The organism is Sphingorhabdus wooponensis (genome assembly GCF_003933235.1).
Taxonomy (GTDB): domain Bacteria; phylum Pseudomonadota; class Alphaproteobacteria; order Sphingomonadales; family Sphingomonadaceae; genus Sphingorhabdus_B; species Sphingorhabdus_B wooponensis.
This window is the reverse complement of the sequence record NZ_RWJI01000002.1, coordinates 344,118-393,999: the sequence shown is the minus strand read 5'-3', so window position 1 is coordinate 393,999 and position 49,882 is coordinate 344,118. Positions and strand designations below refer to the sequence as shown.

The window sequence follows — 49,882 nt, the reverse complement described above, 5'->3', positions numbered from 1 at the left end:
GCCAAGCACTGATGGAAAAATACCCTCGCTGTCAAAACCATCCAGCGTATACGCATCGGTATGGCAAATCCCCGTCGCCATAATCTCCACCAACACTTCGCCCGCCTTGGGACCTTCCAAGTCTAACTCCACAATCTCCAGAGGCTTCTTGGCTTCAAGTGCTACAGCTGCGCGGGTCTTCATGGCGTTCGGGTCTCCTAATTATCTGCGAAAGGCTTTTCCATTAACGGCGCGGCCGCGCAAGCCTAGATTCCGGCATAATATTCATAGTCACCGACATCTTCCCAATATCCGCCCTTTCCGCCATGGAATTTGGACAGATCATCGGTCGCCTCAATGCGCATGACATATTTGGCGTGCTTATATCCCAGCTGTCGTTCGACCCGTAACCGGACCGGCGCGCCATATTTCACAGGCAAGGTTTCCCCGTTCATGGCCCATGCCAATATGGTTTGCGGATGAAAGGCATCGATCAGGTCAATCGATTCATAATAAGGACGTGCGCCGTAATTGTCCGCACAGTGAAACACGATATATTTTGCGCGCGGCGACAATTGGGCCTTCTGCAGCAAAAGGCGCAACGGCGTGCCTTGCCATTGCGCAATGGCGCTCCACCCCTCCACACAATCATGTCGCGTGATTTGGGTGCGTGCGGGCATCGCGCGTAACGCCTCCAATCCAATATCAATGGGATTGCCGACCATACCATCGACGCGCAACCGCCAGTCCGCAAAATTATTTGCAAGATGGGCCAAATAATCCGTCGACGTTCCCGTCAACGAACCATTGGTTTTGAACACGGGGGAGATGTCTGACAGCGCATATTCCGGAGCCAAGGCTGCGCGGTCGGCCAGCGCGCGGTGCGTCATCTGATTAAGCTTTTCCGCCCCGCGCAACGCAGACCGAAAAGCTGCATTTTCATTCAGAGCATCGCAGCCACCGAGGATAAGCCCGCCGCCACCCAAAGTTGCACCGCGCAGCAGGTCCCGGCGGCGCAGCAATGTACGGTCCTCTGTCATGGCCGTTTCCCGCCATGATGTGGTTTTGGAACGGTGATAGGCCGCCCTGTAATCATCGACCGGATACCCTTAATTGGGCCAGTGAGCAGAACCATGATCAGGTGTGCCACCACAAACAGCACCAGCAAGGCAGCGCCGATAAAATGCAGCGACCGCGCCGATTGTCGCCCGCCGAATAAATCCAGCAACCATGGCCACGCCGCGTTCATCGCAGGCGACATGGTGATACCGGTGAAAATCAACAGCGGGAGCAAAAGGAATATCACGCCGATATAACTTAATTTTTGCAATATATTATAATGACTTATGCGAATATCATTCCCAAAACGCAGACGCACATGATCTTTAATGTCGCTCCACAAGGCCGCCCAATGCCACTCGGCACGGCGGACATGCAAATCCTTACGGATATGACCATTGAACAATGAGACCAGCATGAAGGCCGTCAGCCCCAACGCGAAAATCCAAGCAAAGGCGAAATGCCACCGCCGGGCGGCGGCCAGATCGTAACTAGTGGGTATGGTTGCCCAACCCGGAAAGGCGACGCGACGAACATTGTCATACGCATCCAAAGAAAGCCCAAGCACACCCGTTGTTTCAAAGGAGGCGCTCCCGATCCTTACAAAACCCGTGGTGCGCGTATCGTCAATTTGCAGCCATGCATAATCTTCGCGCGATCCAAAATCGCCCCAATAAAGCTGCGGATGCGCGTTGAAGATCATGAGGCCACTCATGAGCAATATTGTCGCCACCAAGGCATTTGCCCAATGCCAGATTCGCGTGGCAAGACGATGCCGCTTCGCCACATTCTGCGTCATGTTTTGCTTCGCATATATTCATCGCCCCCACGCAAAGCCTATACAACTATCGGAGGGCTAAAACTTCTCGCCCGTGAGGCGCTGACACAGCATGTCCAATTGATCCAAGCTGCCATATTCGAACGTCACTGCGCCAGCGCCTGTCGCATTTTTTTGCGCTATCCGAACCTTCAATCCCAATAGATCGCCAAGATGCGATTCAACCGCGCGGATATCGGCATTTTCCGGGATACTGGCGCCAGCGGCCTTGCGGTTCTTCGCCTTTGGCGCGCGCTCCTGCTGCACAAGCGCTTCAGTCGCGCGCACGGAAAGGCCGTTTTTAATGACCAGCATCGCAAGCTGGACGGCATTCTCACTGCCCAGCAACGCACGCGCATGCCCCATGCTGAGCTTTTCTTCGGTCACAAGATCTCGCAGTGTTTGCGGCAAATCCAGCAAGCGCATCATATTGGCAACATGGCTGCGCGACTTGTGCACGAGGTCAGCCAATTCGGCCGCGCTATGGCCAAAAAGCTCGGTCAGCTTTTTATAGGCCTCCGCCTCTTCAATCGGGTTCAGGTCCTGCCGCTGGATATTTTCAAGCAGCGCGATCTCGACGGTTTCCGTATCGTCAAAATTCCGCACGATTGCGGGCAAATCGTGCAATTGCGCACGCTGGGCTGCGCGCCAACGGCGTTCGCCAGCGACAATTTGGTATCCGCCCTGAAAGGGCCGCACAACGATGGGCTGAATAATCCCGTGCCGCGCAATACTTGCGGCCAGTTCATCCAGCTTCTCATCGGAAAAATGCCGCCGAGGCTGATTGGGGTTGGGACGGATGTCGATGACCGACAAACTTGTCACGCCTTGGCTGCGCGCATCCCGATCTGCGGAAGAATTTCCAGAAACGTCTCCCCGTAGAGCTTCGCCTAACAAGGCATCCAAGCCCCGGCCAAGGCCTATTTTCTTTTTCAGGGGCGATTTTTCGGACGGATTATCATTGCTCACGCTGCTAACTCCCGGGCCGGTAGGCGGCCGATCAATTCTCGTGCAAGTTTCATATAGGCTTCCGATCCCGCGCAGCGATGGTCATAGACCAACGCAGGAAGCCCATGGCTAGGGGCTTCTGACAAACGGACATTGCGTGGAATGACGGTGTCAAACACAAGGTCGCCCAAACAACTGCGGACATCATCCGCCACTTGTTCCGTCAACCGGTTGCGCTTGTCATACATGGTGAGCGCCACACCCATGATCGTCAGCGCGGGATTAAACCCGCCCTTTATCCGTTCAACGGTCTGCAAGAGCTGGCTTAAACCTTCCAGCGCGAAAAATTCGCATTGTAGCGGGACGAGAAGCGAGTCGACCGCAACCAACGCATTGATGGTAATCAATCCAAGCGACGGCGGGCAATCGATGATGCAAATGTCCCAATGCGCATCGGATTTGTCAAAGGCTGCCTTCAGCCGCCCCGTGCGATCTTCATATTCCACCAGCTCGATTTCCGCACCGGACAAATCCACCGTTGCGGGTACCATATCCAGATTGGGGATTAACGTGGGAATAGCAGCATCCTTTAAAGATGCATCGCCGAGCAACAAATCATAGCTGCTATGGACTCGTTGCGCCTGTTGCAGGCCAAGTCCGGTGGACGCATTCCCTTGAGGATCAAGATCGACCAACACACAACGCCAGCCACTTGCCGCAAGCGCCGTGGCAAGATTGATAGCGGTGGTTGTTTTTCCAACGCCGCCTTTCTGATTGGCTACCGCTATTCGGATCATTGCTCTTGCCCCTGTGTTTCAAAGATGGCGCGCGCTTGGCGTTTTCCCGATAATCTTCCTACGAGAATGCCCGCTTCTTGGTCTGTTACACTGTCCATGATGCGGAAATCTCCGTCCCATTCTGCCTGCGCACTGTCCCACTCTGCTTTTGCATTACGCCCCTTTGGCAAGAGCCACAAAGTGTTATTTGTCGCGAAGCGCGCGGCAAGATCAAACAATTTCGGCAAAGGCGCAAAAGCTCGGGCGCTAATCACCGAATAAGGCGCGGTTTCAAGGCGCTCCAATGTGACGCCAGCCACGTTTACGCGGTGCGTCAGGTCCAACATTTCGACTGCTCTTTGCAGATAATCAATTCTGCGCGCACGCGATTCGACTAATGTCACGTGATAATTGGTCAGCAATGCAATGACCAAGCCCGGAAAGCCTGCGCCAGATCCAAGATCAAGCCAATGGGTCTGCGCCGCAGGTGCATCCGTAAACAACAACAATTGCGCACTATCGACGATATGGCGCGACCATATATGGTCCAAAGTTGAAGCGGATATCAAATTTTGGCTTTCGGCTTCACGCTTCAAAAATGCCACAAATGTTTCTAGGGCATCCAATGTTTCACGTGAAACATTCAGCTGCTCCTGCAGCCACGCAATGGCTTCACCCTCTGTCATGCTGCTTCCACCACAGCAATTTTGGCGCGCTTCGCATGCACAAGAATGGCGGCAAGCGCGGCGGGTGTAATGCCCCGAATACGTGACGCGGCGGCCAAATTTTCAGGCCGCGATGCCGCAAGCCGTTCAACCATTTCATGCGACAGTCCGGATATGGCGCTATAGTCCATCAACGGCGAGAGTTGGATTTGCTCGTTGGCAGCCATGTCGTTTATCTCAGCGTCTTGCCGCGCCAAATAGGGTGCGTATCGGCCGTCTTGTTCCAACTCCATGAGCAGATCCAATGGCCAGGACTCTGAATCCAATGCCAACAATTGGGCGATGGACACTTGGGGAAAGCGTAACCAATCAAACAGGGACATTTTGCCAGCATCTTGCTTCACAGCAATGCCCTGTTTGATCAGGGCATCCGCGCTTACTGTTTCTCGCAGACGGCTTTGAAGCGCACTTTGCTGTAAAAGCCGTTCCTGAAACGCTACCGCACGTTCACCGGCCACAGCGCCCGCCGAAATGGCCATAGGCGTAAGCCGTGACCCCGCATTGTCAGAACGTAAGCGCAGGCGATACTCCGCACGCGCCGTCAACATACGATAAGGTTCTGTCACGCCTTGCAGCGTCAGATCATCGATCATCACCGCAATATAGCTATTCGTCCGGTCAATCGGCGGCATGGGCTGCGCCAAAATCTTCGACGCTGCGCCCATGCCTGCCACCAAGCCTTGCGCTGCCGCTTCCTCATAGCCTGTGGTGCCGTTAATCTGTCCTGCGCAATATAGCCCTTCAAATCCGCGCACCGCGAGGCTGGAGTCCAAGCAGCGCGGGTCAATATAGTCATATTCGACCGCATAGCCGGGCACGACAATATCGCATTGCGCAAGGCCAGTCATGGAACGCACCATAGCTGCCTGAATATCAGTTGGCAGCGATGTTGAAATGCCATTGGGATAAATCAAATGGCTGTCGAGTCCTTCAGGCTCCAGAAACACCTGATGTCCTTCGCGATCGCCGAACCGAAAAATTTTGTCTTCAATAGATGGGCAATATCGCGGCCCCCTGCCCTCAATATCACCAGCAAAAAGTGGCGAACGATGGAGCCCCGAACGGATGATATCGTGCGTTTCGGCGTTGGTACGGGACATAGCGCAGAATAATTGCGGCACAGATCGGCGGCTGCGCATCGACGACATGGTCCAATCATCATCATCGGATGGCTGAAACTCCAGCTGCGACCAATCAATCGTGCGCCCGTCCAGACGGGGCGGCGTGCCCGTTTTCAATCGTGCAATGGGCAGGTCCGCGCCGCGCAATTGCTGGGACAAGAGCATAGCCGACGCTTCGCCCACGCGACCTCCGACGAGACGCTCTTCGCCACGGAACAACTTGCCGCCGAGAAACGTCCCCGTGGCCAAAACTACAGCAACCGATGTGAGGATAATATCATCACCCAAAACCAAGCCCGCCACGCGTGTGGGGGCATTTGGTAGAAAGTGAAGAGCGGCTGCTTCGCCTTCAATGATGTGTAAGTTCGCCAAACTGCCAAGCTGAGTCTGGATAGATGCCTTAAACAATTTGCGGTCGGCTTGAATCCGCGGGCCCTGCACTGCCGCTCCCTTTGACGCGTTGAGCATGCGATAATGCACCGCAGCGTCATCAGAAGCGCGGCCAATCAAGCCGTCAAAGGCGTCAACTTCGCGCACCAAATGCCCTTTGCCCAAGCCACCAATCGCGGGGTTACAGGACATTGCACCGATCATATTTTTGTCAAAACTGACAAGCGCAACACGCAAACCTATGCGCGCAGCAACCGCCGCAGCCTCTGTGCCGGCGTGGCCACCACCTACAACAATGATGTCGAAATCGGTCGTCATGCGTCGCGCATATACCAACTATGTCCGCGGGTCAAAAAAGAGTACGCATCTGTTTCACGTGAAACAGGCTATTTGCCCACGCAGAATTTTCCAAAGACAGTGTCGAGCAGATCTTCGGTATGTGCGCGCCCGGTGAGGGCATCGAGCGCAAGTCGCACTTGCCGCAAGTTTTCCGCGATAATCAGCCAGTCTTCGGATTCACCGCACGCTACAAGCGCAGTCGCGGCGTCATCCAAAAACACGCGTTGCCGCGCGTTGATGGCAAACTGATCCGGCGGCGGCAGAAGCGTCTTGGCCCGTGCCGCTACGATGTGGAGAAGCTCAGATACGCCAGCGCCCGTCTGAGCGGACACAAAAATAGCGTCCGCAGACTTTGACAGACTTTCTTTCAGGTCATTTTTCGCTGATATTTCAATAAGATTCGGGTGTATGGGTCCTTCACCTTCAGGACCAAGCCATAACAATATATCTGCCTGCTGCATCGCGGCATGGCTTCTGTCGATGCCAATGCGTTCGATGACATCGGCACTATCATCGCGTAGTCCAGCGGTGTCTGTGAACAGCAAAGCCACCCCTTCGACCGACACAGGCACTTCAATCATATCGCGCGTCGTTCCGGCAATATCGGAGACAATGGCCGCCTCACGCCCGACCAACGCATTCAACAAAGTGGATTTGCCGCTATTGGGCGGGCCGGCCAAGACGATGCGTAACCCATCCTTTAATTTTTCGGCAGGTGGACTGGCGAGCAATTGCACTATTTTTTGCTGCAATTCCGCACAACCATCTGTAATTAATATATTATTTTGTGATTCTACGTCGCCCTCATCCGAAAAATCTAGCTCCGCTTCGGTGAGCGCAGACAATCGGAGCACATCTTGCCGATATGCTTCGATGGCTGCGCTAAAGGCCCCGCCGAACATCTTGGTTGCGGCGCGGCGTTGCCATTCGGTTTCGGCGGCCAACAGATCCGCCAAGCCTTCGGCTTCATTCAAATCCATGCGGCCATTGGTAAAGGCACGTCGGGTGAATTCTCCCGCCTCAGCGCGCCGAGCACCAGGGAAACTGGCAATCGCGTTTTCAACGGCACGCACCACGGCGCGACCACCGTGCAAATGGAGCTCCACCAGATCCTCACCCGTGGCTGTATCTGGGCCGGGAAAAACGAGTACTAATGCCTGATCTAACATTTCCTGCGTGACTGGCGAACGCAGGGTGCACACAGACGCCCGACGCGGTGACGGGGTTCGTCCAGCCAGATCTTGCAATATGTCAAAAGCGGAAGGCCCACTGATCCGCATGATGGCAATCGCAGCCGGAGGCGCGCCGCTCGACAGCGCAAAAATGGTGTCAGCGGATGGCATCACAAAGCTATTTTTTGTCGGTCTTGTTCAGGCCAGACATGGCGGCCTTTGCACCTGTTTCAATGAGTTGCTGGAACAATTGCAGCCCCATTTGCCCCATAGGCGCAATTTGCTTCCCCAACTCCTGCAATTGGTCAATGCCGCCCGCACCATTCATAAGGTTGGTGACCTTCTCGACATAAGCCTCATTTGCCTTGGTAACATCGGGAAGGCCAAGCAACGCGCGGGCCTCTTCAGGGGAACAATCGATTTCAATGTTCAACTTCATGGGCGGTGCCCTCCTAATTGCCGATTGGAATCACTATAAAGGCTAAGTCGAATCACGCAATTGCGGAGAATATCCGCCGAGGAGCAGATTATGGGTGACTATGTGAAGATTAATGCGCTGGGTGAGGATGCCCTGTTTCCCGCCTATGTCGCGGCGCCATCGAGCCAAGCGCGCGCCGCGATTATCGTCATTCCAGAGATATTCGGGGTAAATGCCGGCATTCGTCAAAAATGCGATATTTTGGCGGCTGCGGGCTATTTGGCGGTTGCGCCGGACATATTCTGGCGCTTTGCACCAGGCGTTGAACTGAATCCCGATATAGAAGCCGAGCTTCAAGAAGCCTTTGGCTATTTCGGGCAATATGATGCCGATGATGGCGTGCGCGATATTGAGGCGGTGATCCAAGCAATCCGCTCCGGTCTGTCGAACCACGCCCCGCTCGAAAAAGTGGGTTGCGTCGGCTATTGTTTAGGTGGACGGCTCGCCTATATGGCGGCCGCGCGGACCGACATTAGCGCATCGGTCGGCTATTATGGCGTCATGATCGACCAGATGCTGAACGAAAGCCATGCCATCGCCAATCCGTTGATGCTGCATATCCCGACCGCGGACCATTTGGTCGGTCCAGAGGCGCAGGCCGTGATTCACGCTGGCCTTGGTAATCACCCAAAGGTGACGTTGCATGATTATGACAGCCTTGATCATGGCTTTGCAGCGGAAATGGGCAACCGCCGGAATGCAGAAGGCGCAGAGCTTGCAGATGGACGCACAGCAGCGTTTTTCGCAAAGCATCTGGGCTGAAGTAATAAGGGCTCCCTTCATGGGAGCCCTTATAAATTATAGGCCAGCAAAGCTCATGGCGTAAGGCTGCACTTCGCTCCAGCCTTCGACTATCATCTTGCCCGCAACATAAACGATCACGACCAAGCCAACCCAAGCGATCCAGCGATAACGCTCAATATATTGGGCAATGATATTCGCAGCGATGCCCATTAACGCGACCGCAAAAATCAGGCCGACGATAAGGATTCCGGGATGTTCACGCGCGGCCCCTGCGACTGCCAGAACATTATCTAAGCTCATCGACACGTCGGCGACTGCAACGCCCCAAGCGGCACCCGCAAAGGTCTTCGTCGACTTTACGCCGGAATGTTCATCGCCCACAATTTCAGGGGAACCAGCAGATTCACCGGCATGGCCCTTAATATCGCGATACATGCGCCAGGCGACCCACAGCAGCAATAAGCCGCCTGCGAGCACCAACCCAACAATGCCCAACAACCAAGTCACCATCAGCGCAAAAATGATGCGCAACACCAAGGCCGCTAGAACACCGATGAGGATGACTTTCTTACGCTGGTCCGCAGGCAAGCCAGCCGCCAAAGCGCCGACAACAATGGCGTTGTCGCCAGCGAGCACGAGATCAATCAACAAAACCTGAATGAACGCCGCAAAGGCCGCAGGTTCGGCAATGTTCGAAAAATCCTTGACGATGGCGGCCCAGATATCGCCGGGCCCAGCCAAGCTGGTGACGGTCGACGCGACCAAAAGAAAATCAATCACAATGTTACTCCGGAATATCTGGCTTACTGGTTCATCGAGTCAAAAAAGTCTTCGTTGGTTTTCGAATCCTTCATCTTGTCGAGCAGGAATTCCATCGCGTCGATGGTGCCCATTTGCATGAGGATACGACGAAGCACCCACATTTTCTTGAGCTTGCTTTCCTCGACCAGCAATTCTTCCTTACGCGTGCCGGATTTACCGACATCCAAGGCTGGGAAGATACGCTTATCAGCGACCTTGCGATCCAGCACGATTTCGGAGTTACCCGTGCCCTTAAATTCTTCGAAGATAACTTCGTCCATGCGGCTACCGGTATCGATCAAAGCGGTTGCGATGATAGACAAGGACCCACCTTCTTCAATGTTCCGCGCGGCGCCGAAGAAACGCTTTGGACGTTGCAAGGCGTTGGCGTCGACACCACCGGTCAGCACCTTGCCCGATGATGGCACAACAGTGTTATAGGCGCGGCCAAGGCGCGTGATGGAATCGAGCAAGATGACAACGTCATGCTTATGCTCAACCAGACGCTTTGCCTTTTCAATGACCATTTCGGCGACTTGCACATGGCGGGTCGCGGGTTCATCAAAGGTGGAAGATACAACTTCACCCTTCACTGAACGCTGCATGTCGGTGACTTCCTCAGGCCGTTCGTCGATCAGAAGAACGATCAAGAACACCTCAGGATGGTTTTCGGTAATCGCGCGGGCGATATTTTGCAGCAACACGGTTTTACCTGTGCGTGGCGGCGCAACGATCAAGGCGCGCTGCCCCTTGCCTTGCGGGCTAACGATATCAATGACGCGCGCAGACTTGTCCTTGACCGTCGGATCAAGCGAATCCAGCGTCAGTTTGGAATCAGGATATAGCGGCGTAAGGTTATCAAAATTGACGCGGTGGCGGACGGCATCCGGATCGTCGAAGTTGATCTTCAATACTTTCGTTAGGGCAAAATACCGCTCGCCATCCTTGGGTGCGCGAATTTCACCTTCAACAGTATCACCTGTGCGCAAACCAAATTGGCGCACCATGTTCGGCGACACATAAATATCGTCTGGACCTGCCAAATAATTGGCTTCCGGTGAACGCAAGAAACCGAAGCTGTCAGGTAAAACCTCAATCGTGCCAAGACCCATGATCTGCTCGCCATCCTCGGCAAGCTCTTTCAGGATTGCAAACATCAAGTCCTGCTTACGCAAGGTCGATGCGCCCTCAACACCCAGCTCTTCCGCCATCGATACGAGGTCGGCAGGGTTTTTGCTTTTCAGCTCTTTCAAATGCATAGATAATTCCGTTGGATGGACCGTAAGTCCGCATTGTGGATGGACAGATTGTCCGATGATTGACCGGTATTTAAAAGCCAACCGGTTGAATAATGAAAAATTGGTGGCGCAGTTATTGTGATATGCGCGCCGTACGCCCAGGACGGGCTTGAAACGCTAAATACGCGTCGATGGGCGCGGCGTCAACTCTTCTCAAAAAGTGATGTAGGGAGCTGTTAAAAAGGTTTGGCGACAACCAATATGACGATAATCGCTGATGCAATGCCAGGAACTTCGTTCAACAGCCGTAATTGCTTACCCGTTAGCTGCCGTTCGCCGCGCGCCAGTTTCTTGGCATAGCCGACAGTCCAACCGTGATAAGCTGACAGTCCTAACACAAGCAACAATTTGGCATGGAACCAACCTTGCGCCATGGCGCCAATATTCCACGCCAGAACTAGTCCCAAAACCCAGACCACAATGATGGATGGATTCAAGATGATTTTAATCAGCTTGGATTCACGATCCACCCATTTGGCAGCCTCTTCGGATCCTTCTGCGCTTTCCTGATGATAAACGAAGAAACGCGGGATCATGAACAATCCCGCCATCCAGAAAATGACAAAAATAATGTGAGCGGATTTTAGCCAGATATACAGCACAGATAGAATTTCCGTCATAAAAACGGCCTTTATAGGCTAAGCCTTGCGGACCAAATTAAGAAGCATTTCAACATTTTCAATTGGGGTATCTGGCAATATGCCATGCCCAAGATTGAAGATATGTGGCCGGTCTTCAAACGCGCTGAGGATATTTTTCACGGCGTCTTTCAACACATCACCGCCTGCAATCAATGCCAGCGGATCAAGATTACCTTGCACGGGGAGGCCCTTGCGCAATTCACGATTTGCCCAATGCGGATCAACGGTTTCATCCAATCCTAAGGCGTCCACGCCGGTTCCTTCAGCATAAGCTGCAAGCTTGCCGCCTGCACCTTTAGGAAAGCCGATGATTACAGCGTTAGGTTTGCGCGCCTTTAACCTGCGGACAATTTCGGCATTTGGGGCAATGACCCATTTTTCGAATTGCGCCGGCGACAAAGACCCTGCCCAACTGTCGAACAATTGCACGGCATCCACGCCGGCATCAATCTGGTCACCCAAATAATCGACGGTTGCGGAAATGATGGCATCGATGAGCGCGCCAAAACGTTCAGGCTCCGCATGGGCCATCCTGCGGGCCTCTGCTTGGTCTTTGCTACCCTGACCATGGACCATATAGGTAGCGACCGTCCACGGGCTTCCAGCGAAGCCCAGGAAGGTTGTTTCGGGAGGAAGCCCTGCCGATACCTTGCGCACAGTATCAATGACTGGAGCCAGCCGCTGCGGTGCTGGCACAAAATCCTCAAGCCGCGATTCCGCTAAGCGTGGCGCGAGCCGAGGACCTTCACCCGTTTCGAACCAGAGGTCCTGACCCATGGCATGCGGGATCACCAAAATGTCGGAAAACAGAATTGCACCGTCAAATCCAAAGCGCCGGATAGGTTGTAAAGTGATTTCACACGCCGCATCGCTGTCATAAGCCAGCGCCAAAAAACCGCCCTTTTCCGCACGCAATGCGCGATATTCGGGCAGATACCGACCCGCTTGGCGCATGAGCCACACAGGCGGGATAGCCTCTTGGTTACCCCGAAGAACGTTAAGCAGTTTTTTTGGGCTCTGCGCAGACATAGAAAAGAGAGATCCAATCAAAATATATATTTATATAAAAGGATGATGAAAGATGATGCGCTGTTGATATTTGGGGCCTTAAAAGCTTTTGCGGATATTGCCAACATCTTGACGCGCGCGGACAAACGGGTGGAGCAAGAGTCGCAAATTTAGTCCCCATTATCCACAACCTGTGCATAATGAAATGTGCCTGTGGACAGGCTGTGCCCGAATCGCGCAGTAAATTCGGGGTTAGGGGCAAGAATGCACCAGCCTAAACTTGTCCCTTGATTTATCCCCAGCCTGCCAACAAGACTGTCAGCCATGAGCCAGCGCTTTCATTTACATTTATTGTCGGACTCCACCGGCGAAACCTTGGAAAATATCGCCAAAGCCGCTTTGGCGCAGTTTGACGGCGCAGAGGATGTGGTCAAGCATTTCTGGCCCATGGTCCGTTCGGAAAGCCATTTGGAGCGGATATTGACCGATGTCGCTGCCAATCCTGGACTAGTGCTGTTCACATTGGTGAACCGCGACACGCGGCGCAAATTGGAAACGCGGTGCAGGGCGTTGGGCCTGCCGGCGGTTGCTGCGCTTGATGCTGTCAGTGATGCCATGTCAAATATGTTGGGCCAAGAGGCCAAAGCGCGCCCGGGGCGGCAGCATGTTATGGACGCGGCCTATTTCGCGCGTGTTGAAGCCATTCAGTTCACCATCGCCCATGACGACGGCATTAATGCGCAAAATTGGGAAGAAGCGGACATTGTGTTGGCGGGCGTGTCGCGGACATCCAAAACACCGACAAGCATTTATCTCGCCAACCGAGGTTATAAGACCGCGAATATTCCGATTGTGCCGGAATCCCCACCGCCACCGAATTTGTTTGTACTCAAGCACCCGATGGTCATTGGCCTTGTCACCAGCGTCGAGCGTTTGGTTCAGGTGCGCCGCAACCGTCTGCTGTCCCTGAATCAGTCGCCAGATACAGATTATGTGGATGAAGAAAAAGTACGCGCAGAAGTTGCCCATGCACGGCGTATGTTTGCGGACAATAGCTGGCCAGTATTGGACGTAACACGCCGGTCGATCGAAGAGAGTGCCGCGGCGATTATCAATTTATTCAACGAACGCGAACTGGCGCAGGTAGTGGATTCGTGACCCTTGTCCTCGCATCACAAAGCGCGGGCCGGATCGCGATGTTGAACGCCGCTGGCGTGTCGGTAGATGCAGTGCCCGCCTTGGTTGATGAGCAGAGCATCAAAACATCATTGGCCCAAGCTGGCGCCAAGCCGCGCGATATTGCCGATGCCTTGGCAGAGGCAAAGGCGCGCAAAATATCTCGCAAAATGCCCACTGCGATGGTGTTGGGGTGCGACCAGATTTGCGTCGGTCCCGACGGCTATATTTTTGACAAACCCGAAACGCCGGATGATGCGCGGGCGCATTTGACGCAGCTTTCGGGTAAGGTACATCGGTTGATCAGCGCGGCTGTTATCTGTGAGCAGGGTGAACCTGTCTGGCGCATTATCGACACCGCACAAATGACGATGCGCAGCTTAAGTCCGCAATATATCGACGATTATGTCGAAACTTTTTGGGATGAAATCCGCCATTGTGTCGGCTGTTATCGGATTGAAGCAGAGGGTGAGCAATTGTTTGCAAGCATCAGCGGTAGCCAATTTACGATCATCGGAATGCCATTACTTCCGTTGCTGGATTATCTGCGCGTGAGAGGCCTTTTACCAACATGACCCATTATGCCGAAGTAATCGGACACCCGATATCGCATTCCAAATCGCCGCTGATTCATAATTTTTGGCTTCACCAATTGGGGTTGGCCAATGATTATCGTGCGCATGCTGTGTTGCCAGATGATCTGGAGCGTTATTTTGCGGAGCGCGCGGCCGACGCCGCATGGCGTGGGTGCAACATCACGATACCGCATAAGATTGCAGCGCTCGATTTTGTCGCCGACCCCGGCGATGTGCGCAGCTCGATCGGTGCGATAAATACGGTCTTTCGTAATGACGCTGGCGCGCTTGTCGCGACCAATACCGACGTTGGCGGTTTTTACGGCCCAATCGCTGACGTTCCAATTGTCGGTGAGACAGCTATTGTCATTGGTGCAGGCGGCGCGGCGCGGGCCGTGCTTTTCGCTTTGGCACAGGCCGATATCGGCGAAGTCGTTTTGGTGGCGCGCAATAGTTTGAAGGCGGCCGGATTGCTCGCGCATTTCGGGTTGAAAGGCAAAGTGATTGGCTTTGATGCGCGCTTACCAGATGCGGCGTTGCTCGTGAATGCCAGCCCATTGGGCATGGTCGGGCAGGAAGCGCTTGAGATTGATCTTTCCCCCTTGCCTGAACATGCCATTGTCTATGACCTCGTCTACGCGCCGATAGAGACACCATTGTTAAAAGCCGCGCGCGACCTTGATTTGGAAACGGTCGATGGCCTTGAGATGCTAGTAGGGCAGGCGGCCATCGCGTTTGAATTATTCTTCGGCGTGGCGCCACCCGAAGAGAATGCAGATGCATTGCGGGCATTGTTGTTGAAATGAAAAAGCCGATGATCATTGGCCTGACGGGCTCCATCGGCATGGGAAAATCGGCGGTTGCGGAGATGTTTGCCGACGAGGGCGTTCCGGTTTTTGATGCCGATGCCACCGTGCATGATTTGCAAAAAGCGGGCGGTGCGCTTGTGCCCGCTATTGAATCGGCCTTTCCCGGAACGACTGGGGCAGATGGCGTCGACCGTAAAGCGCTTGGTGCGGCTGTTTTTGGCAATCGTGAACGACTTGCGCTGTTGGAAACGATTATTCATCCTGCCGTGGCCGAGCGCCGGAAAGCGTTTCTGGCATCGCATCAGGGCGCGGACATGATATTGTTCGATATCCCCTTATTGTTTGAAAAGGGCGGGCAGGCCGGGGTCGATACGGTCGTTGTTGTAAGCGCCCCCGCACTGGTTCAACGCGAACGCGTGCTCGCACGGCCCAATATGACCCCAGATAAGTTCGAACATATTCTGGCGTTACAAATGAACGATGCAGATAAGCGTGCGCGTGCAGACCATGTCATTGATACAGGCAAGGACATCAACGACACGCGCGCAGATGTGCGTGCTCTTGTTAAAAAGCTGCGCTTGGGTCTTGCATAAGACCCTAAACAGGCTCACATCTACTATCAGAATGCGTGAAATTATATTCGACACGGAAACGACCGGCTTTGACCCTGCAACCGGGGATCGCATGGTCGAAATTGGTTGCATCGAAATGGTCAGCCGGGTGATGACGGGCAATCATTACCACGCATATTTCAACCCACAGCGCCCGATGCCTGCCGCCGCCGAACAAGTGCACGGCCTTTCGGACCGTTTTCTGTCTGATAAGCCAAGTTTTGGCGAAAAAGCGGATGAGCTACTCGCATTTTTGGGCGACAGTCCGCTCGTTGCGCATAATGCCAGCTTTGATTTTGGCTTTCTCAATCACGAATTGCAGCATTGCGGTCGTCCGCCTGTGTCTATGGACCGTATGGTTGACACAGTGGCGCTGGCGCGGGTTAAAAATCCAGGTGCAAAGCTGTCATTGGACGCTTTGTGCACCCGTTATGGTATCGACCGTAGCCACCGTGTAAAGCATGGCGCGTTGTTGGATGCGGAGCTGCTGGCGCAATTATATATTGAGCTAACGGGAGGCCGACAAATTGGCCTTGGCCTCGCCGACAATGATAGTTCCAATAAATTAACAGACCAAATGGACGTTAACAGCGTTCAGGCAACGAAGATTTTTCGGCCGGCGCGTCCACATTCCGCCTCAGCGGAAGAATTGGCGCGCCATGCCGAATTTGTTGCAAAGATTAAGGACGCGCTTTGGCTCCAGCCGGGGTCAACGCTTTAACAAAAGGAGACAGGCATTGGACATCAGGGTTTCAGGACATCAGGTCAACACCGGTGAAGCACTCCAAACCCATGTGGAAACAAGACTTGGGTCCATTGCCGAAAAATATTTCGCCAAAGCATTGTCATCACATGCAACCTTTGGCCGTGCGCCGCATGACGGTTTTACCAGCGATATTGTAATGCATGTCATGCAGGGCCTCGTGCTGAAAGGTCGCGGCGAAGCGCAAGATGCGCATGTTGCCTTTGACCGGGCCGCAGAACGCATTGAGAAACAATTGCGCCGATACATGCGCCGACTACAGGATCGTCATGTGCAAACCGCTTATGCAATTGCGCAAGAAGAGGCCGCATATACTGTGTTTGATGCAGGTGATAGTGAAGAAGAGGTACCATTGCCTGACGCACCAGTAATTGTTGCCGAAATGCGTGTGGATATTCCTGAATCGACGGTTTCTGATGCAGTTATGTTAATGGATTTACGCAATACGCCTGCCCTGTTGTTCAAAAACACTGGAACTGGACGGCATAATATGGTTTACCGCCGCGAAGACGGCACGATCGGGTGGGTTGAACCAAAATCTACACCTTAGACCTCGGCTGACGTGAATTTATTTTCTACATCATTTCAAGTATTTAGGGATTGCGCAGTCGGTCGCACCGGGCGCTTTTGAATAAAATATGATTAGACTTTCTACTAGGCTCGTTGAGGGAGCCGTTGCTGCTGATTTGCTATGTTCGGGCAAATCCGACCTTTTGGCGCAGTTATCGGTTATCGCGGCTGAAAATTATTTTGTCGACGCCGATGCTGTTCTTGACGGCATGATTGAGCGTGAGCGCCTTGGGCCAACGGGCTTCGGCGGCGGAACGGCCATCCCACATACTAAGGTTGCCGGCATTGATATGCCGGTTGCTGTGTTTGTCCGGCTTTTGAAGCCAGTGCCTTATGATGCTGTTGACGATGAACCAGTTGACTTGGTCTGCGCGCTTGTTTCACCGGCGCAGGACGGCGCCTCGCATTTGCGCGCATTGGCAGAGGTTTCACGTCTGTTTCGAGATGAAAAATTCCGTGCACAATTGCGCGGTGCCGCAGATTCTTCAGCAATGTTCGCGGTGTTGACCTTCTCAGAAGAGCGTGACGCCGCTTGATAGAGCCACGGCTGGCCAGCGGTGTTTTAATCTCCGCAATTAAGCGCATAGTGGAACTTGAAGGTGACTTCGCAACTATTCTGAAAAAGGGCGATGCGGTGTCCGGCGCGCTATTGCTTATCGGACAGGTTCGTGGCGCAAATCCCAAATTATACGAACGCTATGCCTCATTAGACGGTCAGACTGCTTGGCAAATGATAGATTTAAAGGAATCTAGCGTCGATGCGGTGCAAGAATATTGGCAAAAACGATGCGCGCGCGACCCAGATTTGTGGGTTTTCGAACTGGATGTCGCGTCCGGTGCACGGTTGGACGGACTTCTAACCATGTTTGTTTGACTTTGCGGCGCCGCACCATAGATGCGCCTTCATCGAGTAGCGAAGGTTGTCATAACGGGCACAAATGGGGTGGCCAGATAAACACGCGAGTCGGATGCAACAAACGACGAACAATAAGAAAGTAAGAGAGTTTCGTCTGCTGGTGCCGCCGCTTTAATGTATGTTGCATGTTGAAATTTTTTCGGGCTGCCTCTTTGGTAGCCGTATCTTGTACGCTGGTTTCGTCAGTCATTGCTGCTGATTCCAGAACTGCTTTTGGTAATGACCAAAGCACAGAGTTAAGCGCCAAAACTGATCCTATCCAGATCGCCACCGAACAGGCGCAGATGGATTTGGCAAAAAGCGGTAATGTGACCGCGATACGCGCCGACAATGGCGATATTATCTATATCCCAAGCAATGGCATAATGCCAAAATTGCCTCTAACCGCAACGGATGTTGACGCGACAACCGCATCTTCACTCACTGATCTCGTCCGCACGCAAGCTGTTGATAACAGCTTAAGCAAAGAAGAGCGGTGCCTTGCCAGCGCGGTCTATTTTGAAGCCAAGGGTGAATCGCTTGCCGGCCAATTGGCTGTTGCCCGCGTGGTTCTCGCCCGCGCCAATTCGGGCCGCTTTCCCAGCACATTATGCGGGGTTGTCTTGCAAAAAGGTCAGTTTTCTTTCGTTCGCGGCGCAAGCTTGCCACCCGTTCAAACGAGCAGCGTGCATTGGCGCAACGCCGTTGCGATCAGCAACATTGCGCTCGAAAATAGCTGGAAAAGCCCAGTCGAAGGCGCGTTGTTCTTCCATGCCCGCCATGTTTCGCCGGGCTGGCGTTTGACGCGACTTGGCAGCGTAGACAATCATATTTTCTACCGCTGATTATAAGTCACCAAGAAACAGACTGATAAGGGCCCCATAAGGGGCCTTTATTTTGTTCTCTTTACGTTCTAAGCATGAAGCATGGATCAAGCCAGTAATTCTGTATCTATTGCCGGTGCGTCTGCGGTCGCGCGGGGCGTTTCGCGGTTATTCTTGCGTAACCAAATTGTGGTGCAATCTGAGGTCAGCCTGCGTAACAATCGCCGCGCGGACCTCATGGGACTGAGCAATAAAGGCGAGATTATCATCGTCGAAATCAAATGTTCACGCGCCGATCTTTTGGGCGATCAGAAATGGCCGGAATATCTCGAATATTGTGACCGCTTTTTCTGGGCCGTGCCGGCTGGGTTCGACATTAGCCCACTGCAAAACGATGCGTTCATGCCCGAACGCGCCGGATTGATCATTGCCGACGCTTATGATGCCGAAATCGCGCGGCCAGCAGGATTATTGCCGCTGGCCCCGGCGCGACGCAAAACCGAAACGCAGCGGCTCGCGCGGCTGGCTATGCGCCGCTTGATGGGGATATCAGATCCCGAATCCGCGCTATCGGGCTTTGAATTTGAATAGGTCCTTGCCCTAGCTGGCTTTTTTTGGGTTATACCAGATTGGTGAGGAATAGGCCCGTTCTTGCGCCTTTAGCTCCGTCCCCGGCAGCAATTTTGCCCCATAACGCAAGGCATCGAATAGCACCCAGCGCGGGGTTGGAATTTCGATGACCCGAACATAATAAAATGCGCGGACATTGCGGTTGAATTCCGGATCGGTCCAAACCGTCCGCAATTCCGGATCACCAATGCTATTGGTATAACTCGCCTTCGCGATGTTTACCGTATCGCCAACCTTAGGGACTTTGCCATTGGCGCCCTTGCGGCGCTTGTCTGCGTCGCCCCAGACAACGTCAAAGACTTTCTCCTGCAATTTGCCGGAGGAATCCACCCAACCCTTGACCACTTGAACGCGATCAAGATTGGCGCCCATCGGGTCTTTCAACGCAGAAATCATGAACTTTGGCGCGCCGGTGCCGGGTTTAAGGTCTGCGCCCATGGGTACGCCCTTGGCATATCCGGTCTTTACCCAATCGCTTGCAAAATCCTGCTCATTGAAATCCCAGCCACCAAAGAAACGCACGGTCATGCGCGGGCCGGTTGTGGCGTACACCTCGCGCCGCATCATCGCGTCGAATATCGCGGCCCGTGTATTGGCTGTAGCCCATACAGCAGCATAGCCACCCGCCAGATAGTGCCAGCCGATACGCCCCTGCCGTGTGCCCAGATTTTGGGCCTGCGAAGCCCGCAGTTTATTTGGTTCACCGCCGGAATGCTTACCATAAAAGTTGTTTTCATCACCAGTGGCCAGCGAAGTATGGCTGTCAGTTGATCCAATGACACCAAATTTATAGGGGTTCACGCCGGTGCGTGCCTCAATCGCCAAGCCACGCTTCAACGCCTCGCGAATATATTCGCCCGCATAATCCTGCGACTTTTTCTTGGCCTGCATCGTCAAATTGCCAAGGTCCCATCCTGCCGTGCCGAAACCGGAAAATTCGTCGTTCGGTGACAAAAACGGGTGCGATTCACTATCGCCCTTAATTTGTGTGATTTCGGTCACGGGTTCGCGCGCGGCGCGGCGCCGTGCATAGGCTGCGGTCATGGGGCCACCGTCGGGACCCACCAATTCGAACATCAAGCCATTGGACAGGTTGCTGTTGTGCGGGATTGCCAACACCTTGCCGCCAGTGACCTTCTCATAATTGTCCATATAGTCCCACAATTGGCTTACCGGCGTGTCGCCTTGGCCAGGATCGTAGGGCAGAACCTTGTCAGTGCGACTTTTGCCATCGCGGAACATGACGACGCGATGTAAATTGTTGCCGCCGGGCATCAATGTATATTCAAAACCCATGAAGGCTGTGAACTTACCGGGTTCATTATAGCGTTCGACCAGCGTGCTATGACCCGTCCAGATGTTCGTTGCTGTCTTGCGCTGTCTTTCCGGGTCAGTAAGCGCAGCAGGAAGGGTATTGCGGCCCGCACGGTCGATGAGCTCACCGGTCACGCGCTGCATGCCCTCTGGCCCTTTATGCATTTCAGTGTGCCAACGCTTCAGCGTCGGGTCGCGGACGAGAAAGCCGGGCGCATCGTACAAAGCCTTGGTGGCCCCAAGCCCGCCGGAGTGGTCCGCGATCACAAGGAAATCAAGCGGACGCTCCAACTTGGCTTTCATCCCGCCAGTGGAGGTAACTTCTTCCCCGCGCGCAAAACGCAGCGCTTCTTCCGGTCCAAGCTTTACGCCAAAGCCAAAGGCGTCGATGGAATTGGCTGTATGGAGATGGGTGTCGCCCCAAAGCAAAGTGTTCGCAGGGCCAGACGTGACTTCCGCATCAGACGATATTTGCGCCGTGCGCGAATCGTCCATGATGCTTTTGTCGCGATATTGCTGCCACCCGTAGGTTATCCCTGCGCCAATCGCCACGACGGCAACACTGCCCAATATGATCTTGCGTATTCTGGCCATCTTCAACTCCCCTTAAAATGAAAATGCTCCGGAAAATCGCGCGGGTCAAGACGGCTATAAATTCCGCTACGTCATGGGTTGTTTCATGCTCCAAATGAAAGCGGAAGGACGGGCATCGTCAATCTCGGCCAAGCCTATCTTTTGATTTTCGGCACCAAAAATGGACTCTGCTTGATAGGTGCCGAATAAGCGGTCCCAAAGCGTCAGCGCGAAACCGAAATTATGTTTTTGTTCATCGACCAGGGTGCTGTGATGCAGCAGATGCACGTCTGGCGTCACCAAAAACAGCCGCAACATGCGGTCAAACCTGCGGGGCAAACGGATGTTGCTATGATTAAACAGCGCATTTGCGTTGAGCCATAATTCAAACGCCAAAGCGATCAGCAAAGGAACGCCCAACAAAGCGACAATCGCCGATTTGTAGAATGTCGAGACAATCAGTTCAAACGGGTGGAACCGCAGTGCGGTGGTAACATCCAGATCGCGGTCGCTATGATGGACTGCATGCATGCGCCAAAGCAACGGGTTGCGATGCATCAAAAAATGTTGAAACCAAACCGCAAGATCAAGGATGATAAAGGCAATTGCGGCTTCAACCCAAAAGGGCAGGGCGACCAAATGCAGCACACCAAACTGGTTTACCTCTGCCCAATTTGCCGCCACGCCGACCACAACCAAAAATGACAATAATCGGCCCACAACGGCGTTGCTGACAAAGAATAAGGCATGTGTGCGCCATCTTGGGCTTCGGCCCAATACCAACGCGCGGCGGGGCCAGATTGCTTCTGCGCTTGCGAGCAGGACAAGCAGCAAGGCGGGGATGGCTATTGCATAAAGGCCAAGCCCCGCCTGTATCATGTGCGTTATGCGTCCGCCTGATTAAGGAAAGGATAATCGGTATATCCTTCTGCAGCAGGCGCATACCAGGTCTTGAAATTATCCGGTGTCAGTTCCGCCCCAACGCGCAACCGCTCAACAAGGTCGGGGTTGCTGATGTAAGGACGGCCAAAGCTGATTGCGTCGGCAAGGCCTGAGGCCAAATCTGCGTCCGCCAATTCCTTGGTATATTCTTGGTTAAGTACCAGTGGGCCTTTGAATATCTTACGTATCTCAGGCGATACGCGCGGCACTTCGGTTTGTCCGAAATTGCCATATGGTTTAATTTCGCGCAGCTCGAGAAAGGCTATGCCGATATCCTGCAATGCGGCGGCCGCGGCAGTGAACAATGCAACAGGGTTGCTGTCGTCCGCGCCTTGGGTTTCGCCATTGGGAGACAAGCGAACCGATGTCCGTTCCGAACCAATGGCGTCGACCACGGCCTGCGTCACTTCGCGCAATAAACGGATGCGGTTTTCGATTGGGCCACCATAATCATCGGTGCGCAAATTGGTGTTATCGCGCAGGAACTGGTCAATCAAATAGCCATTCGCGGCGTGAATTTGCACGCCATCAAAACCGGCTGCCATCGCGTTTTTGGCAGCTTTGACATAATCCGATATGATGCGCGGAATTTCGGAAATATCGAGCGCACGGGCTTGGGTATATTCCTTCTTGCCCTCTGCGGTATGCGCGTAACCCGGCGCGGTTGTTGCCGAAGCTGAGACACAGGGTGCGCCGCCCAAGAAATCCGGGTGCACAAGGCGGCCCATATGCCACAATTGCAGGATGATCCGTCCGCCCGCGTCATGGACAGCTTGCGTTACGGGTTTCCATGCTGTGATTTGCGCATCGGACCAGATGCCGGGCGCCGATGGCCAGCCAAGACCTTCTTGGCTAATGCCCGTTGCTTCAGCGATAATGAGGCCTGCGCTGCTGCGTTGGCTGTAATATTCCGCCTTCAGGTCAGACAACGGCACATGCTCTCCTTCACTCCGTCCGCGCGTCAACGGCGCCATCAATATGCGATTGGGCGCGTTGATGGCACCAAGTGTAATTGGGTCGAACAAAGTTGCAGTCATGCGATTTCCTGTCATTAAGGCGTTGCTTTGCAGCCAAGATGCGGATGAAAGTTGCAAATTGCAACGGGGGTTTATGCAGCAGAAGATTTTCCATCGCCAAACGCCAAGCGTTCTTGCCTTTGTCGCGTTACTTGCGGGCAATATCGCGATTGCCTTTGGCCCACTGCTTGTGCGCTATGCCGATAGCGGCCCGATTGCGACTGGGTTCTGGCGCTTGGCGTTGGCGACGCCATTTCTGTTCTTCGTTGGCTATCGATTTGGCTTTCGCTTTTCAGCGGTCAGTCGCCCGACCTATTGGGTTGCTATTGTCGCAGGGCTGTTTTTCGGCGTTGATATCATCTTGTGGCATATTGGCATTTTTCAGACAAAAATGGCCAATGCGACGCTATTCGCGAATTGCGCGAGCCTCTTGCTGGTGATTTATGGCGTCATTGTCGCCCGCAAAATGCCTTCAAAATGGGAGAGCATGGCCGTGTTGTTCGCTTTTGTGGGCGCGGCATTATTGATGGGACAAAGCCTTGAGCTGTCGCCGCGTCACTTTTCGGGCGACCTTTTGTCGCTTGGTGCTGGGTTGACCTACACCGTCTATTTGGTGCTCATGATGAAGATGCGGCAAAACACCGAAAGCTGGGGCGCGCTTGGTATGGCGAGTGCCATCGCGGCGATTGTCCTTTTCATCGGCGCCGTGTTTGCAGGGGAACAGATTATCCCCACAGTGTGGTGGCCCGTCCTCCTGCTCGCCTTCACCTCGCAATTTTTCGGGCAAGGTTGTCTTACATATGCATTGCCGCATTTCAGCCCATTGGTCATTGGTCTGGCCTTGCTGTTGCAACCCGCTTTGTCCGCGACGGCTGGCTGGTTGGCCTTTGGCGAGATGCTGACGGCGATGGATTTTACGGGCAGTGCGCTCATCATGATCGCGCTGGTCCTTGTGCGTAAGCAATAGACCTTTTCTTGAACGCACCGAACGCCTACATATCACTCATGTCTAAAAACGCCCTCCCCGCGGATCCCACGCTCGACGAAATCCGCGTCGCTCTTGCGCCTGTCATTGGTCGTCATGCCGGCTTTGACGGATGGTCCGAGGCGGCTGTTCATGCTGCCGCTGATGAGATGGGCGTGGACCGCGACGTTGCTATGCTGGCGTTTAAGGGCAAGGCCATCGACATGATTGATGCGTGGATCGAAGGCGTTGATCTGGAACTCGCCCACCGCCTGCCAGCTGAAAAACTAGAGGCGATGAAGATACGGGACCGGATCACCGCATTGCTTGCGACCCGTCTGGACATCATGGCACCCGACCGCGAATCCTTGCGTCGTGCCCTTGCCATTATGGCGATGCCGCAAAATTTGCCTCGGGCTGCAAAAATGGGTTGGCGTTCGGCGGATCGCATGTGGCGGCTGGCGGGCGATAGTGCTACGGATCTCAACCATTATACCAAGCGCATGACGCTATCGGCTGTTTATGGAAGCACCTTGAGTGTTTTCGTCAATGACGACAGTGAAAATTTTGCCGACAGCCGCGCCTTTCTGGACCGGCGCATCGATAATGTGATGCAGATTGAAAAGGTGAAATATCAGGCGAAGCAGCGCAAGGAATTTACGCCAAGCCTGTCACGTTTCATCGGCCGGCTGCGCTATCCGGCGCGTTAACGCAAATCGCTCTTGATGTTATTGCGAATCTTTTGCAAATAGCAATTGTGCAACTTGACCATCTTCCACTGAATCAAATCGCCGTCATTCGGTCCATTGATTGGGAATCCTTGCCCGATCACGAAGGGCACCGTTTGCGCTCGTTGGGTTTTGAACCCGGCGTGACAATTGAGGCATTGCATAAGGGTATATTGATGTGGCGTGATCCATTGTCTGTCCGTGTTGGTCGCATGACGGTGGCCTTACGCACGAAGGTCGCTGCTGCGATTGATTGTGAGCTATCGACATGACGCAAATGCCGCCATTGGTCGCATTGGTCGGCAATCCCAATGCCGGCAAAAGTGCATTGTTTAATGCGCTGACGGGCGCGCGGCAGAAAATTGCAAATTATCCCGGTGTGACGGTTGAACGTAAATCGGGCCGCGCATCCTTTGCCGATGGGCGTGCGGTCGAAATGATCGACCTGCCCGGCGCCTATAGTCTGGATCCCGACAGCCTTGACGAAGCCGTCACGCGTGATGTTGTCCTGGGTAATCTTTCGGGGCACCGCCGCCCTGACGCATTGGTGATTGTGCTGGATGCGGGCAATCTCGACAATCATTTGCGCTTTGCGCTTGAGCTGATTGCGCTGGGCCTGCCGACGGTGGTCGCATTGAATATGATCGACCTTGCGGAGCGCGATGGTCTTCGGCTCGATGCGCAAGCATTGGCCCACGAGCTTGGCGTGCCGGTGATTGAAACTGTTGCCGTGCGCCGTCGCGGGCTTGAACCCTTGATGACGGCACTAGATGGTGCGCTTAAAAATCCCGTTGCGCCAATTGAACCCGTGGCGACATCCTTTGGCGCACAGAATCAGCGCGCCCGCGATATCGCCGACGCAGCGATCATCAGCGAAACAGCTGGCCGCCAATGGACGCGGAGGCTGGACGCGATCCTGCTGCATCCGGTGGGCGGCGTCGTCATATTGCTGGCGCTTTTGTTTCTGATGTTTCAGGCGGTGTACGGCTGGTCTGAAGCGCCGATTGGTTGGATTGAAAGCGGTTTTGCCTTGCTCAGCGATGGCATCAAAAATGTCATGCCTGACGGATTGCTGCGCTCGTTTCTGACAGATGGTGTCATCGCCGGCGTTGGCTCCGTCATCGTATTCTTACCGCAAATTCTGATCCTGTTTCTCTTCATCTTGTTGCTTGAGGCATCGGGCTATATGACCCGCGCTGCGTTTGTGATGGACCGGATGATGGCCGCCGTCGGCCTGTCGGGGCACAGTTTCATTCCCTTATTATCGTCCTTCGCTTGTGCGATTCCGGGCATCATGGCCACGCGGACAATCATGGATCAAAAGGAGCGTTTGGCAACGATCCTCATTGCGCCCTTGATGACCTGCTCGGCGCGCTTGCCGGTCTATACCGTAATTATCGGGGCATTTATTCCGGCGTCCAATGTTGGCCCCGGAATTGGGCTTCAAGGGCTTGTCCTGTTCGGCTTATATATCGCAGGCATATTGGGCGCGATGCTGGCCGCCGCGGTTATTCAGCGCTTTGTGACGCAAAGCCGGACGAGTAGTTTCCTTATCGAAATGCCCCGTTACCAATGGCCACGCCTTGGTGATATTGCGATCAACTTATGGCAGCGCGCCTGGGTGTTTTTGCGCCGCGCAGGCACGATCATCTTTGCCGCCACAATCATTCTGTGGGCGCTGTTAAGCTTTCCCAAGGCCCCTATCGGCAGCAACGTCTCGCAAGTCGAATATTCGGTTGCAGGTCGCATTGCCGACGGGCTTGAACCCATTGTGCGCCCGATTGGCTTCAATCATGACATTGCGCTGGCGCTCATTCCGGCAATGGCAGCGCGCGAAGTGGCGGTATCGGCACTCGCTACAGTCTATGCCATTGATGCGGCGGATGAAGACGCCGCCGCAACCAGCCTTGGGCCAAAGCTTGCGGCCGACTGGTCGTTGGCGACGGCTTTGGCTTTCCTTGCTTGGTTCGTTTTTGCGCCGCAATGCATATCAACCATTGCGGTGACACGTCGGGAAACCAATGGTTGGAAATGGCCCATCTTCATGGTCAGCTATCTTTTTGTGCTGGCATATGCGGCTGCTGGGATTACATATTGGACAGCGCGTTCCTTCGGCTTATAGCGGTCCGATAGAAAACTTTATTCAAAGGACGGGAACATGGCGGGAAGCGTCAATAAAGTCATCATCGTTGGCAATTTGGGCGCGGATCCTGAAGTCAAATCATTCCAGAACGGCGGACGTATCTGCAACTTACGCATCGCAACGTCGGAAGATTGGAAAGACCGCACCACGGGCGAGAAAAAAGAACGCACCGAATGGCACAGCGTTGTGCTCAATTCGGACGGCCTTGTCGGCGTGGCCGAGCGCTTCCTGAAAAAAGGCAGCAAGGTGTATATTGAAGGTCAGTTGCGTACGCGTAAGTGGCAGGATGCATCTGGCAATGACCGCTACACGACCGAAGTTTCGGTTGGCGGCTTTGATGGCAAGTTGGTGATGCTCGATGGCGCCAAGGGCGTTTCAGGCGGCGGCGACGGCTGGAGCAGTGGTGGCGCACCCGGTGGCGGATCGTCCGGCGGCAACAATTGGGGTGCAAGCCCTGGCAGCAGCGGCGGCAGCGCGGGCGGCTTTGGCGGCGGCGACTTTGACAATGACCTTGACGACGACGTACCGTTTTGATTGCAGATGAGGGGCAATGATCAGGGGTCATGATGAAAAAAGCAATCTTGGTCCTTGTTCTGCTTGGCGCGCTTGTTGCGTATTTCGTTTTCGATCTTGGCCAGATTCTGAGCCTTGAAAATTTTAAGGCCAGCCAGGCCGATATCGTCGCGGCGAAGGACGCCAATCCCGTCCTTTATACCACGGGATTCTTCATCCTTTATGTCGCAGTGACAGGGCTTTCGATTCCCGGTGCAGCGATCATGACATTGATTGCGGGCGCATTGTTCGGTGTGCTGGTCGGCACTTTACTCGTTTCCTTTGCCTCTACGATTGGCGCGACTTTGGCATTTTTGAGCGCCCGTTTTGTGCTGCGCGATTGGGTGCAAGGCAAATTTGGCGAACGTTTGCGCGCTATTGATGAAGGTCTCGAAAAGGATGGTGCTTTCTATCTTTTCACGCTGCGCCTGATTCCGGTGTTTCCATTTTTCGTGATCAATTTGCTGATGGGCCTCACGCGGATAAAAACGCGGACATTTTTCTGGGTCAGCCAATTGGGCATGTTGCCTGCGACCATTGTGTTCGTAAATGCGGGCACGCAGATCAGCTATATTGAAAGCACCTCTGGCCTGTTGTCGCCGACCCTAATCGCGTCTTTTGTGGCGCTGGCGCTCTTCCCTTGGGCGGCCAAGGGCATTGTTGCTTTGGTGCAGCGTAGCCGTGGCTGAAAACTGGAAAAAGCCCAAAAGGTTTGACCGCAATCTTATCGTGATTGGCGCGGGCTCTGCGGGCCTGGTCTCCGCCTATATCGCGGCCATGGTGAAGGCCAAGGTGACGTTGATTGAAGCGCATGAGATGGGCGGAGACTGCCTGAACACTGGATGCGTGCCGTCGAAAGCGTTGATCAAAAGCGCGAAGGTTGCGCATCAAATTGCCGACGCTGCGCGCTTTGGCATCGATATTGGCGTACCTATTATTGACTTCCCCGCCGTGATGCGCCGCGTACGGGACGTTATCACCGCGATTGAACCACATGACAGTGTTGAACGTTTTACGGACCTTGGGGTCGATTGTGTAAAGGGCTATGCGCGCTTCATCGACCCATGGACGGTCGAGATTGACGGTGCACGGCGATTGACTGCAAAGTCGTTCATTATTGCCACAGGCGCAGCGCCCTTTATTCCGGCTTTACCTGGTGTCGAGGATAGCGGCTATTTGACCAGCGAAACTTTGTGGGACGCTATGGCTGCGCGGCCTGCGGCTCCGGCGAGGCTCGTCATCTTGGGTGGCGGGCCAATTGGCTGTGAACTGGCGCAAGCGTTTCAGCGGCTCGGTTCGCAGGTTACGATTGTCGAAATGGCCGAACGCTTGCTGTTGAAGGAAGATGCCGATGCCGCGGCATTGGTGACTGCGCGCCTCAAATCCGAAGGCATATCCGTCCGCAGCAACCACCGCGCGTTACGGTTTGCGGCGGGCAAGAATGTGGTCGTTGCGGGACCGGACGGCGAAACCACAATTGCCTATGATGACATTATCATCGCCGTTGGACGTGCGCCCCGCGTCGTAGGTTTTGGTTTGGAAGAGCTGGGTCTGATTGTCGATGGGCGGCTGGAAAATGACGCATTTCTGCGCACCAACTTGCCACATATTTTATGCGCGGGCGATGTCGCGGGGCGGCAACAGCTTACCCATGGTGGTAGTCATGAGGCTTGGTATGCCAGCGTGAATGCGTTGGCGCGGCCTTTCAAAAAATACCGCACCGACTACCGCGTCCTGCCGCGCGTGACCTATACTGAGCCGGAGTTGGCGACGGTGGGTTTGACGCAAGCCGAAGCCGAAGCGCAAGGCCTAGCCTTTGATATCACGCGATATGATCTGGATGACCTTGACCGCGCCATTGCCGAAAGCGAGGCGCATGGCTTTGTTAAAATCCTGACCGCCAAGGGCCGCGACCGGATATTGGGCGCGACAATCATTGGCCAGAATGCCGGCGAAATTCTCGCCGAGGTCACCTTTGCGATGAAGCACAATATGGGCCTGCGCAAAATCCTGCAGACCATTCACCCTTATCCCACTTGGGCGGAAGCCAACAAATATGCTGCCGGACAATTTGGCCTTGCGCGCAAGCCCGAAGGTTTGTTGAAGTGGGCGGAACGCTGGTTCCGATGGCAACGCGGCTAGTCGAAGCTTTTTGCCGCGCGGATGAAGCGCTGCACGACCGTTAGCAGGCATAATGCAGCAAAGATAATCGCCAGCGTCGGGAAAAAGCTTGGGAGCAGGCAAAATAGCACAAAAAAGCTTATCGTTTCGGCGCCCTCCATCAATCCTGTTGAATAGATTAATGCCTTTGGCCCATGCGCCCCGTCATCGCGCGGGCGTCGCGCGGCAATAGCAGCAAAGGCGAGAAAGCTGACAGCGGTCAGGGTGAAGCTCGCGACCAATAGCAAAGCAGGTATGTGGTTGACGGGGTCGATGAACCCGAACGCGACAGGTATCGCGATATAGAAAATATAATCGCAGATGGTGTCGAGATAGCCGCCCAATTCGGTCGGCCCATTGATGCGCGCCACCGCGCCATCCAGCCCGTCAACAATCCGGTTCAGCAGGATAAAGCCCAAAGCCGCTGTGAAATTTGACTGGGCGACGAAAAAAGCTGCGCTTAATGCAAGCCCTGCACCGCCGATCGTCAACATATTTGCCGACATGCGTGTGTTGGCGATCCAGCCCGCTACGCGGATAAGTGCAGGGTCGACGAACCGGCGTAGGGCCACATCAAACATGGCGTACACCTGTCATTTTTTGGCCAATAAGTCCTTAAGGCCAGCCAAAGCGCCGGTTGGAACCACATCTTCCTCGCTCTTTACGCCAGCGGCTTTCAGCATTTTTTCCGCCTCCGGACTGCGCGGATAAGGGTTGAGCGCAAGGCCAAGCGATTGTGCGACTGCCTCGCCCAGATCAATCGTCTGGCCATCGTGGAACATCGTGTCGCAATCGTCGGCTTCTAATTCCAGCTCAACTTCGCCGCTCATCACAGGTTCGGGGATGAAACGAATATGCACCATTTCATCCATTTTGGCCGGAACGGGATCATGCGATGCAATGCAATATTGCGCGAGGTCAGCGGTGAAACGACCTGTTGCAACGACGCCTTCGGCATCATGTGCCAGCGAAATCTCTGCCTTTAGCGAATCCAATGCCGCCAAATCAAAACGCGCCATCAGGCCAGCGCGCGCTGCCTCGTCCGCCGATAATTGGATATTGCGGCTATGGCTCCCCACTTCAGACAGCTTGATGACATGGCTGAATTCATTGGCAGTTACCATTTGGCATCGCCCTCCAACAACATGTCAGGCAATTGCGCGCCAAGCGCACGTTCGACGTCAAGCAAGCCCTGACGTGTGTGCGCAAGCGCCTCAGGCGAGGGTGCAGCGCTGCGATAGATGTTGCGGACCAAGGCATCGTCAAGGGTGCTATGATCGTCCATGGCAGTCCTGAGCGCACCTAGCCTACCGCCGACGGCGCTCATAATCTGACCAATATGTTTTCCGACAATCATGTCCCCAATGCCAACCTCACGGAGCTGACCGTCCATGTCATCGACAAAAACCTCTGTCAGCCGTGCCATATCAAGGGCGTGGGCTTGACTGTCTTCCAGCCGCAAAAGCACGAGCGACAATATGGTCGCGACCATGTCGAACCTGCCATCAAGGCTGTCTGGCACTTGGCCCTCAACATACCAATGCGGTTCCCGTGCCTTGGCAACAATTTGGTTGTATAAAGGGACAAGCTTCGTTTTGGGGTCAGGTTGCCCGTTGCCGAACAGTCGTTTCAATAATGTCATAACGGCTTTTTATCCTTACTCATCGGGCATTCATCTGGGATTGCATATTGATATTGCGCCTTAAGGATGCAATGGCAAAGGCCCAAGTTTAGTGGATTAGCGGAGAAGTCTATGCGCATGTCGCAAATTGCCGGTCTTGCAACATTGATTGCCGCATTGACTGTGTCCACGGGATGCACGCGACTGCGCTCGCATCAGGGCTATATTGGTGATCAGACTTTGCTGAACTCGGTGCAGCCTGGTGTCGACAATAAGGAATCGGTGCAGGCATCGCTTGGCCGCCCCACCTTTGTTGGCCAGTTTGACCAGAATGATTGGTATTATTACTCTCGTGACGCGAAGCAATTAGCGTTTTCGCAGCCAGAGGCCGACAAACAATTTGTCCTAAAGGTCCGTTTTGACGCGGCAGGTAATGTCGCATCTATCTCCCAAACGGGCACGGAGTTGATTTCCAAGATCAGCCCTGAAGGCGACAAAACGCCGACATTGGGCCGTGACAGCAGCTTGTTCGAAGAAATTTTTGGCAATATTGGCGCGGTCGGTGCCGGTGGCAGCCAAGGCGCGACACCGAACAGCCCGAACTAAGTCTTTAGCAACTTTCCCATTGCGTACAGATTCACCGGCACGCTGACGCCAAGGGTGTGCAGAGCAAAAACATGTCCAGAAGGGCGCTGACTACTCTGCAATCCCTGCAGCAGCTAGCACCGCGAGCGTTACAAGGTCACTGGTGCTGGACGCCATGGTTGCGACTTGTACTTGTCGCTCTATGCCCAGCAACATGGGGCCAATGACTTGATCCCCGCCCAATTCACGTAGCAACTTGGCTGAGAGATTTGCCGACTGAAGCCCGGGCATAATCAGAACATTTGCGGGGCCAGATAGACGACAGAATGGGTAGTTTTTCATCAAATCTGGGTTCAGCGCAACGTCGGGCGGCATGTCGCCTTCATATTCGAAATCGGTTCGACGGGCGTCCAATATGGCAACCGCATCACGGATGTTGTTGAGCCAGGTTCCCGCCGGATTGCCAAAAGTGGAAAAGGACAGAAACGCAACCCGCGGCACATGCCCCATGCGGCGGGCAACACCGGCAGTTTTCTCGGCGATATGCGCAAGTTCTTCTGCGCTTGGGCGCTCGTTAACGGTGGTATCGGCAATAAATACTGTGTGCGTTTTGCCCACCATGACGTGAACACCAAAGGGCACGGCATCCTTTTTCGGGTCAAGTACGCGGCGCAGTTCGCGCAACGTTTGGCCAAAGGTGCGCGTAACACCAGTGATCATCGCGTCGGCCTGATCCATTTGTAGCAGTAACGCGCCAAAGATATTGCGGTCACGGTTAACCATCCGCTGAATATCGCGGCGCAGATAACCGCGGCGTTGCAGGCGGTTATACAGTCGATCGACCATTTTTTCGACGAGCGGGCTAGTGACGCTGTTGTGGATTTCATAATCATCGGGGTTAGCCCCGAGCTCCATCAGCTTCTCCGTCACGCGGGCGTCGCGGCCAATCAGAACCGGTATGCCATAACCATCTTGTTTAAACTGGACGGCGGCGCGGACCACCACATCTTCCTCGGCTTCCGCAAAAATGACGCGCTTGGGTTTGGCGCGGGCCGCTTCATACACCTGTGTGAGCGCCGATGTCGTTGGGTTCTGCCGCGCACGCAGGCTGGCGCGATAGGCGTTCATATCCGCAATCGGCTTTTGCGCGACGCCCGAATCCATCGCGGCTTTGGCTACGGCGGAGGCAACAATTTCCATCAGACGCGGGTCGAACGGCGACGGGATGATATAATCCCGGCCGAATTTATGCATCAGGCCACCATAAGCTGCAGCCACTTCTTCAGGCACAGTTTCACGTGCCAGTTGCGCCAGTGCATGCGAAGCCGCAATTTTCATCGGCTCATTGATAGTGGTTGCCCGCACATCCAAAGCGCCGCGGAACAGGAAAGGGAAGCACAGTACATTGTTGACCTGATTAGGGAAATCTGAACGACCCGTCGCGATAATCGCATCCGGCCGCGCGGCCCGCGCCACAGGCGGCGAAATTTCGGGGTCGGGATTTGCCATAGCAAAAATGATCGGCTGATCGGTCATGGATTTTACCATATCAGCGCTCAAGGCATTGGCCGCCGACAGCCCCAGAAACACATCTGCGCCGACAATGGCTTCTGCGAGAGTGCGGGCGGTGGTTTTTGCGGCATGGGCAGACTTCCATTGGTCCATGCCTTCCGTCCGGCCCTGATAAATGACGCCCGTCCGATCGCACATGATGACATTATTGTGCGGCACGCCCATGCCCTTGATGAGCTCAGTGCAGGCAATCGCTGCCGCACCAGCCCCATTGCAGACAATCTTAATATCTTTCAGGGACTTTCCAGTCAGCTCGCACGCATTGATCAATCCTGCGGCAGCAATAATCGCCGTGCCATGTTGATCATCATGAAAGACGGGGATGTTCATCCGTTCTTTCAATGTTTGTTCAATGATGAAGCAATCGGGCGCAGCGATATCTTCCAAATTGATGCCGCCAAAGGTTGGCTCCAACAATTCAACCGCATCAATGAAGCGCTGCGCATCTTGGGTGTTCACTTCAATGTCGATGGAGTCGACGTCGGCGAAGCGTTTGAATAAAACGGCCTTGCCTTCCATCACAGGCTTTGATGCCAAGGCCCCTAAATTGCCCATGCCCAGAATAGCAGTGCCGTTGGAGATGACCGCGACGAGATTGCCCTTGGCGGTGTAATCATAAGCTGTGGCGGGATCATCATAAATGGCCTGCACCGGCACAGCGACGCCAGGCGAATAGGCTAGGCTCAGGTCACGCTGAGTCGCCATGGGCTTGGTCGCTACGATTTCGATTTTCCCCGGGCGCCCTTGCGCATGGAAATCGAGCGCTTCCTGCGGGGTGATTTGGACGTCACTATCGTTCATTCTTGGCCCTGACCATTTTTATTCAATATTTCAGCCCTAACGCGCCGCTGCGGCAAGGGCAAGCATTGCCCCGCCCGACAGGCTTCGCTAACACCTTGTTTATGGCGGGGGACAACACACCGACACCCATGATGGTGCAATATCTTGGTTTGAAAGCCAAAGCAGGGGATTGCCTGCTGTTCTACCGCATGGGAGATTTTTTCGAATTATTCTTTGATGATGCGCGCGCCGCGGCAGCGACGTTGGACATCGCGTTAACATCCCGCGGGGAACATGAGGGCAAGCCAATCCCCATGTGCGGCGTGCCTGTCCATGCGGCCGAAGGGTATTTGGCGCGGTTGATTAAGGCGGGACATCGCGTCGCGATTGCCGAGCAGACGGAAAGCCCTGATCAAGCCAAGGCGCGCGGTGGAAAGACGCTGGTGACGCGCGATATTGTGCGTTTTGTGACCGCAGGGACGCTGACCGAGGATAGCTTACTTGATAGCTGGGCATCTAATATGCTCGTGGCAGTGGCGCAAATCGGGGATTTTTTTGGGATAGCCGCCGCTGATATTTCAACGGGCTATTTTGAGTTGGTCACGGTAACGGGTGGCGCGCTTGAGGCGGAGTTGGCGCGGCTTTCTGCCAGCGAGTTGGTTGTGCCCGACGGGTTTGTAGAACTGCCGGGCGCCATCATGCGGCCACGGGCAGATTTTGACAGCGTTGTTGGCGGCGATATGTTGCGGCAACATTTCGCCCTCAATACGCTTGATAGCATTGGCCCTGTCACGCGTGCGGAGCAGGCGGCGGCGGGTGGCCTGATTTCCTATCTCGCCCATGCCGGACAGGGCAAAATGCCCTTCTTAAAACTCCCCGTCCGCCGTGAGGTGCATGAACATCTTTTGATTGATCAGGCGACGCGCGACAGTCTGGAAATTAACAGCGCCAGCAAGGGCGGACGCACAGGGTCGTTATTGGCCGAGGTTGACCGCACGATTACGGGCGCAGGTGCGCGGCAACTGGCGACCGATCTTGCAGCACCGTTGATGGACAAAGCGAAAATTGATGCGCGCTTGGCCTTGGTGCAATGGTTCCATGACGCGCCATTAACCCGCGATGCTGTCCGCGCGGCCTTACGCCAACTCCCCGATATTGCGCGCGCCCTTGGACGGGTTGTGGCGGGACGGGGCAGCCCAAGGGACTTGGGCCAGATACGTGACGGGTTGGATGCAGCGCGGGCATTGCGTGAGCGTTTGGGGGCTATGGCGGACCGGCCAGAGCTGCTGGATCAACTTTTGCCCGCATTGGATGGCCATGGCCATATGGTGGATCTGCTCGCCCGCGCTTTGGTGGCATCGCCACCCACCGACACCACACAGGGCGGCTATATCGCCGAAGGCTATGATGCTGCTTTGGATGTGCTGCGGGTGGCGGGTCGCGATGGACGTCAAGCGATCGCGCAGTTGGAGGCGCGTTATCGCGAGGCGACAGGCATATCCGCGCTCAAAATCCGACACAATGCCGTTCTTGGCTATTTTGTTGAGGTGCCTGCCAAGTATGGCGATGCGTTGATGGCTCCAGGCACAGGCTTCACGCATCGGCAAACAATGGCCGGCGCGGTGCGGTTCAATTCGCCGGAATTGCATGAAGAAGCATTACGAATCACGCAAGCTAGCGGTCATGCGTTGGCGGCTGAGGCGGCGCATCTGGAAGAGCTGATAACGCTGATATTGTCCCGCCGCGATGCCATCGCCATAAGCGCTGATGCCTTGGCGCGCATAGATGTGTCCGCTGCGCTCGCCGAACGTGCTGCGGAGAGCAACTGGTGCCGTCCAAATTTTGTGGCGCATCCGTGCCTTGAGATACAAGGGGGGCGGCACCCCGTTGTCGAAAGCGCGCTGGCAAAATCGGGCGATCGTTTCATTGCCAATGACTGCGCGCTGTCGCCCGAAAAGCGGCTGTGGTTGGTCAGCGGCCCGAATATGGGCGGTAAGTCGACCTTTTTGCGGCAGAATGCGTTGATCGTTTTGTTGGCACAGGCGGGGAGCTATGTTCCTGCAACCTCTGCGCGGTTGGGCCTTGTCGACCGCTTGTTCAGCCGCGTTGGTGCATCCGACAATTTAGCGCGCGGACGGTCCACCTTCATGGTTGAAATGGTGGAAACCGCCGCCATTCTGGCCCAAGCGACCGAACGCAGCTTCGTCATATTGGATGAGGTTGGGCGCGGTACATCAACTTATGATGGCCTTGCTATTGCTTGGGCCGTGGTGGAGGGCATTCACGAAACCAACCGCTGCAGATGCCTGTTCGCAACGCATTATCATGAATTGACACGGTTGGCGGACAGCCTTGACGCGCTGTCGCTGCACCATGTGCGCGCAAAGGAATATAAAGGCGATTTGGTGCTTTTGCACGAGCTTGCAGATGGCCCTGCCGACCGAAGCTATGGCATTGCGGTGGCAAAGCTTGCCGGCCTTCCGCCGCAGGTGGTGGCGCGTGCAAGCGCGGTGCTTGCGAAGCTCGAAAAAGGCCGCGCAGAAACCGGCGGCCTTGCGGCGGGGCTTGGCGATTTGCCCTTGTTCAGCGCCGCTATCGACGCCGCCGAGGCCAAGGTTGATGCCTTGCGCGAGAAACTGACCGATCTCGACATTGACGCGCTCAGTCCACGCGCGGCGCTGGACTTATTGTATGAACTCAAGCGCGCCGCTGGCGAAAACTGATGCGCTGCTGACCCTAGATTAGGTCAGCGACAAAAATAGTCCCGCCAGCGCAGCACTCATCAGGTTTGACAGCGACCCCGCGGCCAGTGCCTTCAGTCCAAGCTTTGCAATCATCGGGCGTTGATTGGGTGCAAGGCTTCCGGTGACGGCCATCTGGATTGCGATCGAACTGAAATTGGCAAAGCCGCACAAGGCAAAGGTGACGATGCCAACAGTCGAAGGGGACAGGTCCTTCAGAGCGCCCAAGTCGATGAAGGCGACAAACTCATTCAAAACGATCTTCGTTCCGAAAAGCCCGCCAGCCTGTATGGCTTCATGCCATGGCACGCCGAGCAGGAACATGATGGGTGCAAAAACATAGCCAACAATCTGCTGAAAGCTCAACTCCGGCATACCGAACCAGCCACCAATGCCGCCCAAAATACCATTTGCCAAAGCGACCAATGCAACGAATGCCAGCACCATCGCACCCACGGCAACTGCGAGCTTCACGCCGGTTTGTGCGCCTTGCGCTGCGGCCATGATGATGTTTGCAGGCTTCTCTTCCTCATCCTCATGGGCCATTTCTGGCTCATCATCAGGATGCGGGTTGGCCAATGCGGGTTCGCCCTCTGCCAACATAACAGGCGGGACGTCAGGCATCATGATTTTTGCCATCAATATGCCGCCGGGTGCCGACATAAAGGCTGCGGCAAGCAGATAATCAATGCGAATGCCCATGGATGCATAAGCAGCAAGAATGGTGCCGGCAACGCCCGCCATGCCAACGGTCATGACGCAGAATAATTGTTCAGGCCTCAAGCCCGCAAGATAAGGCCGAATGACCAATGGCGACTCCGACTGGCCAACGAAAATATTGGCGGCGGCGCACAGGCTCTCGACTTTGGAGATGCCCGTAATTTTTTGTAACCCACCACCAATCCAGCGGATCACATATTGCATGATGCCCAAATAATAGAGGATGGAAATTAACGAAGCGAAAAAGATGATAACGGGCAAGGCAGCAATCGCAAAGCTGTTGCCGCCGATTTCTGGAGAGGCCAGCGGACCAAAAATGAACTGGGTGCCTTTAGCCGAATAACCGAGCAAATTGGATACGCCGGTCGACGCGGCGTTCAATGCAACCTTGCCCCATGATGTGTACAGCACCAAGGCCGCAAGACTTGCCTGCAGGGCAAAAGCCGCACCGACCACACGGAACTTAATCGCGCGGCGGTTGGATGACAACAAAACCGCAATCGCCAGAATCACGACCATGCCCGCGATGCTCAATAAAATTTGCATGTATAGCTTCCCCGAAAACCGTCATCCTAGATTTCTTTTCTATACCTTACTCCTAGAGATGTAGGAATGAAGGCGCTGAAAGAGACCCGCGCAACGGCATTTTATGTTTCCCAGCATGACCTAGCGCCATCGTTAGTCTTGCGCCAATAAAATTAGACGCTAGTCAGTTTTGGATGACTAATCAGACCACATTACGCGCAGCAGACGGGAATATCCCGAAATCGCTTTTCATGTTTTCAATCATTTATGGCGGCATGGCGTGCATTGCCGGCGTGCTTGGAAATAAACAGGTTTCTTTAGGGCCGTTGGCGGTCGAGGCGGGCATTTTTCCGTTTCTTTTGCTGGTCATCCTTTCCAGCGCGGTAGCCGCCCTACATGGCAAGGCCATTGCGGATCGATTGGTCAAATATGGCTTCATTCCACTCATTGCGTCGATATTGCTGGCGTTGCTGGTGCTTTCATTGCCGCCGTCACCGAAAATGGACGCCAAATATCTTGATGCGTTCAACACCATGATGGGGCAGACGCCGCGTATATGGATCGCAGGCATTGTCGCTTATGGCGTTTCGCAAATGCTGAACGTCTATCTATTTGATCGTCTGAAAAGCACCGTGGGTAAATATGTCGCATTGCGCGGTGCCATTGCCGCCGTGTTATCACAGATAATTGATACCTTATTGTTCGTCAGCATTGCCTTTTACGGCGTGTTCCCGATCACGGACTTGCTGTTAGGCCAAATGTTGGCGAAGGTCGTGCTGAGTATGATCATGGTGCCTTTGCTCATCACTTTCTTTGTGCGCTACGGCCATAAGCTGGACGGCACAGACCCCAAAGCAGTCAGTGCACATGACGATTGATCCAGCAAATCTCGCCAAGGCCGAAACGCTAACCGAAGCGCTCCCTTATCTGCAGCGTTATGCGGGCAAAACCTTTGTCGTCAAATATGGCGGCCATGCGATGGGTGACGCCAGCCTAGCGCGCGATTTCGCTGATGATGTGGTGTTGTTAAAGGCCGTCGGTATCAACCCCGTTGTCGTCCATGGCGGCGGACCGCAAATTGGCGCCATGCTCAAAAAATTGGGCGTCGAGAGCGAGTTTATTGATGGCCTGCGCGTTACCGATGCGGAAACCGCGAAAATTGCCGAAATGGTGCTATCGGGCGCGATTAACAAGGAACTGGTCGGCTGGATTAATGCCGCGGGTGGCAAGGCGCTTGGCATATCGGGCAAGGATGGTGGGTTCGTTACCGCCACTAAGGTGCAGCGCACACAAAAGGATCCAGACAGCCATATCGAACGGAATATCGATTTGGGCTTTGTCGGCGAACCAACCAATGTTGACCGCAGCATTATCGACACGATTAGCGCGGCGGGCATGATTCCTGTGATCGCGCCGATTGGTGTTGGCGCAGATGGCCACACCTATAATATCAACGCCGACACAATGGCGGGTGCGGTGGCGAGCGCATTGGGTGCATCGCGCCTGTTCCTTTTGACTGATGTAGCAGGCGTGCTGAATAAATCGGGTGAGTTGCTCACGGATCTTGATCCTGCGGCGATTGCCGAGCTGCAAAAGGACGGCACCATCAGCGGTGGTATGATTCCCAAAATACAGACTTGCGTTGATGCGGTGGAATCTGGCGTCGATGCGGCAGTTATCTTAGACGGCCGCACCAGCCATGCCATGCTGATCGAAATGTTCACCGTAAAGGGTGCGGGAACGCTGATTCACAAGTAAACTAAGGCCTAAGCTGTTTTGGGCAGTTGATACAGCGCGCAGCCTCGGCTAATTGCTGCAACACACTTTTCCGGAGAATTTCATGCTTCTCGCGCTTATTTCCATTATTGGATATTTGATGACGATCCTGTCGACCGTTGTCATCGTTCAATTCATCCTCAGTTTGTTGATTTCGTTTAACGTCGTCAGCCTATCGAACAACATCGTCGCCTCCATCTGGCACGCGCTTTCGGTTATTTTAGATCCGTTTCTGAAACCTATCCGCAAAATCATGCCGGACACTGGCATGATTGATTTTTCGCCGATGGTGTTATTGATCGGTCTGCGCATATTGCAGATGCTATTGGTGGGTGTGGCTAATGATATTTCTGCGGCGGGCATGTGAGCAACGCATTTATCATTGATGGCAAGGCATTCGCCGCCCAATTGCGTCAGCGCGTGGCCGCTGCCGTTGAAAGCTTTATCGCATTAACGGCGCGCAAGCCTGGCCTTGCCGTGGTCCTTGTCGGCGAAGATCCCGCTAGCCAAGTCTATGTGGGATCCAAGAAGAAAGCGACGGTCGAAGCGGGCATGAACAGTTTCGAACATCGCCTGCCTGCGTCGGTTTCGCAAGACGAACTCATCGCGCTCGTTGAAACGCTGAACGCAGACGCCGCCGTTGATGGCATATTGGTGCAGCTGCCGCTGCCACCGCATATGGATGATAAAGCCGTGATCGCCGCGATTGATCCTGGCAAGGATGTTGATGGCTTTCACGTCGTCAACGCGGGGCGTCTGGCCGTTGGTGAAGAGGCGTTTGTCCCGTGCACGCCGCTAGGCTGCTTAATGCTGTTGAAGGACCATATGGGCGACCTGTCCGGCAAGAACGCCGTGGTCATCGGGCGGTCCAACATTGTCGGTAAACCGATGGCGCAATTGCTGCTGGCCGAAAACTGCACTGTTACTATCGCGCATAGCCGCACGCAGGATTTGCCCGATGTCGTACGCCGTGCAGACATTGTTGTGGCTGCTGTTGGCCGCGCGGAGATGGTGACCGGCGATTGGTTGAAGCCAGGTGCCGTAGTGATTGATGTTGGTATCAATCGCTTGGAGCCCGAAGCAGGCCAAAGCAAAGGCCGTTTGGTCGGCGACGTTGCCTTTGACGATGCGTTGCGCCATGCTGGCGCCATAACCCCCGTTCCGGGCGGTGTTGGGCCAATGACGATTGCGTGTTTGCTGCGCAATACTTTGGTTGCCGCGCACCGCCGTGCAGGAGTTGCAGCACCAGAAGGAATTTGAGGTGATGAAAGCATTTCCTACCCTTCTTGCTGCAGTGGCGTTGTCGGCTTGTGCGGCATCGCCAAGTCGCCAATTTTATGAGTTTCAGCCCAGAATCGCCAACCCAAGTGCGATTATTGCGGCAGATATTGGCTTTAATCAGTTTGCCCAACAAAAGGGGCAATGGACTGCATTCCGTGAAACTGCTGCCAAGGACGCAGTAATGTTCGCGCCGCAACCGACGCTTGCATTGGAATGGCTGAAGGGCAAGGCAGACCCGACCGCGCCGCTTAAGTGGCAACCACATAAAGCGCTTATGTCCTGCGATGGCAAAACAGGTGTCACGACGGGCGCGTGGGAGAGACCAGATGGCACATTCGGCTATTTCACCACCGTCTGGCAGTTTGTAGAGAAAAATGCGCGCGGTGATGGCACATGGAAATGGGTACTGCACCATCATGACATCCTGACCGTGCCACGAGCGCCGAAAGAGATGATTGAAACAAAGGTCGCCAGTTGCAAAGGGCAAGCACCTGCACCAACTGCTATCCCATCTGACGGCATAATCGAAAAGGCTGGCTATGCAGCTGACCAATCGTTGATCTATTCTTATGCCGTTCAGCCCAATGGCGCGCGTACAGTCGAAATCAAATTATGGAATGGCACGGTAAGTGAGACCGTCATCATGGATGAGGTCGCGCCGCAATGATGATTGAACTTTTTCTTTCGGCCTTCATCACCTTTTTCGTCGTGATTGATCCGCCGGGCTGCGCACCAATTTACGCGAGCTTAACCAAGGGTGCCAATGCGGCCCAGCGACGCAATATGGCGTTGCGCGCCGTCTTGGTCGCATCGGGCATCTTGCTGGTCTTTGCATTGTTCGGCGAACAATTACTGAGCGCGCTGCATATTGAATTGAACAGCTTCCGAATCGCAGGTGGTATCATGTTGTTCCTGATTGCCATCGATATGGTTTTTGAAAAGCGCACTGAACGACGCGAAGAGCGCGCGCAGAAAATCATCGACACGCCCGAAATTGAGGACGTGTCCGTCTTCCCTATGGCCATGCCGATGATCGCAGGGCCAGGGTCCATCGCCTCTGTCATGCTGTTGATGTCGCAAAATACCGGCATTGATCGCGCGGGTGTCATTTTGGCGGCATTGGGGACCGTGCTTGTCCTGACGCTTTTGGCACTACTCGCCGCGGGCCCTATCATGCGCGTTCTGGGCGCCAATGCCGAGGCTGTTATCACGCGGCTATTGGGTGTGTTGCTCGCTGCATTGGCCGCGCAATTTGTCATCGACGGCCTGCGGGCGAGCTTTTTAGCCTAGGTCCTGACCCTAATTATTGCAGCGTTACGCGGTCGTCGCGACCGTCATGGCGTCCGAAAAACTGCATTAACTGCACAATAGTTTCGGCGCGGTCGGACAGCCCGCGTGCTTCTAACAGGGCTTGCTTTGCGGCAAAATCAAAGGGTGCAATTTGGGCAATGGCGTTGACTAAAGAATAATCGTCGAGTTGTGAAACGGCGGCCCAATCAACGCTATACCCTTGCGATTCGGCAAAGCGGCGTGATTCTATTTCCATGGACGCCCGTTCCGCGAGCGAGAGAGTTTCGTCCATTTCATCTTCATTCCACAATTCTGCCTCAACTTGACGAAAGCTTGTGGTGACATCAAGTTCATTGATCACGGAAAAGCGCTGCACGCCTTCAAGGATAATATTGTACCGCCCGTCGTCCAGCGCCTCCACATCGTGAATGCGCGCAAGGCAGCCCACGTTGAATAAGGCTGGCTGGTTACCCTGCCCCTTGGGTTGGATCATGCCAATCTTCCGGTCACGGGCCAGCGAATCGCTGACCAAATCGCGATAGCGCGGCTCAAAAATATGCAGTGGAAGCTGCATGCTCGGGAAAATAATCGCGCCGGTGAGCGGAAAAATCGAAATCCGTTGATTTGTCATCCGAACAGGATCGCTGACAGTTTTCGGCGTGTCGCTGCTACCCATGGGTCTTCCAATCCAATTAAAGAAAATATTTCGAGCAGCCGTGCCTTGGCGGCGCCGTCATTCCATTCGCGGTCCGCCGCGATGATATGCAACAAGGCTTTGGCGGCACCATCGCGGTCGCCCGCTGCCATGAGGGCGTTGGCAAGTTCAAGGCGCAAAGCATGGTCATCGGGCGATGCGGCAACGGCGGATTTCAACCCCGCCAATTCTTCCGGCGGAACGGCCGCGGCGGCAATGCTCAATACCGATCCCGCCTTTTCCAGCGCTGGTTCGGCGCGGAGTTCGTCGCTTAGGCTATCAAAAATAGCCTGCGCTTCATCTTGACGCCCCAATATGGTCAATGCACGGATCAGCCCAGATAAGGCAGGAGGATGTTCAGGTAATACTGACAGCACCTCGGCAAATAGGGCATAAGCTTGCTCCGCGCCGTCTTGTGCCAAAAGGGCCTCTGCCTCGTCCACAAGCGGCGCCAATGCTGCAGCAGGGTCCGCAACGGCATCTCCAGCCGTGATCGGTAGTTTCTCCAACAATTGGTCGAGCATTTGCCGCAATTGTGGCTCTGTGCGTGCCGGCGACAGGTCCGCAACGGGCTGCCCCTGAAAGATTGCGTAAACCGTCGGAATGGACCGTACCTGAAATTGCGATGCAATAAACTTATTCTCGTCAACATTGACCTTGGCCAACACCACACCGCGATCGGCATATTCCGCCGCAACCTTTTCCAATATCGGCGTCAGTTGCTTGCACGGACCGCACCATTCGGCCCAGAAATCGAGTATCACCAAACGCTCCATTGACGGCGCGACAACGTCGGTCCGGAATTGCTCAACGGCTTTCTGTTCGTCGGTGGTCAGCCCCATCGTCGCCACGTTCATTCTCCATTCTTCAGGATTCGTTTCACCCCCTATGTGGGTAAAACGATGTCTTTCACAAGACAGGCTTTACCCCCTTTTCGTAAAAAGGCGGCATTTGGGGCTTGCGGGGGAATATGCCCCATGCTAACGGCGCGCCTCACCCGTCAGGATTTATATACCTGACCGCCAGAGCGGGCGTAGCTCAGGGGTAGAGCACAACCTTGCCAAGGTTGGGGTCGAGGGTTCGAATCCCTTCGCCCGCTCCAATGATTTCAATGACTTAGGTGATAGGGCCTTTGCTGCCCAAAGCGGGGTTGCAGCCTGCGTTTTAATCAGCGTTCTGATTGGAACGCCCGCGCAAAAATCCTGAAAATTCAGTGTTTAAGTCGGCCTTGGATGGAGCATTGTCGGTTTGCGCGATTGCCACTGCGCTCATCTTTGTGTTCAGCTCGCTCCTAAAAACGGATGAGCGACGATCATCCGTAACGCTTTGGGACTGGTCCGCCAATCCCAAACGCCACAAAAGTCCGATTTGCCGGGGAGGAGCCGTTGGCCTCGAACACCGTTCGCCAGCGTTCCATTTGGAACAGTCTATTTTGGCGAAAAGCCTAATCGGCTCTCGTACTTGATCAGATGTCATGGCAGATTCTGGGCCGGGAGCTGGCTGTTTGCTTCTGTGCGGGGATCGATCAATAGCTGCCGTTTAGGTCGGTCTGAACGCTCGGCTGTTCCCGCTATCAATGCCACCGTTTACTGCTCCGGTTCAGCTTACTCAGAGCCGCCTTTCATTCAGGGTGCGCCGATTGCCGCGACTGTGTAAAAGCGTACCAGAAAGGGAGGTGGCGGAATGTATTTACCTTGCAATCGAAAAAATTAAGTCAACTCTGAGTCTGCTCAATGTTCGGCGTATCCTTTAGGTTACCGCGACAAAAGGTGCCTACATCTTAAACTTGCGTATCACACTCGGGGGTGCCCCAAACCAGCGGCGGGTGGCGCGGCGCAGGCTGCGCGCTTCGGAATAGCCGAGACTGGCCGCCAGGTCCTCGAGGCCCACCTCGGCCTTCAGAGCGGTAAGCGTCTGCTGCTGGCGGACGTGGCTAAGGAGGCTTCGAAAGCTGTGACCCTCCTCGGCCAGCCGGCGCCGTAAAGTAGGCACTGAAAGGCCCATCATCCCGGCAAGCGTGCCCTGATCGAACGGTGCCTGCCTTAGCAGATCGAGCACCTGATCGGCAGTGCTAACCCGTGCGAGCGGCTCGGCAGTTATATGTCGGTAGGTTTCAAACAGCATATTCGGCCACAAGTCGAAGCGATCGGCGACGATCCTCATACTTGCGGCCTCCGCTGGGTAGACCAGCTCCATGTCGCTACCGCGCCTTATCACGGGGCAGCCGAGTAGAGCGAACGCCGCGCCATTGCCCGGTGCATTATCACGCGGTGCGATTAGGCGACGGGGTTCGAGTTTCTGGCCTGCCATCCAGCAGCAAGCAGTGTGAAGCACGAGTATCACCATCTCGACATAAAGCCGCCGCTGCGCCGGGAAGCTGCCGATGCCCGGTACTTGCAACCGCAGATCTTGCCCGCGCCGGACCGCTAGCGGCAGATCGGGCCAAACGATCCGCGACGCCGAAGCCATCCGTACCAACCCATCGCCGAGGTCGTGCCCTAGTCGCATCGCAGCGAGTAGCAGTCCGAAGCTGCCATAGGGCACCGAACCAGGCCAGATTTCGTGCCGCTCATCGCCGGTCTGTTCGATATTGTTGCGCAGCAACTGCCAGCAATCTAGATGTCCGATCGGCTTGTCTTGATCGGGCAGACCGGCTGCGGCGAGTATCTCCCGCGCCCTCGAGTCGCCCAGCAGCGTTCCGAGAAAGGTAAAGGGGATCTGCGCGGTCATGGCGACACGTTCGTTTATAACACCGACAGAATCAATGATAAATTTGAGCTAATTTGTCCGCTTGGTGCGTGCACTGCTGTCCTTCCTTCACCCTAACTGCCGAGCTTAGACTTGTCGCAACATAAGAAGGGGAGAATCGACAATGAGAGGTAAACTATTTCTCGGGAGCGCGGGATCACTGCTTTCGCTAGTCGCGGCATCAGGTGCGTTAGCTCAGGATCGCTCAGGCGCTGCCTCTGTCGGCTCTGCCGAACCAGACGAGATCCTTGTCACGGCCGAGCGACGCAGCAGTAGCATCCAGGACACCCCGCTCGCGCTTTCAGTGCTGGACGGTGATAGCCTTCGGCAGGGAGGCAATCAGGGGCTGACCGAACTCGCCCAGAAGGTACCCAGTCTCAGCTTCGCGCAGAGCTTCGGCATCACCCAAATCTTTATTCGTGGGGTAGGCAACAACTTCTTTGCACCCGGCGGAGACCCAGGTGTGGCGACCTATGCCGATGGGGTATACCTGTCAGACCAGGAAGCGACCGGCGTTGCCTTTCTCGATCTTGAGCGGATCGAGGTGCTGCGTGGGCCGCAGGGAGCGCTCTATGGGCGTAACGCCACCGGCGGGGCGGTAAACCTTGTTTCCGCCGCGCCGAGCGAAAGTCTCGAGGGTCGCATCGGCTTGCAGCTTGGCGATTATGGCCGGGTTCAGGGCGACGGTGTATTGTCCGGACCGCTCTTCGGCGGAATCACTGCGCGGGCTAGCGCACAGTATCGCAAACTTTCAGGCTACACCCGAAACGAACTCGCCGGTACGCCTGGCGCACCCGAGCGCGGCGATGCGGAGGAAAGCTTCGCCGGTCGCCTGCAGGTCGCAGTGCCGCTCGGCGAAGGCCGTCTGCAGTTGACCGCTAACGGCTATACGCAGAACGATGCCGGTCCGGCGTTGAGAATCCTGCCAGACCCATTACCGCATCCCGCAGCGCTGCTTTTCGGCGTGCGCCCCTCTGCCGCGCCTCGCTCTTTCAAGAGCCAGGGTTCAATAAACCGCCGCGAGGTGTGGTCGGTAACGGGGCGGCTCGAACAGCCGATCGGTGCGGCAGAACTGGTGCTGATCGCTGACACCCGCGGCTCGGACCGTTTCATCAGTTTTGATCAGGACGGCACCGAGCGTACCGTCAGTACCTCCTCGCTCGACACCGATAGCAGCCAGAGCAGCGTCGAGGCCTATCTCAAAGGTAACAGTGGCAAGCTCGACTGGCTGGCAGGCGCGATATGGCTGCGTTTCCGTCAGTCCCGCACGACGTTTGTCGAGGGATTTCTGCCCGGCGCGTTTCTGGATCCGCGTCTGCCGCTGACATTCCCTTTCCCGTTCACCTTTGCTGGTGGCGGCACGGTAACGACCGAAGCGCTGGCCGCTTATGCCGACGGCAAGCTGGCACTGTCAGACACCGTCGCGTTGCGGATTGGCGGGCGCTATAGCGATGACCAAAAGCAGGCGAGCGAGTTTCTGACTTTCTTTGCTCCCCCCATCACCGGTCAACAAAGCGATGGCTGGGGCGAATGGTCCGGCAAGGCGGGTCTCGACTTCACCCCCTCAGATAATGTGCTGCTCTATGCATCGGCCGCGCGCGGGTTCAAATCGGGCGCGCTTAATGTCGGGGCATTTACCCCGGCGGTCAATCCAGAGATCAACGTCACGTTTGAAGCCGGGGCGCGGCTTTCTGGCGCAGGCTGGACGCTCAATCTCACTGGCTACACCTCGGACTACAGCGACCTTCAGATCGTGCGGATCGGCCCCATCAGTCAGATCATTGCCAATGCCACCTCGGCAAGGATCAACGGACTTGAACTGGAAGCCAAAGTCAGGCCCGCTCCCGGACTAACACTCGGCTTGTCGGGAAGCTGGATGGATGCAAGTTTCGGCACCTTCGTCTCGACCGACCAACGCCGGGGATTTCAGGACTTCAATGTCTCAGGAAATAGACTGCCGCTGACGTCACGCTGGCAGGGCACGGTCTCGGTGCAATACCGCGCGGATCTGGCCGGCGGCAGCCGGCTCGACTTTGGTGGCGCAATGCAGTGGCGTTCCGAGTATTTCTTCACTGAGTTCAACACAGCTGATGCGCGGCAGGGCGGTTTTGCCCGCTTCGATTTAGGCGCGGCCTGGACCAGCGCGGATAATCGCTGGACGGTCAACGTCTTCGCCCGCAATCTCACCGACCACAAGGTGCTGTCTTCACTCGCAGCGGTTGCGCCTCTGCTGGGTTCTGTTCGGGTGGCCTCACTCGAGCCGCCTCGCCACTTTGGCATTGGCCTAGAGCGGAGGTTTTGATCCTATGCGCAGCGAACTTGCCGAAGTTTTTGCGCATCTTCGACGCGAGCCGGACGGGAGCATGGATCCCATATCCGCCATCCGCGCAAAGGTGGAAGGCTACGGTATGGGATGCACCGGAGCAGGGCTTGAAGCCTGCCGGGTCGTCCCAGTCCAGATCGGGGCGATGGCAGCGGAGTGGTTGGTGCCGCCTGATGCGGGGGAACGGCGCGTCGTCTATTACCACGGTGGGGCGTGGGTTGCCGGATCGCTGAACACTCACCGGGCGATCGCTGCCGAACTGGCTGCCCTCAGTGGGCTTGCGGTTCTTGTGCCGGATTACCGACTAGCCCCAGAACACTGCTTCCCCGCAGGGCTGGCCGATTGCGCGGAAGCGCTGGCCTTTGCGACAGCGAACGGGCCTGACGGAGCCAGATCGTGCCAGCGCTTGGCACTTGCTGGCGATTCGGCTGGTGGCAATCTCGCTGCTGCGATTGCGCTCGGCCTCTATCCAGCCGGCGGCACAACACCTCCCGACCGGCTGCTGTTGATCAGCCCGTTTCTGGGAGTTACACCGATTTCAGGCGGCTTCGTCGGTGAACCCGACGATCCAGCTGTCATGGGCGAGGGTATGGACTTTGTCGCGCAGCTCTATGCGCCTGCGCGCCATCCCGGCGATCCTGCGATCAGTCCGATCTTGGCTGATGACAGGGTGCTGGCGCAGTTGCCGCCCACGTTGATCCAGGCAAGCGCGGCTGAGACGCTGCGCGGGCAGGCTCTCTTGTTCGCGCAGCGGGCGTGGGCACTCGGTCGACCGGTTCGCCTGTCGCTGTGGCCAGACATGCCGCATGGCTGGCCCATCTTCATGGGCAAGCTCGCCGAAGCGGATGCGGCTCTCGCCGAAGCGGCGGCATTCCTTCGAGACTGAGGAAGGGTTGATGGCGGCTCTATGCCAAAACGCCTCCGGTTCCGTAAGCCCCAGTGACGGCTTTCGAGTAGCGTGGCCGTAGTTGCTAGTGATTGGTGTGAAATGCTGTTAACTAAGTCACTCAACGGGAACGGCAGAGTGCCGCCATTGGCATTCGCAATGCTGACTTTCCGGATCGTCCAACAAATCAACCATAGCTACGCTGCTAGAGCGACGTCCGCTCATGTTGGAACGAGCAGGCGCTTATAATGACTGCAACTGGGCGCATAGCAGAACGGCCGCAAATAACCTGGCCTTTTGGGATGATTATATTCCCCGAAGTCTTCGACATTATTTGCTCTGAATGTTTGCTGACGACCAGTGAATATGAATTATGCGCCACCGCCCTTCGGTTTTACGCAGCACCATCGTTTCAACCGAACGCGTATTGACCGGACGATCACGGAAGGTTCCTTTTACGAACTCAACGCTCATAACGGATGAGAGGTTTCCGTCGGAAGCGATCGTTTGGCTGACGGGCGTTCTCGTTGTCGCTGCACTGAAGGCCGCGTCGGACTTGAGGTGGTGGGTTTCATATTCGGCACGATTTCGTTCGACCCCACCGGACTCAAAAATGACGACATCTTCAGCCATTAGAATGAGCGCCGCAGTGGCGTCGCCGCGCTTCAGCGCCGCATGGAACGCATTTACAACGTCAGTTGCGGTATTGGCAGCATCCGATTGGAGTGACGGGTTAGCGACCGATGACATCGCATTGGCATCGGCATGAATGGCTGCCAACAATAAAGGCGTTACCGCT

Annotated in this window: 52 protein-coding genes, 1 tRNA gene and 1 pseudogene (1 of these 54 running past the window's edge); 29 read left to right on the top strand and 25 right to left on the bottom strand. The window is 55.1% G+C overall.

Annotated elements, in window-relative coordinates:
* From D7D48_RS10085 to D7D48_RS10045, 9 genes and pseudogenes are all read right to left on the bottom strand, one after another.
* A pseudogene (locus tag D7D48_RS10085) lies at positions 1–183 on the bottom strand (alcohol dehydrogenase catalytic domain-containing protein); the annotation flags it as partial.
* A gap of 62 nt (positions 184–245) precedes the next feature.
* Entirely contained in the window at positions 246–1,019 is a 774-nt protein-coding gene (locus tag D7D48_RS10080) for a molybdopterin-dependent oxidoreductase (RefSeq protein WP_125231272.1), read from the bottom strand.
* On the bottom strand, positions 1,016–1,837 hold the full coding sequence (locus D7D48_RS10075) for a cytochrome b/b6 domain-containing protein (protein WP_125231271.1): 822 nt from the start codon (positions 1,835–1,837) through the stop codon (positions 1,016–1,018). Before D7D48_RS10075 ends, D7D48_RS10080 begins: the two co-directional genes overlap by 4 nt.
* A gap of 57 nt (positions 1,838–1,894) precedes the next feature.
* Positions 1,895–2,824 (bottom strand): ParB/RepB/Spo0J family partition protein, encoded by a 930-nt coding sequence (locus tag D7D48_RS10070; protein WP_125231270.1) that lies wholly within the window; start codon positions 2,822–2,824, stop codon positions 1,895–1,897.
* Entirely contained in the window at positions 2,821–3,600 is a 780-nt protein-coding gene (locus D7D48_RS10065; protein WP_125231269.1) for a ParA family protein, read from the bottom strand. The genes D7D48_RS10070 and D7D48_RS10065 overlap by 4 nt, the downstream gene beginning before the upstream one ends.
* Positions 3,597–4,265 carry a 16S rRNA (guanine(527)-N(7))-methyltransferase RsmG gene (gene rsmG, locus D7D48_RS10060; protein WP_125231268.1) on the bottom strand — a complete coding sequence of 223 codons (669 nt, stop codon included), beginning with the start codon at positions 4,263–4,265 and terminating at the stop codon, positions 3,597–3,599. Before rsmG ends, D7D48_RS10065 begins: the two co-directional genes overlap by 4 nt.
* Positions 4,262–6,133, bottom strand: coding sequence for a tRNA uridine-5-carboxymethylaminomethyl(34) synthesis enzyme MnmG (gene mnmG, locus D7D48_RS10055; protein ID WP_125231267.1), 1,872 nt, complete (start codon positions 6,131–6,133; stop codon positions 4,262–4,264). The genes rsmG and mnmG overlap by 4 nt, the downstream gene beginning before the upstream one ends.
* A gap of 68 nt (positions 6,134–6,201) precedes the next feature.
* Positions 6,202–7,497: a tRNA uridine-5-carboxymethylaminomethyl(34) synthesis GTPase MnmE gene (gene mnmE / locus D7D48_RS10050; RefSeq protein ID WP_125231266.1), complete on the bottom strand. Its 1,296-nt coding sequence runs from the start codon at positions 7,495–7,497 to the stop codon at positions 6,202–6,204.
* Positions 7,498–7,504: 7 nt separating this feature from the next.
* Positions 7,505–7,765 carry a DUF6489 family protein gene (locus D7D48_RS10045; protein ID WP_185739840.1) on the bottom strand — a complete coding sequence of 87 codons (261 nt, stop codon included), beginning with the start codon at positions 7,763–7,765 and terminating at the stop codon, positions 7,505–7,507.
* A gap of 90 nt (positions 7,766–7,855) precedes the next feature.
* On the opposite strand from D7D48_RS10045, the gene D7D48_RS10040 reads away from it, so the two are divergent.
* On the top strand, positions 7,856–8,566 hold the full coding sequence (locus D7D48_RS10040) for a dienelactone hydrolase family protein (protein WP_125231265.1): 711 nt from the start codon (positions 7,856–7,858) through the stop codon (positions 8,564–8,566).
* Positions 8,567–8,602: 36 nt separating this feature from the next.
* Here the strand turns inward: D7D48_RS10040 and D7D48_RS10035 are convergent, their stop codons facing one another.
* From D7D48_RS10035 to hemE, 4 genes are all read right to left on the bottom strand, one after another.
* Positions 8,603–9,331, bottom strand: coding sequence for a YjbE family putative metal transport protein (locus tag D7D48_RS10035; RefSeq protein WP_425452568.1), 729 nt, complete (start codon positions 9,329–9,331; stop codon positions 8,603–8,605).
* Positions 9,332–9,351: 20 nt separating this feature from the next.
* A complete protein-coding gene (gene rho, locus D7D48_RS10030; RefSeq protein ID WP_125231264.1) occupies positions 9,352–10,608 on the bottom strand; it encodes a transcription termination factor Rho in 1,257 nt (418 codons plus the stop codon).
* Between the two features lie 215 nt (positions 10,609–10,823).
* Entirely contained in the window at positions 10,824–11,267 is a 444-nt protein-coding gene (locus D7D48_RS10025) for a CopD family protein (RefSeq protein WP_125231263.1), read from the bottom strand.
* Between the two features lie 18 nt (positions 11,268–11,285).
* The gene (hemE, locus tag D7D48_RS10020; RefSeq protein ID WP_125231262.1) at positions 11,286–12,317 is read right to left on the bottom strand and encodes a uroporphyrinogen decarboxylase; all 1,032 of its coding nucleotides are present in this window, start codon (positions 12,315–12,317) and stop codon (positions 11,286–11,288) included.
* A 303-nt stretch (positions 12,318–12,620) separates the two neighbouring features.
* Here hemE and D7D48_RS10015 point away from each other — a divergent pair, with 303 nt between their 5' ends.
* From D7D48_RS10015 to D7D48_RS09970, 10 genes are all read left to right on the top strand, one after another.
* Positions 12,621–13,454: a pyruvate, water dikinase regulatory protein gene (locus D7D48_RS10015; RefSeq protein ID WP_125231261.1), complete on the top strand. Its 834-nt coding sequence runs from the start codon at positions 12,621–12,623 to the stop codon at positions 13,452–13,454.
* 38 nt (positions 13,455–13,492) lie between these two features.
* Complete coding sequence (locus D7D48_RS10010) at positions 13,493–14,047, top strand: Maf family protein (protein ID WP_245964446.1); 555 nt, start codon at positions 13,493–13,495, stop codon at positions 14,045–14,047.
* On the top strand, positions 14,044–14,853 hold the full coding sequence (gene aroE, locus D7D48_RS10005) for a shikimate dehydrogenase (RefSeq protein ID WP_125231259.1): 810 nt from the start codon (positions 14,044–14,046) through the stop codon (positions 14,851–14,853). Before D7D48_RS10010 ends, aroE begins: the two co-directional genes overlap by 4 nt.
* Complete coding sequence (coaE, locus tag D7D48_RS10000; RefSeq protein ID WP_125231258.1) at positions 14,850–15,449, top strand: dephospho-CoA kinase; 600 nt, start codon at positions 14,850–14,852, stop codon at positions 15,447–15,449. The genes aroE and coaE overlap by 4 nt, the downstream gene beginning before the upstream one ends.
* 31 nt (positions 15,450–15,480) lie before the next feature.
* Complete coding sequence (gene dnaQ / locus D7D48_RS09995) at positions 15,481–16,188, top strand: DNA polymerase III subunit epsilon (protein ID WP_125231257.1); 708 nt, start codon at positions 15,481–15,483, stop codon at positions 16,186–16,188.
* A 16-nt stretch (positions 16,189–16,204) separates the two neighbouring features.
* Positions 16,205–16,780 carry a ribosome hibernation-promoting factor, HPF/YfiA family gene (gene hpf / locus D7D48_RS09990; RefSeq protein WP_125231256.1) on the top strand — a complete coding sequence of 192 codons (576 nt, stop codon included), beginning with the start codon at positions 16,205–16,207 and terminating at the stop codon, positions 16,778–16,780.
* 88 nt (positions 16,781–16,868) lie between these two features.
* Positions 16,869–17,336 carry a PTS sugar transporter subunit IIA gene (locus tag D7D48_RS09985; protein ID WP_125231255.1) on the top strand — a complete coding sequence of 156 codons (468 nt, stop codon included), beginning with the start codon at positions 16,869–16,871 and terminating at the stop codon, positions 17,334–17,336.
* On the top strand, positions 17,333–17,674 hold the full coding sequence (locus D7D48_RS09980; RefSeq protein WP_125231254.1) for a DUF1491 family protein: 342 nt from the start codon (positions 17,333–17,335) through the stop codon (positions 17,672–17,674). The genes D7D48_RS09985 and D7D48_RS09980 overlap by 4 nt, the downstream gene beginning before the upstream one ends.
* Positions 17,675–17,841: 167 nt before the next feature.
* Complete coding sequence (locus D7D48_RS09975) at positions 17,842–18,540, top strand: cell wall hydrolase (protein WP_245964439.1); 699 nt, start codon at positions 17,842–17,844, stop codon at positions 18,538–18,540.
* An 81-nt stretch (positions 18,541–18,621) separates the two neighbouring features.
* A complete protein-coding gene (locus D7D48_RS09970) occupies positions 18,622–19,110 on the top strand; it encodes an MmcB family DNA repair protein (protein ID WP_125231253.1) in 489 nt (162 codons plus the stop codon).
* 9 nt (positions 19,111–19,119) lie between these two features.
* On the opposite strand, the gene D7D48_RS09965 is transcribed toward D7D48_RS09970, so the two are convergent.
* The 3 genes from D7D48_RS09965 to D7D48_RS09955 all read right to left on the bottom strand — a co-directional run bounded on the left by D7D48_RS09965 (position 19,120) and on the right by D7D48_RS09955 (position 23,015).
* Positions 19,120–21,057, bottom strand: coding sequence for a DUF3604 domain-containing protein (locus D7D48_RS09965; RefSeq protein WP_221738637.1), 1,938 nt, complete (start codon positions 21,055–21,057; stop codon positions 19,120–19,122).
* 66 nt (positions 21,058–21,123) lie between these two features.
* On the bottom strand, positions 21,124–21,915 hold the full coding sequence (locus D7D48_RS09960) for a sterol desaturase family protein (protein ID WP_125231252.1): 792 nt from the start codon (positions 21,913–21,915) through the stop codon (positions 21,124–21,126).
* Between the two features lie 5 nt (positions 21,916–21,920).
* On the bottom strand, positions 21,921–23,015 hold the full coding sequence (locus tag D7D48_RS09955; protein ID WP_125231251.1) for an alkene reductase: 1,095 nt from the start codon (positions 23,013–23,015) through the stop codon (positions 21,921–21,923).
* 73 nt (positions 23,016–23,088) lie between these two features.
* Here D7D48_RS09955 and D7D48_RS09950 point away from each other — a divergent pair, with 73 nt between their 5' ends.
* From D7D48_RS09950 to D7D48_RS09925, 7 genes are read left to right on the top strand one after another with little or no spacing between them, the layout of a single operon-like run.
* Entirely contained in the window at positions 23,089–23,961 is an 873-nt protein-coding gene (locus tag D7D48_RS09950) for a DMT family transporter (protein WP_125231250.1), read from the top strand.
* A 38-nt stretch (positions 23,962–23,999) separates the two neighbouring features.
* Entirely contained in the window at positions 24,000–24,668 is a 669-nt protein-coding gene (locus D7D48_RS09945; RefSeq protein WP_125231249.1) for a COQ9 family protein, read from the top strand.
* Between the two features lie 32 nt (positions 24,669–24,700).
* A complete protein-coding gene (locus D7D48_RS09940) occupies positions 24,701–24,958 on the top strand; it encodes a FeoA family protein (RefSeq protein WP_342769824.1) in 258 nt (85 codons plus the stop codon).
* Positions 24,955–26,808, top strand: coding sequence for a ferrous iron transporter B (gene feoB / locus D7D48_RS09935; protein ID WP_125231247.1), 1,854 nt, complete (start codon positions 24,955–24,957; stop codon positions 26,806–26,808). The genes D7D48_RS09940 and feoB overlap by 4 nt, the downstream gene beginning before the upstream one ends.
* Before the next feature lie 36 nt (positions 26,809–26,844).
* Entirely contained in the window at positions 26,845–27,363 is a 519-nt protein-coding gene (ssb, locus tag D7D48_RS09930) for a single-stranded DNA-binding protein (protein ID WP_125231246.1), read from the top strand.
* A gap of 29 nt (positions 27,364–27,392) precedes the next feature.
* Complete coding sequence (locus D7D48_RS10595) at positions 27,393–28,070, top strand: TVP38/TMEM64 family protein (RefSeq protein ID WP_245964438.1); 678 nt, start codon at positions 27,393–27,395, stop codon at positions 28,068–28,070.
* Positions 28,063–29,523 (top strand): dihydrolipoyl dehydrogenase family protein, encoded by a 1,461-nt coding sequence (locus tag D7D48_RS09925; RefSeq protein ID WP_245964437.1) that lies wholly within the window; start codon positions 28,063–28,065, stop codon positions 29,521–29,523. The genes D7D48_RS10595 and D7D48_RS09925 overlap by 8 nt, the downstream gene beginning before the upstream one ends.
* Here D7D48_RS09925 and D7D48_RS09920 read toward each other — a convergent pair.
* Genes D7D48_RS09920 through D7D48_RS09910 form a run of 3 tightly spaced genes read right to left on the bottom strand, consistent with a single transcriptional unit; the run spans position 29,520 to position 31,183 of the window.
* The gene (locus D7D48_RS09920) at positions 29,520–30,122 is read right to left on the bottom strand and encodes a CDP-alcohol phosphatidyltransferase family protein (RefSeq protein ID WP_125231245.1); all 603 of its coding nucleotides are present in this window, start codon (positions 30,120–30,122) and stop codon (positions 29,520–29,522) included. The two genes, D7D48_RS09925 and D7D48_RS09920, sit on opposite strands and share 4 nt — an antisense overlap.
* A gap of 12 nt (positions 30,123–30,134) precedes the next feature.
* A complete protein-coding gene (locus D7D48_RS09915) occupies positions 30,135–30,665 on the bottom strand; it encodes a YceD family protein (RefSeq protein WP_125231244.1) in 531 nt (176 codons plus the stop codon).
* Positions 30,659–31,183, bottom strand: coding sequence for a ubiquinol-cytochrome C chaperone family protein (locus D7D48_RS09910; protein ID WP_125231243.1), 525 nt, complete (start codon positions 31,181–31,183; stop codon positions 30,659–30,661). Before D7D48_RS09910 ends, D7D48_RS09915 begins: the two co-directional genes overlap by 7 nt.
* Before the next feature lie 111 nt (positions 31,184–31,294).
* Between D7D48_RS09910 and D7D48_RS09905 the strand changes: the two genes are divergently transcribed.
* Entirely contained in the window at positions 31,295–31,768 is a 474-nt protein-coding gene (locus tag D7D48_RS09905) for an outer membrane protein assembly factor BamE (protein WP_245964436.1), read from the top strand.
* A 90-nt stretch (positions 31,769–31,858) separates the two neighbouring features.
* Here D7D48_RS09905 and D7D48_RS09900 read toward each other — a convergent pair whose 3' ends face one another.
* Positions 31,859–34,120 (bottom strand): NADP-dependent malic enzyme, encoded by a 2,262-nt coding sequence (locus D7D48_RS09900; RefSeq protein ID WP_125231241.1) that lies wholly within the window; start codon positions 34,118–34,120, stop codon positions 31,859–31,861.
* A gap of 101 nt (positions 34,121–34,221) precedes the next feature.
* On the opposite strand from D7D48_RS09900, the gene mutS reads away from it, so the two are divergent.
* A complete protein-coding gene (mutS, locus tag D7D48_RS09895; RefSeq protein WP_245964435.1) occupies positions 34,222–36,822 on the top strand; it encodes a DNA mismatch repair protein MutS in 2,601 nt (866 codons plus the stop codon).
* A gap of 18 nt (positions 36,823–36,840) precedes the next feature.
* Here mutS and D7D48_RS09890 read toward each other — a convergent pair whose 3' ends face one another.
* Entirely contained in the window at positions 36,841–38,106 is a 1,266-nt protein-coding gene (locus tag D7D48_RS09890; RefSeq protein ID WP_125231240.1) for a NupC/NupG family nucleoside CNT transporter, read from the bottom strand.
* 173 nt (positions 38,107–38,279) lie between these two features.
* Between D7D48_RS09890 and D7D48_RS09885 the strand changes: the two genes are divergently transcribed.
* From D7D48_RS09885 to D7D48_RS09860, 6 genes are all read left to right on the top strand, one after another.
* On the top strand, positions 38,280–38,963 hold the full coding sequence (locus D7D48_RS09885) for a queuosine precursor transporter (RefSeq protein WP_125231239.1): 684 nt from the start codon (positions 38,280–38,282) through the stop codon (positions 38,961–38,963).
* Entirely contained in the window at positions 38,953–39,843 is an 891-nt protein-coding gene (argB, locus tag D7D48_RS09880) for an acetylglutamate kinase (protein ID WP_125231238.1), read from the top strand. The genes D7D48_RS09885 and argB overlap by 11 nt, the downstream gene beginning before the upstream one ends.
* An 82-nt stretch (positions 39,844–39,925) precedes the next feature.
* Complete coding sequence (locus D7D48_RS09875) at positions 39,926–40,228, top strand: YggT family protein (protein ID WP_125231237.1); 303 nt, start codon at positions 39,926–39,928, stop codon at positions 40,226–40,228.
* Entirely contained in the window at positions 40,225–41,121 is an 897-nt protein-coding gene (gene folD, locus D7D48_RS09870) for a bifunctional methylenetetrahydrofolate dehydrogenase/methenyltetrahydrofolate cyclohydrolase FolD (protein ID WP_125231236.1), read from the top strand. The genes D7D48_RS09875 and folD overlap by 4 nt, the downstream gene beginning before the upstream one ends.
* 4 nt (positions 41,122–41,125) lie before the next feature.
* Positions 41,126–41,809 carry a Cif family virulence factor gene (locus tag D7D48_RS09865; protein WP_125231235.1) on the top strand — a complete coding sequence of 228 codons (684 nt, stop codon included), beginning with the start codon at positions 41,126–41,128 and terminating at the stop codon, positions 41,807–41,809.
* Positions 41,809–42,432: a MarC family protein gene (locus D7D48_RS09860; protein ID WP_125231308.1), complete on the top strand. Its 624-nt coding sequence runs from the start codon at positions 41,809–41,811 to the stop codon at positions 42,430–42,432. The genes D7D48_RS09865 and D7D48_RS09860 overlap by 1 nt, the downstream gene beginning before the upstream one ends.
* Positions 42,433–42,445: 13 nt before the next feature.
* Here the strand turns inward: D7D48_RS09860 and D7D48_RS09855 are convergent, their stop codons facing one another.
* Positions 42,446–43,063 carry an LON peptidase substrate-binding domain-containing protein gene (locus tag D7D48_RS09855; protein ID WP_125231307.1) on the bottom strand — a complete coding sequence of 206 codons (618 nt, stop codon included), beginning with the start codon at positions 43,061–43,063 and terminating at the stop codon, positions 42,446–42,448.
* Entirely contained in the window at positions 43,060–43,983 is a 924-nt protein-coding gene (locus D7D48_RS09850; protein ID WP_245964434.1) for a tetratricopeptide repeat protein, read from the bottom strand. The genes D7D48_RS09855 and D7D48_RS09850 overlap by 4 nt, the downstream gene beginning before the upstream one ends.
* 170 nt (positions 43,984–44,153) lie before the next feature.
* Here D7D48_RS09850 and D7D48_RS09845 point away from each other — a divergent pair.
* Positions 44,154–44,228, top strand: a tRNA-Gly gene (locus tag D7D48_RS09845).
* Positions 44,229–44,899: 671 nt separating this feature from the next.
* Here the strand turns inward: D7D48_RS09845 and D7D48_RS09840 are convergent.
* Positions 44,900–45,856: an AraC family transcriptional regulator gene (locus tag D7D48_RS09840; RefSeq protein ID WP_125231234.1), complete on the bottom strand. Its 957-nt coding sequence runs from the start codon at positions 45,854–45,856 to the stop codon at positions 44,900–44,902.
* A gap of 142 nt (positions 45,857–45,998) precedes the next feature.
* Between D7D48_RS09840 and D7D48_RS09835 the strand changes: the two genes are divergently transcribed.
* Entirely contained in the window at positions 45,999–48,176 is a 2,178-nt protein-coding gene (locus tag D7D48_RS09835) for a TonB-dependent receptor (protein WP_125231233.1), read from the top strand.
* Positions 48,177–48,180: 4 nt separating this feature from the next.
* Positions 48,181–49,083 (top strand): alpha/beta hydrolase, encoded by a 903-nt coding sequence (locus D7D48_RS09830; protein ID WP_125231232.1) that lies wholly within the window; start codon positions 48,181–48,183, stop codon positions 49,081–49,083.
* Between the two features lie 330 nt (positions 49,084–49,413).
* On the opposite strand, the gene D7D48_RS09825 is transcribed toward D7D48_RS09830, so the two are convergent.
* Positions 49,414–49,882, bottom strand: partial view of a YybH family protein gene (locus tag D7D48_RS09825; protein WP_125231231.1) — the 3' portion only. 50 nt of this gene lie beyond the right edge of the window; only the last 469 of its 519 coding nucleotides appear in the window; its start codon lies off the right edge, out of view — the gene reads right to left on this strand; the stop codon is at positions 49,414–49,416.

Coding starts and splice junctions, on each gene's coding strand:
- feoB (WP_125231247.1), top strand. CDS start 24,955: ATGACGCAAATGCCGCCATTGGTCGCATTGGTCGGCAATCCCAATGCC.
- argB (WP_125231238.1), top strand. CDS start 38,953: ATGACGATTGATCCAGCAAATCTCGCCAAGGCCGAAACGCTAACCGAA.
- D7D48_RS10595 (WP_245964438.1), top strand. CDS start 27,393: ATGATGAAAAAAGCAATCTTGGTCCTTGTTCTGCTTGGCGCGCTTGTT.
- D7D48_RS10080 (WP_125231272.1), bottom strand. CDS start 1,019: ATGACAGAGGACCGTACATTGCTGCGCCGCCGGGACCTGCTGCGCGGT.
- coaE (WP_125231258.1), top strand. CDS start 14,850: ATGAAAAAGCCGATGATCATTGGCCTGACGGGCTCCATCGGCATGGGA.
- D7D48_RS10025 (WP_125231263.1), bottom strand. CDS start 11,267: ATGACGGAAATTCTATCTGTGCTGTATATCTGGCTAAAATCCGCTCAC.
- mnmG (WP_125231267.1), bottom strand. CDS start 6,133: ATGACGACCGATTTCGACATCATTGTTGTAGGTGGTGGCCACGCCGGC.
- D7D48_RS09975 (WP_245964439.1), top strand. CDS start 17,842: ATGTTGAAATTTTTTCGGGCTGCCTCTTTGGTAGCCGTATCTTGTACG.
- D7D48_RS09835 (WP_125231233.1), top strand. CDS start 45,999: ATGAGAGGTAAACTATTTCTCGGGAGCGCGGGATCACTGCTTTCGCTA.
- rho (WP_125231264.1), bottom strand. CDS start 10,608: ATGCATTTGAAAGAGCTGAAAAGCAAAAACCCTGCCGACCTCGTATCG.
- D7D48_RS09900 (WP_125231241.1), bottom strand. CDS start 34,120: ATGAACGATAGTGACGTCCAAATCACCCCGCAGGAAGCGCTCGATTTC.
- D7D48_RS09950 (WP_125231250.1), top strand. CDS start 23,089: ATGCAGCAGAAGATTTTCCATCGCCAAACGCCAAGCGTTCTTGCCTTT.
- D7D48_RS09905 (WP_245964436.1), top strand. CDS start 31,295: ATGCGCATGTCGCAAATTGCCGGTCTTGCAACATTGATTGCCGCATTG.
- D7D48_RS09890 (WP_125231240.1), bottom strand. CDS start 38,106: ATGCAAATTTTATTGAGCATCGCGGGCATGGTCGTGATTCTGGCGATT.
- dnaQ (WP_125231257.1), top strand. CDS start 15,481: ATGCGTGAAATTATATTCGACACGGAAACGACCGGCTTTGACCCTGCA.
- D7D48_RS09850 (WP_245964434.1), bottom strand. CDS start 43,983: ATGAACGTGGCGACGATGGGGCTGACCACCGACGAACAGAAAGCCGTT.
- mutS (WP_245964435.1), top strand. CDS start 34,222: ATGGCGGGGGACAACACACCGACACCCATGATGGTGCAATATCTTGGT.
- D7D48_RS09860 (WP_125231308.1), top strand. CDS start 41,809: ATGATTGAACTTTTTCTTTCGGCCTTCATCACCTTTTTCGTCGTGATT.
- D7D48_RS09875 (WP_125231237.1), top strand. CDS start 39,926: ATGCTTCTCGCGCTTATTTCCATTATTGGATATTTGATGACGATCCTG.
- D7D48_RS09830 (WP_125231232.1), top strand. CDS start 48,181: ATGCGCAGCGAACTTGCCGAAGTTTTTGCGCATCTTCGACGCGAGCCG.
- D7D48_RS10045 (WP_185739840.1), bottom strand. CDS start 7,765: ATGAAGTTGAACATTGAAATCGATTGTTCCCCTGAAGAGGCCCGCGCG.
- D7D48_RS10040 (WP_125231265.1), top strand. CDS start 7,856: ATGGGTGACTATGTGAAGATTAATGCGCTGGGTGAGGATGCCCTGTTT.
- D7D48_RS10015 (WP_125231261.1), top strand. CDS start 12,621: ATGAGCCAGCGCTTTCATTTACATTTATTGTCGGACTCCACCGGCGAA.
- rsmG (WP_125231268.1), bottom strand. CDS start 4,265: ATGACAGAGGGTGAAGCCATTGCGTGGCTGCAGGAGCAGCTGAATGTT.
- D7D48_RS09885 (WP_125231239.1), top strand. CDS start 38,280: ATGACTAATCAGACCACATTACGCGCAGCAGACGGGAATATCCCGAAA.
- mnmE (WP_125231266.1), bottom strand. CDS start 7,497: ATGCCATCCGCTGACACCATTTTTGCGCTGTCGAGCGGCGCGCCTCCG.
- D7D48_RS09970 (WP_125231253.1), top strand. CDS start 18,622: ATGGATCAAGCCAGTAATTCTGTATCTATTGCCGGTGCGTCTGCGGTC.
- D7D48_RS09955 (WP_125231251.1), bottom strand. CDS start 23,015: ATGACTGCAACTTTGTTCGACCCAATTACACTTGGTGCCATCAACGCG.
- D7D48_RS09865 (WP_125231235.1), top strand. CDS start 41,126: ATGAAAGCATTTCCTACCCTTCTTGCTGCAGTGGCGTTGTCGGCTTGT.
- D7D48_RS09985 (WP_125231255.1), top strand. CDS start 16,869: ATGATTAGACTTTCTACTAGGCTCGTTGAGGGAGCCGTTGCTGCTGAT.
- ssb (WP_125231246.1), top strand. CDS start 26,845: ATGGCGGGAAGCGTCAATAAAGTCATCATCGTTGGCAATTTGGGCGCG.
- D7D48_RS10065 (WP_125231269.1), bottom strand. CDS start 3,600: ATGATCCGAATAGCGGTAGCCAATCAGAAAGGCGGCGTTGGAAAAACA.
- hemE (WP_125231262.1), bottom strand. CDS start 12,317: ATGTCTGCGCAGAGCCCAAAAAAACTGCTTAACGTTCTTCGGGGTAAC.
- D7D48_RS09910 (WP_125231243.1), bottom strand. CDS start 31,183: ATGACATTATTGAAACGACTGTTCGGCAACGGGCAACCTGACCCCAAA.
- D7D48_RS09960 (WP_125231252.1), bottom strand. CDS start 21,915: ATGATACAGGCGGGGCTTGGCCTTTATGCAATAGCCATCCCCGCCTTG.
- D7D48_RS09915 (WP_125231244.1), bottom strand. CDS start 30,665: ATGGTAACTGCCAATGAATTCAGCCATGTCATCAAGCTGTCTGAAGTG.
- D7D48_RS09965 (WP_221738637.1), bottom strand. CDS start 21,057: ATGGCCAGAATACGCAAGATCATATTGGGCAGTGTTGCCGTCGTGGCG.
- D7D48_RS09840 (WP_125231234.1), bottom strand. CDS start 45,856: ATGACCGCGCAGATCCCCTTTACCTTTCTCGGAACGCTGCTGGGCGAC.
- D7D48_RS10010 (WP_245964446.1), top strand. CDS start 13,493: ATGTTGAACGCCGCTGGCGTGTCGGTAGATGCAGTGCCCGCCTTGGTT.
- aroE (WP_125231259.1), top strand. CDS start 14,044: ATGACCCATTATGCCGAAGTAATCGGACACCCGATATCGCATTCCAAA.
- D7D48_RS09945 (WP_125231249.1), top strand. CDS start 24,000: ATGTCTAAAAACGCCCTCCCCGCGGATCCCACGCTCGACGAAATCCGC.
- D7D48_RS09920 (WP_125231245.1), bottom strand. CDS start 30,122: ATGTTTGATGTGGCCCTACGCCGGTTCGTCGACCCTGCACTTATCCGC.
- D7D48_RS10075 (WP_125231271.1), bottom strand. CDS start 1,837: ATGACGCAGAATGTGGCGAAGCGGCATCGTCTTGCCACGCGAATCTGG.
- D7D48_RS09855 (WP_125231307.1), bottom strand. CDS start 43,063: ATGACAAATCAACGGATTTCGATTTTTCCGCTCACCGGCGCGATTATT.